45 protein-coding genes are annotated in these 54,120 nt (G+C 73.0%); 16 read left to right on the plus strand and 29 right to left on the minus strand.

Annotation, left to right across the window (positions count from 1 at the left end):
• Positions 1 to 320 precede the first annotated feature (320 nt).
• The 3 genes from ACGFMM_RS33550 to thyX form a co-directional block, all read right to left on the minus strand.
• Complete coding sequence (locus ACGFMM_RS33550) at positions 321 to 2,006, minus strand: ribonuclease J (RefSeq protein WP_393650279.1); 1,686 nt, start codon at positions 2,004 to 2,006, stop codon at positions 321 to 323.
• Between the two features lie 118 nt (positions 2,007 to 2,124).
• Positions 2,125 to 3,024, minus strand: coding sequence for a 4-hydroxy-tetrahydrodipicolinate synthase (dapA, locus tag ACGFMM_RS33555; RefSeq protein WP_393650280.1), 900 nt, complete (start codon positions 3,022 to 3,024; stop codon positions 2,125 to 2,127).
• A gap of 198 nt (positions 3,025 to 3,222) precedes the next feature.
• Positions 3,223 to 3,963 (minus strand): FAD-dependent thymidylate synthase, encoded by a 741-nt coding sequence (gene thyX, locus ACGFMM_RS33560; protein ID WP_393650281.1) that lies wholly within the window; start codon positions 3,961 to 3,963, stop codon positions 3,223 to 3,225.
• A 157-nt stretch (positions 3,964 to 4,120) separates the two neighbouring features.
• Here thyX and ACGFMM_RS33565 point away from each other — a divergent pair, with 157 nt between their 5' ends.
• Entirely contained in the window at positions 4,121 to 4,357 is a 237-nt protein-coding gene (locus ACGFMM_RS33565; protein WP_393650282.1) for a hypothetical protein, read from the plus strand.
• 52 nt (positions 4,358 to 4,409) lie between these two features.
• On the plus strand, positions 4,410 to 4,958 hold the full coding sequence (locus ACGFMM_RS33570) for a hypothetical protein (RefSeq protein WP_393650283.1): 549 nt from the start codon (positions 4,410 to 4,412) through the stop codon (positions 4,956 to 4,958).
• Positions 4,959 to 4,983: 25 nt separating this feature from the next.
• Here the strand turns inward: ACGFMM_RS33570 and ACGFMM_RS33575 are convergent, their stop codons facing one another.
• The 6 genes from ACGFMM_RS33575 to eccD form a co-directional block, all read right to left on the minus strand.
• Positions 4,984 to 5,430: a hypothetical protein gene (locus tag ACGFMM_RS33575; RefSeq protein WP_393650284.1), complete on the minus strand. Its 447-nt coding sequence runs from the start codon at positions 5,428 to 5,430 to the stop codon at positions 4,984 to 4,986.
• Between the two features lie 14 nt (positions 5,431 to 5,444).
• Positions 5,445 to 6,197, minus strand: coding sequence for a 4-hydroxy-tetrahydrodipicolinate reductase (dapB, locus tag ACGFMM_RS33580; RefSeq protein WP_393650285.1), 753 nt, complete (start codon positions 6,195 to 6,197; stop codon positions 5,445 to 5,447).
• 41 nt (positions 6,198 to 6,238) lie between these two features.
• The gene (locus ACGFMM_RS33585; protein WP_393650286.1) at positions 6,239 to 7,618 is read right to left on the minus strand and encodes a M16 family metallopeptidase; all 1,380 of its coding nucleotides are present in this window, start codon (positions 7,616 to 7,618) and stop codon (positions 6,239 to 6,241) included.
• Complete coding sequence (locus ACGFMM_RS33590) at positions 7,615 to 9,834, minus strand: polyribonucleotide nucleotidyltransferase (protein ID WP_393650287.1); 2,220 nt, start codon at positions 9,832 to 9,834, stop codon at positions 7,615 to 7,617. The genes ACGFMM_RS33585 and ACGFMM_RS33590 overlap by 4 nt, the downstream gene beginning before the upstream one ends.
• Positions 9,835 to 10,109: 275 nt before the next feature.
• Positions 10,110 to 10,400, minus strand: a complete 291-nt coding sequence (gene rpsO, locus ACGFMM_RS33595; RefSeq protein ID WP_393650288.1) for a 30S ribosomal protein S15 — start codon at positions 10,398 to 10,400, stop codon at positions 10,110 to 10,112.
• A gap of 177 nt (positions 10,401 to 10,577) precedes the next feature.
• A complete protein-coding gene (gene eccD, locus ACGFMM_RS33600) occupies positions 10,578 to 12,176 on the minus strand; it encodes a type VII secretion integral membrane protein EccD (RefSeq protein WP_393650289.1) in 1,599 nt (532 codons plus the stop codon).
• Between the two features lie 156 nt (positions 12,177 to 12,332).
• Between eccD and eccCa the strand changes: the two genes are divergently transcribed.
• Together eccCa and ACGFMM_RS33610 are read left to right on the plus strand one after the other, a co-directional pair.
• Complete coding sequence (gene eccCa / locus ACGFMM_RS33605) at positions 12,333 to 16,331, plus strand: type VII secretion protein EccCa (RefSeq protein WP_393650290.1); 3,999 nt, start codon at positions 12,333 to 12,335, stop codon at positions 16,329 to 16,331.
• 165 nt (positions 16,332 to 16,496) lie between these two features.
• Positions 16,497 to 16,730: a DUF397 domain-containing protein gene (locus tag ACGFMM_RS33610; protein ID WP_393650291.1), complete on the plus strand. Its 234-nt coding sequence runs from the start codon at positions 16,497 to 16,499 to the stop codon at positions 16,728 to 16,730.
• A gap of 68 nt (positions 16,731 to 16,798) precedes the next feature.
• On the opposite strand, the gene ACGFMM_RS33615 is transcribed toward ACGFMM_RS33610, so the two are convergent.
• Genes ACGFMM_RS33615 through eccB form a run of 7 tightly spaced genes read right to left on the minus strand, consistent with a single transcriptional unit; the run spans position 16,799 to position 22,935 of the window.
• Positions 16,799 to 17,107 (minus strand): WXG100 family type VII secretion target, encoded by a 309-nt coding sequence (locus ACGFMM_RS33615; protein ID WP_393650292.1) that lies wholly within the window; start codon positions 17,105 to 17,107, stop codon positions 16,799 to 16,801.
• A gap of 19 nt (positions 17,108 to 17,126) precedes the next feature.
• Positions 17,127 to 17,483, minus strand: a complete 357-nt coding sequence (locus ACGFMM_RS33620) for a hypothetical protein (RefSeq protein WP_393650293.1) — start codon at positions 17,481 to 17,483, stop codon at positions 17,127 to 17,129.
• Complete coding sequence (locus ACGFMM_RS33625; protein ID WP_393650351.1) at positions 17,480 to 18,646, minus strand: S8 family serine peptidase; 1,167 nt, start codon at positions 18,644 to 18,646, stop codon at positions 17,480 to 17,482. Before ACGFMM_RS33625 ends, ACGFMM_RS33620 begins: the two co-directional genes overlap by 4 nt.
• A 12-nt stretch (positions 18,647 to 18,658) precedes the next feature.
• Entirely contained in the window at positions 18,659 to 19,864 is a 1,206-nt protein-coding gene (locus tag ACGFMM_RS33630; RefSeq protein WP_393650294.1) for a WXG100 family type VII secretion target, read from the minus strand.
• 8 nt (positions 19,865 to 19,872) lie between these two features.
• Positions 19,873 to 20,277, minus strand: coding sequence for a hypothetical protein (locus ACGFMM_RS33635; RefSeq protein WP_393650295.1), 405 nt, complete (start codon positions 20,275 to 20,277; stop codon positions 19,873 to 19,875).
• A 46-nt stretch (positions 20,278 to 20,323) separates the two neighbouring features.
• Positions 20,324 to 21,481: a type VII secretion-associated serine protease mycosin gene (gene mycP / locus ACGFMM_RS33640; RefSeq protein ID WP_393650296.1), complete on the minus strand. Its 1,158-nt coding sequence runs from the start codon at positions 21,479 to 21,481 to the stop codon at positions 20,324 to 20,326.
• A complete protein-coding gene (eccB, locus tag ACGFMM_RS33645) occupies positions 21,481 to 22,935 on the minus strand; it encodes a type VII secretion protein EccB (protein WP_393650297.1) in 1,455 nt (484 codons plus the stop codon). Before eccB ends, mycP begins: the two co-directional genes overlap by 1 nt.
• Before the next feature lie 226 nt (positions 22,936 to 23,161).
• On the opposite strand from eccB, the gene eccE reads away from it, so the two are divergent.
• The 8 genes from eccE to ACGFMM_RS33685 all read left to right on the plus strand — a co-directional run bounded on the left by eccE (position 23,162) and on the right by ACGFMM_RS33685 (position 34,651).
• Positions 23,162 to 24,544, plus strand: coding sequence for a type VII secretion protein EccE (gene eccE, locus ACGFMM_RS33650; RefSeq protein ID WP_393650298.1), 1,383 nt, complete (start codon positions 23,162 to 23,164; stop codon positions 24,542 to 24,544).
• On the plus strand, positions 24,541 to 25,257 hold the full coding sequence (locus tag ACGFMM_RS33655; RefSeq protein ID WP_393650299.1) for a hypothetical protein: 717 nt from the start codon (positions 24,541 to 24,543) through the stop codon (positions 25,255 to 25,257). Before eccE ends, ACGFMM_RS33655 begins: the two co-directional genes overlap by 4 nt.
• Positions 25,258 to 25,479: 222 nt before the next feature.
• Positions 25,480 to 28,740 (plus strand): SCO5717 family growth-regulating ATPase, encoded by a 3,261-nt coding sequence (locus ACGFMM_RS33660; RefSeq protein ID WP_393650300.1) that lies wholly within the window; start codon positions 25,480 to 25,482, stop codon positions 28,738 to 28,740.
• Between the two features lie 178 nt (positions 28,741 to 28,918).
• The gene (locus ACGFMM_RS33665; protein ID WP_393650301.1) at positions 28,919 to 30,781 is read left to right on the plus strand and encodes an ABC transporter substrate-binding protein; all 1,863 of its coding nucleotides are present in this window, start codon (positions 28,919 to 28,921) and stop codon (positions 30,779 to 30,781) included.
• Between the two features lie 3 nt (positions 30,782 to 30,784).
• The gene (locus ACGFMM_RS33670; protein WP_393650302.1) at positions 30,785 to 31,852 is read left to right on the plus strand and encodes an ABC transporter permease; all 1,068 of its coding nucleotides are present in this window, start codon (positions 30,785 to 30,787) and stop codon (positions 31,850 to 31,852) included.
• Entirely contained in the window at positions 31,849 to 32,733 is an 885-nt protein-coding gene (locus ACGFMM_RS33675) for an ABC transporter permease (protein WP_393650303.1), read from the plus strand. Before ACGFMM_RS33670 ends, ACGFMM_RS33675 begins: the two co-directional genes overlap by 4 nt.
• Positions 32,730 to 33,686: an ABC transporter ATP-binding protein gene (locus ACGFMM_RS33680; RefSeq protein WP_393650304.1), complete on the plus strand. Its 957-nt coding sequence runs from the start codon at positions 32,730 to 32,732 to the stop codon at positions 33,684 to 33,686. The genes ACGFMM_RS33675 and ACGFMM_RS33680 overlap by 4 nt, the downstream gene beginning before the upstream one ends.
• Positions 33,683 to 34,651, plus strand: a complete 969-nt coding sequence (locus tag ACGFMM_RS33685; RefSeq protein ID WP_393650305.1) for an ABC transporter ATP-binding protein — start codon at positions 33,683 to 33,685, stop codon at positions 34,649 to 34,651. The genes ACGFMM_RS33680 and ACGFMM_RS33685 overlap by 4 nt, the downstream gene beginning before the upstream one ends.
• An 8-nt stretch (positions 34,652 to 34,659) precedes the next feature.
• Here the strand turns inward: ACGFMM_RS33685 and ACGFMM_RS33690 are convergent, their stop codons facing one another.
• The 9 genes from ACGFMM_RS33690 to rimP form a co-directional block, all read right to left on the minus strand.
• Positions 34,660 to 35,628, minus strand: a complete 969-nt coding sequence (locus ACGFMM_RS33690) for a bifunctional riboflavin kinase/FAD synthetase (protein WP_393650306.1) — start codon at positions 35,626 to 35,628, stop codon at positions 34,660 to 34,662.
• 31 nt (positions 35,629 to 35,659) lie between these two features.
• Positions 35,660 to 39,139: a serine protease gene (locus ACGFMM_RS33695; protein ID WP_393650307.1), complete on the minus strand. Its 3,480-nt coding sequence runs from the start codon at positions 39,137 to 39,139 to the stop codon at positions 35,660 to 35,662.
• A gap of 199 nt (positions 39,140 to 39,338) precedes the next feature.
• Positions 39,339 to 40,268, minus strand: a complete 930-nt coding sequence (truB, locus tag ACGFMM_RS33700) for a tRNA pseudouridine(55) synthase TruB (RefSeq protein ID WP_393650308.1) — start codon at positions 40,266 to 40,268, stop codon at positions 39,339 to 39,341.
• Complete coding sequence (rbfA, locus tag ACGFMM_RS33705; protein ID WP_393650309.1) at positions 40,265 to 40,717, minus strand: 30S ribosome-binding factor RbfA; 453 nt, start codon at positions 40,715 to 40,717, stop codon at positions 40,265 to 40,267. Before rbfA ends, truB begins: the two co-directional genes overlap by 4 nt.
• Before the next feature lie 29 nt (positions 40,718 to 40,746).
• Positions 40,747 to 41,040 (minus strand): DUF503 domain-containing protein, encoded by a 294-nt coding sequence (locus ACGFMM_RS33710; protein ID WP_393650310.1) that lies wholly within the window; start codon positions 41,038 to 41,040, stop codon positions 40,747 to 40,749.
• A 138-nt stretch (positions 41,041 to 41,178) separates the two neighbouring features.
• On the minus strand, positions 41,179 to 44,220 hold the full coding sequence (gene infB, locus ACGFMM_RS33715; RefSeq protein WP_393650311.1) for a translation initiation factor IF-2: 3,042 nt from the start codon (positions 44,218 to 44,220) through the stop codon (positions 41,179 to 41,181).
• 154 nt (positions 44,221 to 44,374) lie between these two features.
• Complete coding sequence (locus ACGFMM_RS33720; RefSeq protein WP_393650352.1) at positions 44,375 to 44,644, minus strand: YlxR family protein; 270 nt, start codon at positions 44,642 to 44,644, stop codon at positions 44,375 to 44,377.
• Between the two features lie 120 nt (positions 44,645 to 44,764).
• Complete coding sequence (gene nusA, locus ACGFMM_RS33725) at positions 44,765 to 45,754, minus strand: transcription termination factor NusA (RefSeq protein WP_393650312.1); 990 nt, start codon at positions 45,752 to 45,754, stop codon at positions 44,765 to 44,767.
• Positions 45,755 to 45,756: 2 nt separating this feature from the next.
• Positions 45,757 to 46,254 carry a ribosome maturation factor RimP gene (rimP, locus tag ACGFMM_RS33730; protein ID WP_393650313.1) on the minus strand — a complete coding sequence of 166 codons (498 nt, stop codon included), beginning with the start codon at positions 46,252 to 46,254 and terminating at the stop codon, positions 45,757 to 45,759.
• Between the two features lie 148 nt (positions 46,255 to 46,402).
• Here rimP and ACGFMM_RS33735 point away from each other — a divergent pair, with 148 nt between their 5' ends.
• The 4 genes from ACGFMM_RS33735 to ACGFMM_RS33750 are packed head-to-tail and all read left to right on the plus strand — an operon-like array spanning position 46,403 to position 49,318.
• Positions 46,403 to 46,978 (plus strand): hypothetical protein, encoded by a 576-nt coding sequence (locus ACGFMM_RS33735; protein WP_393650314.1) that lies wholly within the window; start codon positions 46,403 to 46,405, stop codon positions 46,976 to 46,978.
• Positions 46,975 to 47,391 (plus strand): ferritin-like domain-containing protein, encoded by a 417-nt coding sequence (locus ACGFMM_RS33740; RefSeq protein ID WP_393650315.1) that lies wholly within the window; start codon positions 46,975 to 46,977, stop codon positions 47,389 to 47,391. The genes ACGFMM_RS33735 and ACGFMM_RS33740 overlap by 4 nt, the downstream gene beginning before the upstream one ends.
• 44 nt (positions 47,392 to 47,435) lie before the next feature.
• On the plus strand, positions 47,436 to 48,335 hold the full coding sequence (locus ACGFMM_RS33745) for an aminoglycoside phosphotransferase family protein (protein ID WP_393650316.1): 900 nt from the start codon (positions 47,436 to 47,438) through the stop codon (positions 48,333 to 48,335).
• A gap of 50 nt (positions 48,336 to 48,385) precedes the next feature.
• Positions 48,386 to 49,318 carry a slipin family protein gene (locus ACGFMM_RS33750; RefSeq protein WP_393650317.1) on the plus strand — a complete coding sequence of 311 codons (933 nt, stop codon included), beginning with the start codon at positions 48,386 to 48,388 and terminating at the stop codon, positions 49,316 to 49,318.
• Between the two features lie 61 nt (positions 49,319 to 49,379).
• Here ACGFMM_RS33750 and ACGFMM_RS33755 read toward each other — a convergent pair whose 3' ends face one another.
• From ACGFMM_RS33755 to ispG, 4 genes are all read right to left on the minus strand, one after another.
• Positions 49,380 to 51,080 (minus strand): proline--tRNA ligase, encoded by a 1,701-nt coding sequence (locus tag ACGFMM_RS33755; RefSeq protein ID WP_393650318.1) that lies wholly within the window; start codon positions 51,078 to 51,080, stop codon positions 49,380 to 49,382.
• A 43-nt stretch (positions 51,081 to 51,123) separates the two neighbouring features.
• A complete protein-coding gene (locus ACGFMM_RS33760; protein ID WP_393650319.1) occupies positions 51,124 to 51,696 on the minus strand; it encodes a GNAT family N-acetyltransferase in 573 nt (190 codons plus the stop codon).
• Between the two features lie 20 nt (positions 51,697 to 51,716).
• Entirely contained in the window at positions 51,717 to 52,562 is an 846-nt protein-coding gene (locus ACGFMM_RS33765; RefSeq protein WP_393650320.1) for a GNAT family N-acetyltransferase, read from the minus strand.
• Between the two features lie 186 nt (positions 52,563 to 52,748).
• A complete protein-coding gene (gene ispG, locus ACGFMM_RS33770) occupies positions 52,749 to 53,906 on the minus strand; it encodes a flavodoxin-dependent (E)-4-hydroxy-3-methylbut-2-enyl-diphosphate synthase (protein ID WP_393650321.1) in 1,158 nt (385 codons plus the stop codon).
• Between the last annotated feature and the right edge of the window lie 214 nt (positions 53,907 to 54,120).

The following is a 54,120-nucleotide window of genomic DNA, read 5'->3' on the forward strand; positions in this document are numbered from 1 at the left end:
ACCCTCTCGGGCTTTCCTCCGGGCTTTTCCCTTCGGTCTTTCGTGTTTCCAGCTTAGCAGATCCGTTTTCCGTTTCTGCCACCCGCTGGAGCGGGTTTGCCTTCCGGGAATTCGCTTTTCGGCGCTTTCCCTTTCGGCGGCTCCGACTTTATCAGATGATCTGAGTCGGATTTCCCGCCCCTCCCGGTGTCCCCGTTCTTGCGCACGACGGCGCCGGGTTCCCGGTCAGGCGGAGCCGTAAACGTACTGGAGCGGAGCGCTCGGATGCAAATCGAGGCGCTCCGCTCCGGGTTCGGGCCCTGGCGGTCCCTGAGGGTGGGTCAGACCTCGACCACGACCGGCAGGATCATCGGGCGCCGGCGGTAGGTGTCGGAGACCCACTTGCCGATGCTGCGACGGATCAGCTGCTGGAGCTGGTGGGGCTCGACCACGCCGTCCTGGGCCGACTTGTTCAGCGCCTCCTCGACCTTCGGGATCACGGCGGAGAACGCCGAGTCCTCGATGCCGGAGCCGCGGGCGTGGAGGTGCGGGCCACCGACGATCTTGCCGGTCGTCGAGTCGACGACGACGAAGACCGAGATGATGCCCTCCTCGCCGAGGATCCGGCGGTCCTTCAGGGAGGACTCCGTGACGTCGCCGACCGAGAGGCCGTCGACGTACACGTAACCGGCCTGGACCTTGCCGACGATGCGGGCCTTGCCGTCGACGAGGTCGACGACGACGCCGTCCTCGGCGATGACGATGTGGTCCTTCGGGATCCCCGTCATGGCGCCGAGCTCGGCGTTGGCGCGCAGGTGACGCCATTCGCCGTGGACCGGCATCAGGTTCTTCGGGCGGCAGATGTTGTAGAAGTACAGCAGCTCGCCGGCCGAGGCGTGGCCCGAGACGTGCACCTTGGCGTTGCCCTTGTGGACCACGTTGGCGCCCCAGCGGCTGAGGCCGTTGATCACGCGGTAGACCGCGTTCTCGTTGCCGGGGATCAGCGAGGACGCCAGGATCACGGTGTCGCCGGGGACGATCCGGATCTGGTGGTCGCGGTTGGCCATGCGCGACAGGGCCGCCATGGGCTCGCCCTGGGAGCCGGTGCAGACCAGCACGACCTCGTCGTCCGGCAGGTCGTCCAGGGTCTTCACGTCCACGACGAGACCGGCGGGGACCCGCAGGTAGCCCAGGTCGCGGGCGATGCCCATGTTGCGGACCATCGAGCGGCCGACGAAGGCGACCCGGCGGCCGTACTCGTGGGCGGCGTCGAGGATCTGCTGGATGCGGTGCACGTGGCTGGCGAAGCTGGCCACGATGATCCGCTTCTGGGCGTTCGCGAAGACCGTGCGCAGGACGTTGGAGATGTCGCGCTCGGGCGGGACGAAGCCCGGGACCTCGGCGTTCGTGGAGTCCGAGAGGAGGAGGTCGATGCCCTCCTCGCTCAGACGCGCGAACGCGTGCAGGTCCGTGAGCCGGCCGTCCAGCGGGAGCTGGTCCATCTTGAAGTCGCCGGTGGCGACGACCATGCCCGCGGGAGTGCGGATGGCCACGGCCAGGGCGTCCGGGATGGAGTGGTTGACCGCGATGAACTCGCAGTCGAAGGATCCGAGCTGCTCGCGCTGTCCCTCCTCCACCTCGAGGGTGTAGGGGCGGATGCGGTGCTCCTGGAGCTTGGCCTCGATCAGGGCGAGGGTCAGCTTGGAGCCGATCAGCGGGATGTCGGGCTTGAGGCGCAGGAGGTACGGCACGCCGCCGATGTGGTCCTCGTGGCCGTGGGTCAGGACGATGCCCTCGATGTCGTCGAGGCGGTCCCGCAGCGTGCTGAAGTCCGGCAGGATCAGATCGACGCCGGGCTGCTCCTCCTCGGGGAAGAGCACGCCGCAGTCGACGATCAGCAGACGGCCGCCGAATTCGAAGACCGTCATGTTCCGGCCGATCTCGCCCAGCCCGCCGAGCGGGGTGACGCGCAGACCGTTCTCGGGGAGCTTCGGCGGGGCGCCGAGTTCAGGGTGCGGATGACTCAAAAGACTCTCCTCACCACACGCGCCACGTACCGCTCGGGCACGTGGCGCGCGTGACATTCGTGCACTTGCTAGGTCAGTCGTGATCCGAAGATCATCTATTCAGTTGTGAAGTCTGTACTCAGAGCTGTACCCCGCCGGCGGCCAGATCGAGCCTCAGCCGGGCGGTCTCCTCGGCGGAGAGCTCGACGAGCGGCGCGCGCAGCGGGCCGGCCGGGAGGCCCTGGAGGGCGAGGGCGGCCTTGGTGGTCATGACGCCCTGGGTCCGGAACATGCCCGTGTAGACCGGGAGCAGCTTCTGGTGGATCTCGGTGGCCTTCTGGACGTCGCCGCTGAGGTGGGCGTCGAGCAGGGCCCGGAGGTCCGGGGAGACCAGGTGGCCGACGACGGAGACGAAACCGACCGCGCCGACGGAGAGGAGCGGCAGGTTGAGCATGTCGTCGCCGGAGTACCAGGCGAGGCCGCTGCGAGCGATGGCCCAGCTGGCCTGGCCGAGGTCGCCCTTGGCGTCCTTGTTGGCGACGATCCGCGGGTGCTCGGCGAGCCGGACCAGGGTGTCGGTCTCGATCGGGACGCCGCTGCGGCCGGGGATGTCGTACAGCATCACCGGCAGCCCGGTGGCGTCGGCGATGGCCGAGAAGTGCCGGTACAGGCCCTCCTGCGGGGGCTTGTTGTAGTACGGCGTGACCGCGAGCAGGCCGTGTGCGCCGTCGCGCTCGGCGGTGCGGGCCAGCTCGATGCTGTGGTGGGTGTCGTTGGTGCCGATGCCGGCGACGACGTGGGCACGGTCGCCCACGGCCTCCAGGACGGCGCGTACGAGCTGCGATTTCTCCGCGTCGGAGGTGGTGGGCGACTCGCCGGTGGTGCCGTTGACGACGAGGCCGTCGTTGCCGGCCTCGACCAGGTGGGCGGCGAGTCGCTGGGCACCGTCGAGGTCAAGTGCGCCGTCAGCCGTGAAGGGCGTGACCATGGCGGTGAGGACCCGCCCGAAGGGGGTCTGCGGAGTGGAGATCGGAGCCATGGGTCACACGCTACTCGCTGCTCAGCGCACGGTGTCCCCTCGGGGGACGGGATAGAGGGAGCCCGGCACTGCCTGCTCGGGGGTTCAAGCAGTGCCGGGTCCGTTTGATCAGCCTAGATGAACTTCGTGAAACGTCGCAATCCGGACACTTCAGGTGGCTGATCGGACATACGTGCCCCAAGGGACGGACGTGCGGTCCTACGGGGCGACGCGGCCGTTCTTGTTGAAGGCGGCATACGTGAGCGGCATCAGCCGGGCCCAGTGCTCCTCCATCTTCTCGCCGACCATCTCGATCTCCCGCTGCGGGAACGACGGCACCGCGGCCAGCTCGTGCTGGGTGCGCAGGCCCAGGAAGTGCATCAGGGAGCGCGCGTTGCAGGTGGCGTACATGGACGAGTACAGGCCCACCGGCAGCACCGCGCGGGCGACCTCGCGGGCCACGCCGGCGGCCAGCATCTCCTGGTACTGCGCGTAGGCCTGCCGGTACGAGTCGTCCATGGTGCGCTCGACCAGCCGGTGCTGCTCCTCGGTGCCGTCGACGAAGACGTACTTGCCCGGGCGGCCCTCCTGGACCAGCTTGCGGTCGGTGCCGGGCACGTAGAAGACCGGCTGAAGCTCCCTATAGCGGCCCGACTCCTCGTTGTACGACCAGCCGACCCGGTGCCGCATGAACTCGCGGAACACGAAGATCGGGGCGCTGATGAAGAACGTCATCGAGTTGTGCTCGAAGGGGCTGCCGTGGCGGTCCCGCATCAGGAAGTTGATCAGACCCTTGGAACGCTCGGGGTCCTTCTGGAGCTCCTCCAGGGACTGCTCGCCCGCGGTGGACACCCGGGCCGCCCACAGGACGTCGGAGTCCGAGGCCGCGCTCTTGACCAGCTCGACGGTGACGTCGCTCCTCAGTTCGATCTTGACGTTCTCTGCGGGGGTGTCGGTCACCTGTGGTCCTTCCAGCCTGGCTGTTTCCGTCGCCCACTCTAACGACGTCGTACCTGAGGATGAGATTCGGCCGCTTTGATGAAAAAACGGCACCTACGCCTCGCTTCGCTCGTCTGTACCGATGACACCCGCACCAAGACGAGGAGAGTGGCCCCTCATGCCGCGCCGGGAAGCCGTACCGTTCGCGTTCGTCGCCGAGGCCGACAGCTTCCGCAGTAACGTCACTCCGCCGCCCCGTGAGCGCCTGCGGCCCTCCCAACTGCTGGGCCGTACGCTGATCGGGCTGACCGTCGTCGCCGGTCTCGTCGGCTCGCTGCTCTTCGGGATGCCGGCCCTGGAGACCGGCAGCTCCCCCGCCCGCCAGGCACAGTCCGAAGCGTCCGACGGCCGCTGAGGTAGCCTCACCGGGCACAGCCACCGAACGTGCTTGTGAGTGAGGACCTGTCGTGCCCCTGCCCTTTCTGACGGCCGACCGCGCTTTCGACGCCGATGACGACATCGCGCTGCCCTTCGACGACCACGACACCTGGCGGCGGCCGTACCGGCCCGGCCCCTGGCGGGTCGGGGCAGCGGCGCTGGCGCTGCTCCTCGCCTCGTTCGTGCTCCTCGCGGCCGTGATCATCACCGCCACCGGAACGCTGGCCGGCGCGGCCGTCACCTTCGGTCTCGCCGCGCTGATCATCGCCGCCGCGCTGCGGCTGCTCCGCGTGGGCACCTGGGTGAGCCGGAACGGCCTGCGGCACGTGCGGATGCTCTCCACCACGACCGTGCCGTGGCACACCGTCAGCGGCCTGCGCACCGTGCAGATGCCGGTGCGCTGGCTGGGGCTGCCCCGCACGGTGCAGGGCCAGGCGCTGGTGTACGTGCGCCGGGACGGTGAGCAGCAGCCGCTGCTCACCGACCACAGCGCCGACTTCCTCTCCCGCGTCGAGGCCTTCGACCGCGCCACGGACACCGTCGAGGCCTGGAACGCGGAGTACGCGGGAGCGCGTTAGGGGTTCGAAGGCCGGGACACCGGCCCTACGCCGTACGGCCCTCGTGCAGGGCGATCGCCCGCTGCATCGCCTTGCGGGCGCGCGGGGTGTCCCGGGCGTCGTGGTAGGCGACCGCCAGCCGGAACCAGCAGCGCCAGTCCTCCGGGGAGTCCTCGGTCTCGGCCTTGCGGCGCGCGAAGACCTCGTCCGCGGAGTCCCGGTCGATCCGGCCGCCCGGGGTACGGGCCAGGTCGTCGACCGGCAGGCCGCCCTCGGCCTCCAGCTCCGCCGCCAGCCGGTGCGCTCGTCGCGCGAACCGGGTGTTCTGCCAGAGGAACCACGCGCCGACACAGGGCAGCAGAAACGCCACCGCGCCCATGCCCATCGCCGCCGGCTCCCCCGTCAGCAGGAGCAGCACGCCCTCCATCGCCACCACGCCGAAGACGAGCACCAGCACGGTGGCGAGGAAGAAGTACGTGATCTTTCCGCCCATGACCGCCGGCCGCCTCAGCCCAGGTCCAGGAAGTGTTCCAGGCCGAAGGTGAGGCCGGGAGTCGTGACCACGCGGCGCGCGCCGAGCAGGATGCCGGGCATGAAGCTGCTGTGGTGCAGCGAGTCATGACGGACCGTCAGCGTCTCGCCCTCGCCGCCGAGCAGCACCTCCTGGTGGGCCAGCAGGCCCCTCAGGCGCACCGCGTGCACCGGGACTCCGTCGACGTCCGCGCCGCGCGCGCCGGGCAGGGCGGTCGCGGTGGCGTCCGGCTGGGCGCCCAGACCGGCCGCGGCACGGGCCTCGGCGATCAGCTGGGCGGTGCGGGTGGCGGTGCCGGAGGGGGCGTCCACCTTGTTCGGGTGGTGCAGTTCGACGACCTCGACGGACTCGAAGTACGGGGCCGCGATCTGCGCGAACTTCATGGTGAGGACCGCGCCGATGGAGAAGTTCGGCGCGATGAGCACACCGGTCTCCGGGGAGGCGGCGAGCCAGGTGTTCAGCTGCGCGAGGCGGTCCTCGTTCCAGCCGGTGGTGCCGACGACGGCGTGGATGCCGTGGCGCAGGCAGTAGTCGAGGTTCGCCATCACCGAGTCCGGGGTGGTCAGCTCGACCACGACCTGGGCGCCGGTCTCCGTGAGGGTCTCCAGTTCGTCGCCCCGGCCCAGGGCCGCGACCAGTTCCATGTCCTCGGCGGACTCCACGGCCCGTACGGCCTCCGAGCCGATCCGGCCCTTGGCGCCGAGTACCGCCACGCGCAGCTTGCTCATCGCTCCGACTCTCTTCGTTCCCACGAGGGACCCGGGGGTCCCTACGCGACCGATTCCTGCAGGCGTGCCGCCTGCTTGTCCTTCAGCGGGCCTATGACCGCCAGCGAGGGACGCTGTCCCAGGATGTCGGCCGCCACCGCCTTCACGTCGTCCGGGGTCACCGCGGCCATCCGGGCGAGCATGTCGTCCACGGACATCTGGGTGCCCCAGCACAGCTCGCTCTTGCCGATGCGGTTCATCAGCGCGCCGGTGTCCTCCAGGCCGAGGACCGTGGAGCCGGAGAGCTGGCCGACGGCACGGGTGAGTTCCTCGTCCGTGATGCCGTCCTGGGCGACCTTGTACAGCTCCTCCCGGCAGATCCCGAGCACGTCGTGGATCTGGTTGGGGCGGCAGCCCGCGTACACGCCGAACAGGCCGCAGTCGGCGAAGCCGGAGGTGTACGAGTACACGCTGTAGGCCAGGCCGCGCTTCTCGCGGACCTCCTGGAACAGCCGCGACGACATGCCGCCGCCCAGCGCGGTGTTCAGCACGCCGAGGGCCCAGCGGCGGTCGTCGGTGCGGGGCAGGCCCGGCATGCCGAGGACGACGTGCGCCTGCTCGGTGCGGCGGTTCAGGTGCTCGACGCGGCCCGCCGTACGGATGGTGCGGTGCCCGTCGCGCGGGGCGATCGGAGCCGCGTCCGTACGGCCGAGGGCGCCGGCCTTCTCGAAGGCGCGGCGGACCTGGCGGACGACCGTGGCGTGGTCGACGTTGCCGGCGGCGGCCACGACCAGGTGCGTCGGGTCGTAGTGCTTCTTGTAGAAGCGGGCGATCCGGTCGCGGTCGAGGGCCTCGACGGTGTCGACGGTGCCGAGGACCGGGCGGCCCAGCGGGGTGTCGCCGAACATCGTCTTGGCGAACAGGTCGTGCACCACGTCGCCCGGGTCGTCCTCGGTCATCGCGATCTCCTCGAGGATGACGCCGCGCTCGGCGTCCACGTCCTCGGGCAGGATCAGCGAGCCGGTGAGCATGTCGCAGACGATGTCGATCGCCAGCGGCAGGTCGGTGTCGAGGACCCGCGCGTAGTAGCAGGTGTACTCCTTCGCCGTGAAGGCGTTCATCTCGCCGCCGACCGCGTCGATCGCGGAGGAGATGTCGAGGGCGGACCGCCTGCGGGTGCCCTTGAAGAGGAGGTGCTCCAGGTAGTGCGTGGCGCCGTTGAGGGCCGGGGTCTCGTCGCGCGAGCCGACGTGCGCCCAGATGCCGAAGGTGGCGGAGCGGACGGACGGCAGGGTCTCGGTGACGATCCGCAGTCCCCCGGGCAGGGTGGTGCGGCGGACGGTGCCGATGCCGTCCTTGCCCTTGAGCAGTGTTTGGGTACGGGCGACGGCCCGCCCCTCCGAAGAGGGGCGGGCCGTCGTCACGGAACTACGGGACGTCACTGCTCGGTGTCGTCCTTGTCGGCCTCGGCGCCGTCCTCGTCCGCGATCACCGGGATCAGGGAGAGCTTGCCGCGCTGGTCGATCTCGGCGATCTCGACCTGGACCTTGGAGCCGACCGGCAGCACGTCCTCGACGTTCTCCACGCGCTTGCCGCCGGCGAGCTTGCGGATCTGCGAGATGTGCAGCAGGCCGTCCTTGCCCGGGAGCAGGGAGACGAACGCACCGAAGGTGGTGGTCTTGACGACCGTGCCCAGGTAGCGCTCGCCGACCTCCGGCATGGTCGGGTTGGCGATGCCGTTGATCGTGGCGCGGGCGGCCTCGGCGGCCGGGCCGTCGGCGGCGCCGATGTAGATGGTGCCGTCGTCCTCGATCGTGATCTCGGCGCCGGTGTCCTCCTGGATCTGGTTGATCATCTTGCCCTTGGGGCCGATGACCTCGCCGATCTTGTCCACGGGGATCTTCACGGTGATGATCCGCGGGGCGTTGGGGGACATCTCGTCCGGGGTGTCGATCGCTTCCATCATCACGTCGAGGATGTGGAGGCGGGCGTCGCGGGCCTGCTTGAGGGCCGCGGCCAGGACGGAGGCCGGGATGCCGTCCAGCTTGGTGTCGAGCTGGAGGGCGGTGACGAACTCCTTCGTACCGGCGACCTTGAAGTCCATGTCGCCGAAGGCGTCCTCCGCACCGAGGATGTCGGTGAGGGCGACGTAGTGCGTCTGGCCGTCGATCTCCTGAGAGATCAGACCCATGGCGATGCCGGCGACGGGGGCCTTCAGCGGCACACCGGCGTTCAGCAGCGACATGGTGGAGGCGCAGACCGAGCCCATGGACGTCGAACCGTTGGAGCCGAGCGCCTCGGACACCTGGCGGATCGCGTAGGGGAACTCCTCGCGGGTCGGCAGCACCGGCACGATGGCGCGCTCGGCGAGCGCGCCGTGGCCGATCTCGCGGCGCTTGGGCGAGCCCACGCGGCCGGTCTCACCGACGGAGTACGGCGGGAAGTTGTAGTTGTGCATGTAGCGCTTGCGGGTCACCGGGGAGAGGGTGTCCAGCTGCTGCTCCATGCGGAGCATGTTGAGGGTGGTGATGCCCAGGATCTGGGTCTCGCCACGCTCGAACAGCGCGGAGCCGTGCACCCGCGGGATCGCCTCGACCTCGGCGGCCAGGGTACGGATGTCCGTGATCCCGCGGCCGTCGATGCGGACCTTGTCCTTGATGACGCGCTCGCGCACCAGGGCCTTGGTCAGGGAGCGGTAGGCGGCGGAGATCTCCTTCTCGCGGCCCTCGAAGGCCGGCAGCAGCTTCTCGGCGGCCACCTCCTTGACGCGGTCCAGCTCGGCCTCGCGGTCCTGCTTGCCGGCGATGGTCAGCGCCTGGGCCAGCTCGCCGCGGACGGCGTCGGAGAGCGCGGCGTACACGTCGTCCTGGTAGTCCAGGAAGACCGGGAACTCGCCCTCGGGCTTGGCGGCCTTGGCGGCGAGGTCGGCCTGGGCCTTGCACAGGACCCGGATGAACGGCTTCGCGGCCTCCAGGCCGGCGGCGACGACCTCCTCGGTCGGCGCCTCGGCGCCGCCCTTGACCAGCTGGATCGTCTGCTCGGTGGCCTCGGCCTCGACCATCATGATCGCGATGTCGCCGTCCTCCAGGACACGGCCGGCGACGACCATGTCGAAGACGGCGTCCTCGAGCTCGGTGTGGGTCGGGAACGCGACCCACTGGCCCTGGATCAGCGCGACGCGGACGCCGCCGATCGGGCCGGAGAAGGGCAGACCGGCCAGCTGGGTGGACGCGGACGCGGCGTTGATCGCGATCACGTCGTACAGGTGGTCGGGGTTGAGCGCCATGATCGTCGCGACGACCTGGATCTCGTTGCGCAGGCCCTTCTTGAAGGACGGGCGCAGCGGGCGGTCGATCAGGCGGCAGGTGAGGATCGCGTCCTCGGAGGGCCGGCCCTCGCGGCGGAAGAAGGAGCCGGGGATCTTGCCGGCCGCGTACATCCGCTCCTCGACGTCGACCGTCAGGGGGAAGAAGTCGAGCTGGTCCTTGGGCTTCTTCGAGGCGGTGGTGGCCGACAGCACCATGGTGTCGTCGTCCAGGTAGGCCACGGCGGAGCCGGCGGCCTGACGGGCCAGGCGGCCCGTCTCGAAACGGATGGTGCGGGTGCCGAAGGTGCCGTTGTCGATCACGGCCTCGGCGTAGTGGGTCTCGTTCTCCACTAGCGGTTTCTCCTACGTCGTCTTTTCGTCTTTCCCGTCCGCGCGCCCGTGTGGCGGGGGACGGTGCGGGAGAAGCGCTCTGAGGCGGGCCGGTCTTCGATCGAAGCACCCGGGGATGAGGGTCCGGGGGCCACTACCGAGGACCGGCGGCGTGCCGGCTGCTTCTCGCGCGGGTGTGGCGTTGTGTGACCAGACTAATTGCCGGTCGGCACTTTGCGCACGTACAGCAAAGGGAGCGGCCCCCTGAAAGTGGGAACCGCTCCCTTCACGGCAGCTTACTTGGCGCCGCCGGCCGCACCGCGGCGGATGCCCAGGCGGTCGACCAGGGCACGGAAGCGCTGGATGTCCTTCTTGGCCAGGTACTGCAGCAGGCGGCGGCGCTGACCGACCAGGATCAGCAGACCACGACGGGAGTGGTGGTCGTGCTTGTGGGCCTTGAGGTGCTCGGTCAGGTCAGAGATGCGGCGGGACAGCATCGCGACCTGGACCTCGGGGGAGCCGGTGTCGCCCTCCTTGGTGCCGAACTCGCCCATGATCTGCTTCTTCGTAGCGGCGTCGAGAGCCACGCGTACTCCTCTTGAGTGATTCGATGCGCCCACGAGTGCCCCTGGTCTGCTTCTCAGGGGGGCTTCCGTGACTCGGAGGCGAAGGCGCGATGGGCGCTGCTCCCAGAGTCCTCGAAGGATCTTCGAAGGACATCCCGGAAGCGCGTACACAAACGGCCGTCACACAGCGTACCAGCCTCAGGTCGCGAGGGAGCGGGCGGCCTCGTACAGGTCGAGGACGGCGAGACCGAGCGGTACGAGGCTCAGCAGTACCGCGCCCTCGGCGAGGTCGGTGACCCGCCCCCAGAAGGGCGAGAGGCCCTTGGCCGGGACGATCAGCCCGACGGCCGTGAACAGGGCCGCGCCGGCGGCGACGGCCGCGGTCAGCCAGATGATACGGATCTCCGGCTGATCGGCGGGCAGGTCCAGGGCGAGGCCGGTGATCAGCAGGGCGAGGACGGCGAGCCCCGCCGCGAGGGCGCAGGCGACCTGGGCGGTGCGGCGGAAGAGGCGCGCCCGCAGCAGAAGCGCGAGGCCTGCGGCCAGTGCGAGCAGCCGGGACGGGGTGCCCGCCTCGGGGGCGAGGCTCAGGGCGGCGGCTGCGCCCACGACGACGCCGGCGCAGCCGCCGAGCAGCCCGAGCAGCAGTTCGTGGCCGCGGCGGGCCTGCCGGGCGATGCGTTCGGCGTCGACGGGGACGCCCAGGGGGGTGACGGGGGCGGTGGCCGGGACCGGGCCGTACGCGGTGCGGTCGGCGTACGGGTCGACGCCGGGGGCGTAGGGACCTGCGCCTGAGGCGTACGGAAGCGCGCCGGGGGCGTACGGGTCGATCCCCGCACGCGGGGAGACGTGGCCGACGGGGAGGCGGGCGAAGCGGACGGACAGGCCGGGCAGGAAGGCGACGAGACCGATCGCGGCCGGGGCGCACACGGCGGCGGCCGCGGCGGGGGACGCGCCGGTGAGGATCGCGGCGAAGGCGGCCAGGGTGCCGGTCGCGGCGAGGACGACGGCCGCGACGAACGGCGCGTCGCCGTCCGGCAGCAGCGCCACCAGGACGACGGAGGCGACGAGGACGGTCACACAGCCCAGCAGGAACTGCAGCCGGCCCGGCCCCTCCCCGGGGTGCGGCGCGACGAGCCCCGAGCCCGCGAGCATCAGCAGCGGCAGCGCGGCCGAACCTGTGGCGACGGCGGAACCCCGGTCCTCGTACACCCGGGCGCGCACACCGGCGAAGGCGGTCAGCAGCACGCCGAGGACGCCGGCGACGAGGCCGGGCAGGCCGTGCATGTCGTGCCGGACCGGCTCGGCGTACCAGAGGACCGGGGCGAGGAGGACGAGCAGCAGGACGCCCGCGCCGAGGCCGGCGGCGCGCAGCGCCTGCGGGCCCCACAGCCGGCGGTCGCGGGTGACGGCGGAGGCGACCGCGTCGGCGACGTCGTCGAAGACCGCGGGCGGCAGGGACTGGGCGAACGGGCGGAGCGCGAGCAGTTCGCCGTCGAGGACCCGCTGCTCCGCGAGGGTGCGCGCGCCGTCGAGGACGGTTCCGTCCGGGCGGACCAGGTGGTGGCCGGTGGGCGTGCCCGGGGGCTGGGGGCGGCCGACGAGCCGCAGGACCTCCGGGTACACGTCGGCGACGGCGAGGTCGGCGGGGAGCGAGACGTCGACGCGGCCGTCGGGGGCGACGACGGTGACGCGGCAGTAGCCGGGGTGGACGGTGTGGACGGCGTGGTTTGTGTGGCTGGTGTGGGCGGCGTGGTTTGTGTGGCCGGAGCCGCCGGTCGGCGCGGTCGTACTCACTGCGGCCCCCCTGGTTCGCCGTCGTTCACGGTCGTTCGCGGTCGCGCACGTTGCGCGCGTCACCCTACCGGGGGGCGGCACGCGGCCCGGTCAGTAGGATCGCCGTCTCGTCTCCGCACGCCAAGCACGAGGGATTCACGAGGGATTGATGCTCCGGTGAGCCAGATCGTGGTCAAGCGTCCGCCGAGGGCGTACCCGCCCGAGGTCCCCGGCGGGGAGCTGCTCCTCCAGCCGCCGCCGGAACTCCCCCGCCAGGAGCGCGAGTCGTTGCTGATGCAGCTGCTGCCGCTGCTCGGCATGGGCTCGTCGGCGGTCTTCTTCTTCCTGCCGGGCGCGCACCCCTTCATGCGGATCATGGGCGTGCTCATGGTCGTGTCGACGGTCGGCATGGCGGTCGCCCAGTGGGTGCGCCACCGGGGCGGCGCGCACGGGCAGACGGCGGAGGCGCGGCGCGACTACCTCGCGTATCTGGCGCGGCTGCGCCGTACGGTGCGGCAGACCGCGCAGCGGCAGCGCGACGCCCAGCTGTATCTGCACCCGGCCCCCGACCAGTTGTGGGCGGTGGTGGCCGAGGGCACGCGGCTGTGGGAGCGGCGGCCCGGCGACCCGGACTTCGGACAGGTACGGATGGGGCTCGGCGCGCAGCGGCTCGCCACGCCCCTGGTCGCGCCGGACACCGCGCCCGTGGACGAGCTGGAGCCGCTGTGCGCGGGCGCGATGCGGCAGTTCCTCGCGGTGCACGGCGCGCTGGACGGGCTGCCGGTGGCGGTGGCGCTGCGGGCGTTCCCGCGGCTGACGGTGTCCGGCGAGCCGGAGGCGGCGCGGGCGGCGGTACGGGCGCTGGTGTGCCAGCTGGCGACGCTGCACTCCCCCGACGACCTGGTGGTGGCGGTGGTCGCGGGGCGGGGCGCGGCGCCGCTGTGGGACTGGGTGAAGTGGCTGCCGCACGCGCAGGCCCCGGGGCTGGTCGACGGGGCCGGCACCCGGCGGCTGTTCGGGGACGACCTCGCGGAGGTGGAGGAGGTCCTGCGCTCGGCGGGGCGGCTCGACGGCCGGCCCCGGTTCGGCCGGGACGCGCCGCCGCTCCTGGACCGGCCGCACGTCGTGGTGGTGCTCGACGGCGCCGTGGCGCCGCACGACTCGCTGTGCGCGGGCGCGGAGGGTCTGCAGGGCGTCACGGTGGTGTCGCTGGGCGAGGGCGGCGAGCCGTGGCGCTCGGGCGGGCTCACGGCGGAGGTCCGGCCGGGGCTGCTGCGGCTCGACTCCGGGCAGGGCGTCGCGTACGAGGGCCTGCCGGACGGCATCTCGCAGCCGGCCGCGGAGGCGCTGGCCCGGCGGCTCGCACCGCTGCGGACGGGCGGTGCGAACGGGGACGAACCGCTCCTCGCCGACCTGGACTTCGCCGAGCTCCTGGGCCTCGACGACGCGCGTGCCGGCGACGTGGCAGCCCGGTCGCGGCGGCCGCGGGCGGCGGCGGAGCGGCTGCGGGTGCCGATCGGGGTCGGCGAGGACGGGCAGCCGGTGATGCTGGACCTGAAGGAGGCGGCGCGGGACGGCATGGGCCCGCACGGCCTGTGCGTCGGCGCGACCGGCTCGGGCAAGTCCGAGCTGCTGCGCACGCTGGTGCTGGGGCTCGCGGTGACGCATCCGTCCGAGACGCTGAACTTCGTTCTCGCGGACTTCAAGGGCGGCGCGACCTTCGCGGGCCTGGCCCGGCTGCCGCACGTCGCCGCGGTGATCACCAATCTCGCCGACGACCTGACCCTGGTCGACCGCATGGGCGACGCGATCCGCGGCGAACTGCAGCGCCGCCAGGAGCTCTTGCGCGCGGCCGGGAACTACGCCGGCATCCACGACTACGAGCGGGCGCGGGCGGCGGGCGCGGCCCTCGAACCGCTGGCCTCGCTGGTGCTCGTCATCGACGAGTTCTCCGAACTGCTCAGCGCCAGACCTGAGTTCATCGACATGTTCATCCAGATCGGACGGATCGGCCGCTCGCTGGGCGTGCATCTGCTGCTGGCCTCGCAGCGCCTGGAGGAAGGCCGGCTGCGCGGCCTCGACACGTATCTGTCGTACCGGATCGGGCTGCGCACGTTCTCGGCGGCGGAGTCGCGCACGGCGCTGGGCGTCCCGGACGCGTACCACCTGCCTTCGGTGCCGGGTTCGGGCTATCTGAAGCACGGCACGGACGAGATGGTGCGGTTCAAGGCGGCGTACGTGTCGGGCCCGTACGGACCGGGACGGCACCAGGAGCCGGCGGCCGCGGGGGGCGTGGCGCGGGCGGCGCTGTTCACGGCGGGGACGGTGCCGATGGCAGTGGCGGGGCCGGGGGCTGTGAGGGGGCCTGTGCCTGTTGTGGCGGGCGGGAACGATGTCGGGAACGGCGGGGTGAACGATGCCGACGACGCGTTCGCGGCCACCGTGCTGGACGTGGTCGTGCGGGGCCTTGAGGGGCAGGGGGTGCCGGCCCACCAGGTGTGGCTGCCGCCGCTGGACCGCGCCCCGGCACTGGACCAGGTGCTGCCGGGCATCGCGCGGACCGAGGACCGGGGCCTGACGGCGACGCGGTACACCCGGCCCGGCGGGCTGACGGTGCCACTGGGCCTGGTCGACAAGCCCTTCGAGCAGCGGCGCGAAGTGCTGTACCGGGACTTCTCGGGCGCGGCCGGCCACATGCTGGTGGTCGGCGGCCCGCGGTCCGGCAAGTCGACGCTGGTACGGACGCTGATCGCGTCGTTCGCGCTGACGCACACGCCGCGCGAGGCGCAGTTCTACGCACTGGACTTCGGCGGCGGCGCGCTGGCGGGCCTCACGGACCTGCCGCACGTCGGCGGGGTGGCGTCGCGGCTGGACCCCGAGCGGGTACGGCGGACGGTCGCGGAGGTCATGGGCGTACTGGACCGGCGCGAGGAGCTGTTCCGGGCGCGCGGCATCGAATCGATGGCCGCGTACCGGCGGGCACGGGCGGCGGGCGCGCTGCCGGACGAGGCGTACGGGGACGTGTTCCTGGTCGTGGACGGCTGGGGGGCGTTCCGCAGCGAGTACGAGGCGCTGGAGCCCGTGGTCGCGGACCTGGCGGCGCGGGGGCTCGGGTTCGGCGTCCACGTCGTACTGACGGCCGCGCGGTACATGGAGGTCCGGGCGGGGATCAAGGACCAGCTGCTGAGCCGGCTGGAGCTGCGGCTCGGGGACGTCATGGACTCGGAGTTCGACCGGCGGGTGGCCGAGAACGTGCCGACGGGAGTGCCGGGGCGGGGGCAGGTGCCGGAGAAGCTGCACTTCATGGCGGCGGCGCCGGTGATGGGCGCGGTTCCGGACGAGTTGTCGGAGACGGCGGCGGAACTCGTGGCCGCCGTACGGGACGCGTGGACGGGTCCGGCCGCCCCAGCGGTACGGCTGCTGCCGCAGCGGCTGACTGCGGAACGACTGCCGAAGGGGTTCGAGTTCCCGGAACGGGGCCTCGCCTTCGGCCTCGACGAGACGGATCTGGCCCCCGTGTTCGTCGACTTCGAGTCGGACCCGTTCTTCCTGGTCCTGGGCGACGGCGAGTCGGGAAAGACCAACCTGCTGCGGCTGATCGCGCGGCGCATCGCGGAGCGGTACGCACCCGACGAGGCGGCGATCGTGGTCGGGGACTACCGGCGCACACTGCTCGGCGAGGTACCGGAAAGCCACCTGCTGGAGTACGCGCCGACGGCCGACGCGCTGCGCACGCACATGGAAGCACTGGCCGGCGTCTTCGAACGGCGCAGACCGCCGGCGGACGTCACGCCGGCACAACTACGGGACCGGAGCTGGTGGTCGGGCCCGCAGGTGTTCGTCCTCGTCGACGACTACGACCTGGTGGCGACGAGCGGAGGCAACCCGCTCGGCCCGCTGGCGGACTGCCTGCCGTTCGCCCGCGACGCCGGCATCCGCTTCGTCGTCGCACGGAACACGGCGGGCGCGTCGCGCGCGCTGTACGAGCCGTTCCTGCAGCGGATGAAGGAACTCGGCGCGCAAGGCGTGCTGCTTTCGGGCGATCCCTCGGAAGGCGAACTCCTCGGCCCGGCCCGGCCGCGCCCCATGCCGCCCGGGCGGGGGTTGTACGTGGCGCGCCGAGGCGGGACACGGCTGGTGCAGACCGGCTGGCAGCCGGTGGGGAGCGGATCTTAGGGGGTACGGGGCGCGGGCGGGCGAGTTCCGCGTGAGCGGGGATGGGGCAGGATCGGAGCGCGGATAATCGAGCCGCACGACGACAGGCACGTCGACACGCACGGCAACAGGCACGGCGCGCACCAGGCGGGCGACGCGGTACGGACGAAGGGGACGACTGCCGGGATGGGCACTCAGCAGGAGAAGGACGAGCTGTACGCGCTCGACATCAGCAACGCGGAATGGCACGGCGCGCCCGGGACCACACCCGAGGAGGAGCGCGTGGAGATCGCGTACCTGCCGGGCGGGGCGGTGGCGATGCGGTCGTCGCTGGAGCCGGAGACGGTGCTGCGGTACACGGAGGCGGAGTGGACGGCGTTCGTGCTGGGAGCGAAGGACGGCGAGTTCGACCTGAGATGAGGGTGAGGGTGAGGGTGAGGGAACGCGAAGGGGCCCCGGACGGGGCCCCTTTTGTTGTGCGGCTTGCTTCAGTGGGCCTCGGTGAACAGCCGGGAAGCCTTGAGATCGGTGGAGCGGTAACAGTCCTTGCCCTGCTCGACGATCCGCGCGACGGAGTCGAGGCGGGCCCTCATGTCCTCGGCCCGCCTCTTGTACTTGCGCTGCAGGATCTCGTACTCGCGATACGCCTCGCCGTCCCAGGTGCCGGTGACGATCCGGAGAGCGGTGTCCATCTCCTCCAGGTCCTGGACGATGTTGCGCGAGACGGCGCGGATGCGGTTGGCGATCTCCTGGACGCTGCCGTAACGGACCAGGGTGTTCTGATCGATGCCGGACATGAGACTGCTCCCGGGGTTGCTAGAGGCCGTTGAGTGCGGAGTGGTGGGCGGCGGAGGACGTACGGGCGGACGCGAACGCCCGGCGGACGTCCTCGTCGTTGGCGTTGCTGAGGTTCTTGGTCTCGCCGACGGCGTGGAGCAGGACACCGAGGAGACGGCGGATCGTGTCGTGGTCGTCGTTCAACCGCGACTGCGCCTGCTTGAACCCCACGGCCCCGACACCGGTCCAGCCGGCGCCGCAGGTCTCGAGGATGTCCGCGAGCTCGCGAGCCTGACGGGTGACCGCGTTGCCGGTCTCCATGATCTTGTTCTTGGCCTGCGTGACGGGATCGTCGGCCAGCCCGAAGCCGGCGGAGGGGGCGGACGGGGTGGTCATGGGCGCTCCTTGGGGTGACGGGTGCGGTGTCGTCCGAGCAGGACGAGAAGACCGGCGGCGGCCGCGGTGGCGGTGGCGGCGAGGACGAGCGGGAGGGGGGAGGCGGGGGGCGGGGCGGCGGTGGGTGCGGGAACGGGTGTCCGAGCAGGCACCGGTGCGTGGGACGTGGCCGCGAGGAGGGGATGCACGTCGGGATCCCCGGGATCCCCCTTCCCCTCCAGCAGGACCTGGGCAGGGCGCACGGACCCGTACCCGATGTACTTGCTCGGCACCGGCCCGACGTGCCCCGCCGTCTGCAACATGACGCGCAGCACCTGGTTGCCGGTCCACTCCGGGTGAGCGGACCAGATGAGCGCGGCGGAGGCGGAAGCGATGGCGGTGGCGTGACTCGTCCCGTCGAACGCGCAGTACTTGGCCTTGTCGGCGGTACACCGCCCGGGCATGTCGACGCCCGGCGCGGCGAGGGCGAGATGATCCCCATGATTGGAAAACCGGGCCCGCTCCCCATCCCGCCCAAGCGCCCCGACGGCGACGACGCCCGGGATGGCAGCCGGGTACTGCGGCACACCACTCCCGTCGTTACCGGCCCCGGCGAAAACGAGCGCGCCTTTACGGAGCGCGTAGTTGACGGCGGCTTGCCACTCAGGACGGTCTCCGGTCGTAGCCGGGGCGGCGAACGACATGTTGATCACGCGAGCACCACTGTCAACGGCGTAGCGAACCCCGCTAGTTGCCGATCGGATGAACCCGAACGAGTTCTTGTCTCCGACACGAACGGGCAAGATTCGCGCGCCGGGTGCCAACCCACTCAGCCCACCGTCAGCCCCATCGCCAGCGATGGCCACGGCCATGTTCGTTCCATGACGCTCGGTGTCTCCAGCATCTACGCGCCCATCGGTTCCCTCTGCGTCGTAGAGGTTCCGACCAAACAGCACACGCCCATGTAGCTCTGACACCGTCGTGTCGACTCCGGTGTCCAGCACGGCAACGGTCACGCCTCGCCCAGTAGAAACCCGCCACAGGACATCCGATTGCATCGCTTCCAGGTACCACTGACGAGCACCGCCGTCGTCCGCGCGGACGACGGCTACCGAGGCTAAGAGGGCAAGCATGGCGAGAAGCCAGGTCCCACGGTTGAGTAGCGCTTGAGTCATCCAGCGCATCACGAAGCCTCTCTAGTCGATGACGGGCGGGACGACCCTGCGCTGGCCCGCGGTCCAAACCTCCGTGTCCTCGACCAGATAGGCCGGTCGGGCGCCGGACGAACGGCGATCTCCTGCTCCCGCTACGGGTGCCATAGGGGGCACAAAGCCCGCTCCGCCAGGAAGAGTCGACCTGCCCACGGCACTCGTCCTATCGCTCGCCGCAGGACGAGGACTCGGCATCACACTCGAACCCGAGCCCGGTTGGCGGCCTGCACCACTGCCAAGGGCCGTATCGCCGATGACTGTGCCCGGAAACCTCCCTGATCCGGCACCCGATCGTCCCTCCGGGGTCAAGACCTTCCGGAGATCAGTGCTGCCGTCTCTGTGGCCGGTCGCCCTAGCGCTGACACCGCCAGGCTCCACGCCTCCGCGGGCTCCACCGGTCTGCGGACCTACGGTTCCCCCGGGAGCGAAGAGCGGGGGCATAGCCTCCGAGACCGGCGGCTGGAGCCGGTCCGAGGGCACACGAACGGGTGACGGCGTCAGCACGTCTTCCCTGGCCACCCTCCCGGCAGAGTCGAGGTGCAGTTCACCTCCCAGATCCAAGCGGCGCAGGTACTCGTTCGTCTGCGACGGCACCGTCGTGTCACGGAGGCTTCCTCCCGATTCGTGCCACGGGGACGACGAGGCAGACGACGTCGCGCTGCCGTCAACCCGTGCCGGATAAGGGCGTTCCGCTGCGTCCAGGTGATCCCCGATCGGGAGAAACCGTGGCTCGCGCGCCGCGTCCAAGTTCTGTTTTGCGACGCGGTAGTACGAGGAGAGGCGTTCCATTTGGTGGAGGGCTTCTTGGAGTTTGGGGCCTGTTTCGGCGGCTGTTCTCGCCGCTTCCATGGCTGGGTCGGTGAAGCAGGTGCCGGTGGGTTTGGGGAGGGCGGTTTGGGCTTCTTTCAGGGCCTGGCCGGCTCTGGTCAGTTCGGTGGCGGCGGTTTTCGTGTAGTCGCACAGGAGCAGGGTCTGGGCGACCAGGTCCGCGCCCCAGGTGCGGAACGCGTCGCCCGCCGCGCCTTCCCAGGCGACGCGGGCGATGTGGTGGCGGAGGTCCTTCGCGATCTCCGCGAGCTTCGGCGCCGCCTTCGACAGCGCCTCGCCCGTCGTGGTGAGTTCACCCGGACGGGCGAGGGCGATCATCGCGTGCAGGGCGTCCAGGGACGCTCCGTCGAATTCCTCGGGCATGGTGCGGGCTACCTGAAGCCGCCGGTCGCGGATGTTTCCGTGTGCTTCGCGACCGGCTGCTCGCCGCCTTGCGCGTACTGCTCGCGGGCGCGTCGCTGGAGTTCGGCGAAGCGGCGGCGGAGGTCGTCGTCGACGTCCGCGTAGCCGCGGTCGGCGATGTGGATGGCGATGCCCATGGACTCGATCGTGTCGCCGAAGGTGCGGGACAGGGCCTCAAGGCGCGCCCGGACCGTGGCGTACGAGGTGTGGAGTTCCGTCGCTGCCGCGAAGTCCCGGCCGTACGCCTCGGCCGCGACGCGGCTGTCGGCGAGTCGGCCGGGGTTCGCCGCCGAGCGGTCCAGCTCGCCGAGCAGGCGTTCGATGCGTGCTCGAAAGCCTGCGAGTGTCACCGCGCCGACTTCCAACTGGTTCACCACAGCGGCCCCCTCGTCACTTCTGCGAATCAGGCGGCCACCATAGTCAGTTCGGGTCGGTGCCTCCGCGCCGTCTGCTGTCTCTCAGCGCCGTGCACGCGGCGGTCACCAGGGCCACCAGCAGTCCGCCCGCGGCCACGGCGTACGTGGCGAGCCGGGCGTCGCGGTCGCGGCGTGCCGCCTCGCGCGTGCCCAGCGGGGCGGGGTCGGCCGGTCGGGGCGTCTCGTGGCGCGCGGGCGGTTGCGCGTCGTTCAGGGCGCGTACGGGGTCCACCACGCCCCAGCCCAGTTCGTCGTCGCGGGCGTCGCCGTCCCGTACCGCGGTCTCCTCGATGCGTGCGACGATGTCCGCGGCCTTCCACTGGGGGTACTTGGCGCGCAGCAGGGCGGCGACCCCTGCCACGTACGGCGCCGAGAAGCTGGTGCCGCTGTCCACGCACTGGCCTCCGCCGGGCACGGTCGAGACGATGTCGACGCCGGGGGCGGCGATGTCGACGAAGCCGCCCGGCTGTGAGAAGGCGGCGCGTTCGTCGTCGCGGTCGGACGCCGCGACGGCGAGCACGCCGGGGAACGCGGCGGGGTAGGTGTTCCGGACCCGGCCGTCCTTGCCGTCGTTGCCGGCGGACGCGACGACGACGATGTCCGCCGCCACGGCGCGCGCCACGGCCTGCGCCAGCGGGGAGTCCGCCGCGAGCGGCCGGGACGTGTCCTGCGAGATGTTGACGATGTCCGCGCCCTGCGCGATCGCGTGGTCGATGGCCTCCGCCATCGCGTCGGCCGCGCCGCTGCTGCGGCCGTCCGTCTGCCGGACGGGGATGATCGTCGCCTCCGGCGCGAGTCCCACGAAGCCCGTACCCGGATCGGGACGCGCGGCGATGATGCCGGCGACCTTCGTGCCGTGGCCCGCCTCGTCGACGGTGCCGTCCGTGGCTCCCACCAGGTCCCTGCCGGCGGACGCGTCCACGGCCTCCCGCAGTTGCGGGTTGGCGTCGTCCACGCCGCTGTCGACGACCGCGACCCGCACTCCCTTGCCCTTCGTGTCCTGCCACAACTCGTCGAGCAGGATCCGCTGGAGGGGCCAGGGCGCGCCTTCCGTCAGGCGGCCCGGGAACCTGCACGCGCCGTTGCCGGACGGGTGCGTCGACACCGGCGGCGGTCCGACGGCCAGCGCCGCCGCCAGCGCGCACGCCGCCGCGGTCCTCATCACGAGCCCTGCGGGCGCCGCGCGCCGTCCGTGTCCAGGCGGGGGCCCTTCGACAGGAAGTCGGACCAGGCCGCCGGGACGCGTACGGGGGTGACGTCCTCGTAGCCGAGCCGGATCTGCGCCTCCCTGCGCACCGCGTACCGCAGTCCCGTGTCCGTCACCAGGTGGAGGGTTCCGTCCGAGGACGTCAGTACGCCGCTGCCCGGGGTCACGTACGTGGCGGGGCCCGCCGGGGTGATCTCCGCGGGGTACTCGGGGCCGGCCCACACCGACAGCGTCGTACGGCCCTGTGCGTCGACCGCGCGCAGGACGCTGCACACGGTGTCGCGCGCGCCTTCGCCGTCGGCCCCGTTGACCTGCCGTACGCGGCTCTTCGGCCAGCGCAGTTCCGCGCCGAACGCCGTGGCGCCGGGCGGGAAGTCGGCGGCGCCGACCTCCGTGGGGCGGCCGTCCATGTCGAGGGGCTGGGCCTGCGGGGAGTTGATCAGGAGCCATGCCGTGAAGTCGCTGACCGGCCGGACCTCGCCGGGCAGCACGACGTAGTGCTGCGGCCCGGCCCCCGTGCCGGAGCGCAGGACCATGCCGACGCGGTCCTCCGTGGGGCTCAGCCCGCCGCCGACGCCGGCGGGCGCGCCGGTCCGGCCGGGCAGTGCCGGGAAGTCGACGGGGCTGCCGGTGTGCAGGGTGGCCAGCCAGTCGTCGGTGACGGACTGGGGTTCGCGGTCGACGCCGACGAGGACGGTGGCGAGGTGGTCGGCGTCACCGGAAGGGCCGGGCAGCGGGTACTTCGTTCCGGTGTCGTCGACCAGGTAACGCAGCGCGCCCTTCTGGCCCTTGACGTACAGCACCTCCCCCGGAGCCAGTCTGCGGTCCTGCCCTTCGGTGCGGCCGAAGTCCCGCTCCGCGAGGACGAACGCGGCCTTCTGCACGGTGCCCCGCGCGCCCCCGCCGCCGGGCTGGGCGCACACCGCCCAGCGTTTCGCGCGGCCCGCCTCGTCCGGGGCGGGCAGCCGGTCGGGGGCGTACGGGATGCCGAGGATGGGGCCGCGCGGGGGCCGGCCCGCGTCGAGGACCTCGTCGTCGACGTACACGACGTCGAAGGCGTGCGGGTCGAGCAGCAGCCGGGCGGAGGCGAGGTTGAGGACGGGGTGGAGCAGGGTGCGGCGGTTCTCGCCGTGGCCGGTCGTCAGGACGACGTACCGCGTCGTGGACTGCTTGCCGACGACCACGTGCGTGCCCGGAGCGTCCCAGCCCTTGGGGGCCTTGGGGGCGAGCATGCCCCAGGCGCCGAAGCCGGCGAGCAGCAGCGCAGCCGTGACGAGTCCGGGGACCACGGCGCGCAGCGGGGCGGGCGCTCCCTCGTCCGTGCCTGCGGGGGAAGGGCGGAGGAAAGCCGCCAGGGTGCGCTTCTTCGCAAAGGTGTACGCGCTGAGCTCGTCCCGCCGTGCTGCCATGGGTCCCCGTTCCCCGTCTCCGCCCCGTCTCCGCCCGGTCTGCGCCCCGTCCCGGCCCGTACCCGCCGGGCGTCGTGCTCCCGCTGCCGTGCGCGCGGGCCGCGCGCCTCACGGCCGGGCCCCTACTATGCCCTCCGACCGGCCTGCCGCGCGGGGCGGGTACGGTGACCGGGCCGTCAAAGCCCTGGCGGGTCTGGGTGATCGGGACGAAATCGGGGGATTCGGCATGGCTTCCGTGGCACAGGCGGGCGGGCGTGCGGGCGTGACGGCGCACGGCCCCGGCGCCGCCGGTCTCCGGCGCGGAGCGACGGGTCGTCCGCCCGCCCCGCCGGTTGCGCCCGAGGGGCTCGTACCGCGCTCCGCCGCCGCGCCCGGGCGGCCCGGCTCGTTCCGATTGCAACAGCTCGTCCTGGTCGAACTGGCCGCCGCCGTACTGCTCGTGGCGTGGTCCGTCGGGCCGCTGCTGCTGGTGCCCGCGGGCGTCGTCGCCGGGGTGCTGGTGCTGCTCGCCGTGGCCCGCCGCCGACGGCGGGCGCTGCCGGAGTGGCTGGCGACGGTGCTCGCGTTCCGGGCGCGGACGCGGCGGGCGGCGACGGCCGCGGCGCCGGCGGGGACGGATCCGGGGCTCGTGCCGGTCGTGGAGTGCGATCCGGCCCTGCGTACGTCCTCGTTCGGCGAGGCCGCAGGCGACTCGGCACGCGAGCGGAGGCCCGTCGGGCTGGTCGGCGACGGGACGTTCCTGACCGCCGTCGTCCGCGTGGAGGCGGACGGTACGGCCCTGCGCCGGGAGCGGACCGTCCGCCCGCTGCCGGTCGGGCTCGTCCACGAGGCCCTGGACGCGGACGGGATCAGCCTGGAGTCGGCGCAGATCGTGCAGCACACGCAGCCCGCGCCCCTCGGCTCCGCCGGTTCTGCCGACGCGGGCGGCTCCGGCGGCTCCGGAGGTTCCGTGGCGGCGGCCAACTACGCGCCCCTGCACGCCCTCACGGGCGCGCCGTCCCTCCGCGTCACCTGGATCGCGCTGAAACTCGACCCGGAGCTCTGCCCCGAGGCCGTCGCGGCGCGCGGCGGCGGACTGACCGGGGCGCAGCGGTGCGTCGTACGGGCCGCGGACCGGCTGGCCGGCAGGCTCGCCGGGGCGGGGTTCCGGGCGACGGTGCTGACCGAACAGGAGCTGACGGCGGCCCTCGCGACCTCGGCCGGCGCGGACGCGCGGACGCTGTCGGAGCCGGTACGGGGACGGGCGCGGGCGCCGCGGACCCGGGAGACCGCGCGGACCTGGCAGTGCGACGACAACCGGCACACCACGTACCGGGTGGGCCGCTGGCCGCGGTTGGACGGTGTCGCGACGCCCGGGCTCGTCGCCCGCCTGACCTCGTCGCCCGCCGCCGCGACGACGTTCAGCCTCACGCTGGACGGCGGCGGCGACCGGCGGGAGGCGACGCTGACCGGGCACGTGCGGGTCACGGGGCGGGGGGATGCGCAGTTGCTCGCGGCACGGCACGAACTGGAGCGGGCGGCGCGCGGGATGCGGGTCGGGCTCGTACGGCTTGACCGCGAGCAGACGCCGGGCGTGCTGGCGACGCTGCCGCTGGGCGGTGCGCGGTGAGGTGGCCGGCCGGCGGGGGACGCGGGCTCGCCGTGCTGCGGCGCGGGCGGCATGCCGTGCCCGTGGACCGGCTCGACGTGCTGGCGCTGCCGTTGGGCGACGACGGCGTGGTGATCGGGGTGGACCCGGACGGCGGGCCCGCGGTGCTGGGTCTCAACCGGCCGTCCCCGTACGACATCACGCTCGTCGGCGGCCTGTGGACGGCGCAGGTGCTGGCGCTGCGCGCGGTCGGCGCGGGCACGCGGGTGGCCGTGGAGACGGGACGCCCGGCGGCCTGGGAGGCACTGGCCGGAGCCGCCGGGGACGACGGCGGGACGTCGTGGGTGACGGTGCACGAGGTGGGGCGGGTGCCGCCGCTGGGCGCGTCGGCGGGCCGTCCCGTGGTCGTGGTGCGGGACTGCGGCACGCGGCCGCCGCGCGGGCGGATCGCGGCCGCGCCCTGGCAGGCGGTGCTGACGCTGCTTCCGTATGTGAGTCCCGTCGCACCGGCGTTGATGCGGAAGTCCGCACTCGTCGGGGTGCAACGGGTCGCTCCGGACGAAGCGGAACAGATCGGTCGGATCATGGGTCTTCCGCGCGCCGAGGCCGAGGCGTTGCCGACGCTGGCCGACGGCGTGACGCTGTGGTGCACGCCACGCGACCGGCAGTTGGTGATGACGCGGCCGACGGACGCGGAGTCCGGACTCCTGGGCGCCGCACGCCGGATGGACTGATCCGGGGCCCCCGCACATCGCCGCGAGGTCACTCGGGAGCGACGTTGAGGTCACGGTCATGTCCGGGACAGGACCTGGCGGACCGGCTGCCCTGCCGTACCGACACCCTTGACGATTAGGGTGGAGGGGTGCGGGAGCCCGGCGGATCCGGACCGGACCGGAACTTGAAACGGTCGCCCCGCTCAGGAAGCACAACGGTGCTCGACCACACCAGGAGGCAAAGTGAACGGCGATCGTGACGAGATCCGGGCGGGCTGGAACCCACCGCCCGACGGTCAGTCCGACGCGGAGCCCGCCGAGATGTCGGGTGAGTTCACCATCGACTACACCCCGCCGGCCTGGTACACGCAGAACGCGTCGGCGGACGCCGGGGCAGCGGACGCGGGGGCCGCTGCCACGGCCGGTGGCGTGACTCCGCCGCCTCCGCCGCCCGCGGGCGCGCCGGTGGCGGTGCCCGGACTGCCGGCCGGCAGCGGCTTCGAGCCCAACTGGGCTCCCCCGCCACCGCCCGTGCCCGGCCAGGACGCGCAGCAGGGCGTGGGGGCGCCCGCGGCGGGACCGGTGTACGACGCGGCCGCCTCCGGCCCGTCCGTGCCCGGCGGCGAGCCGGCGCAGCCGGCCGTTCCCGAGCTGCCGTCGGTGCCGGTGCTCTCGGACCCGTTCGGCGCGGGCGACGTGGAGAGCAACGCGACGATGCGTTTCTCCCCGGGCGCGCTGAAGAAGGAGATGGCCGAACTCGAGGCGCGGCGCACGGCCGAGGCCGCTGCCGAGGAGTCCGGCCAGGACGGCGCGGGCGGCGTGGACGGCGCGGCTGACATGGAAGGTGCGGCCGCGGCGGACGACGCCGGCGACGCGCTCGTGAAGGCCCACGGCGAGGACGGCGACGCGGCCCAGGCCGCGAACGAGGGCTCCGCCATCGCGAGGGACCAGGTCGAGGACGGGCCCGTCGCCCCGGCGGGCGAGGCGGGCGGCGACGCGGACGCGTCCCCCGTCGCCGACGCCGTGTCCGGCGAGCCGGCCGACGCCCCGGTGTACGACGCGGTCCCCGCGGACGCCGAGCCGAACGACGCCGTCCCGAACGACGCCGTCCCGAGCGACGCGGTCCCGGCCGATGCCGTGCCGGGTCCCGTGATGCCGAACGACGCGCTGCCCGCGCTGCCTCCGGGCCCGACGCCGGGCGACGACGGGGCGGGCATGACCGTGCCGCCGCTTCCGCCGCAGGGCGGACTGCCCGCGCTCCCGGGCGGCTTCGCGCCCGCCCCGCAGGGCGGCGGTCTGCCGCCGCTGCCGCCGGCCTTCCAGAACGCGGCCCCCTCGGGCGCGCCGCAGTGGCCCGCGTCCTCCCCGAACAGCGAGCAGTCGGCGCCGCCCGCGCCGCAGGGCGGTTACGGCTTCCCGCAGCCCCCGGCGGAGGTGCCGCCGCAGGCCCCCGCGCCCGTACCGGCGTGGCCGGCGCAGCAGCCGGACGGAGCGCACGCTCCCGTACCGCCGCAGGGCGGCTACGGCTTCCCGCCGCCGAACCAGCCGGGTCAGCCCGTGGCGCCCGGTCAGCCCGTGATGCCCGGTCAGCCCGTACCGCCCGTTCCGCCGCAGGCGCTGGGCGGCGGCGCGCCGCTGCCCGCCCCGGCGCAGCACCCGGCGCTGCCGCCGGTCCCGGACGCCAACGCGCCCGCGCCGCAGGGCGGTTACGGGTTCCCGCACCCGGGACAGCCCGGTCAGCCGCTGCCCCCGCAGGCCCCCCAGCCCGGCCAGGCCCCGCAGCCGCTGCCGGGTCCCGAGGGCAACGCCCCGGCCCCCCAGGCCGGTTACGGGTTCCCGCAGCCCGGCGTGCCCGGGCAGCCGCACGACCCGAACGCCCCGGCCCAGCCGATCGACCCGCGCACCGGGGCGGCCTGGCCGCAGACGGTCACGCACGACCAGCGCGAGCGCTCCGTGCCGGGCGCGCCGCTGGGCTACACGGCCGCGGTGGAGCTCTCCTCCGACCGGCTGCTGCGCAACGCCAAGCAGAAGCCCAAGTCCAGCCGGATTCCCGGCGCCGCCGCACGCTTCAAGCTGGGCGGCAAGAAGGAGGAGGCGGAGCGCCAGCGCAAGCTGGACCTGATCCGCACGCCGGTGCTCTCCTGCTACCGGATCGCGGTCATCTCGCTGAAGGGCGGCGTCGGCAAGACCACGACGACGACCGCGCTCGGCGCGACGCTGGCCACCGAGCGGCAGGACAAGATCCTGGCGATCGACGCCAACCCGGACGCGGGCACGCTGGGCCGCCGGGTGCGCCGCGAGACCGGTGCGACGATCCGCGACCTGGTGCAGGCGATCCCGTACCTGAACTCGTACATGGACATCCGCCGGTTCACCTCGCAGGCGCCGTCGGGTCTGGAGATCCTCGCCAACGACGTGGACCCGGCCGTCTCGACGACGTTCAACGACGAGGACTACCGGCGGGCGATCGAGGTCCTCGGCAAGCAGTACCCGATCATCCTCACCGACTCGGGCACGGGCCTGCTGTACAGCGCCATGCGCGGGGTGCTGGATCTCGCCGATCAGCTGATCATCATTTCGACGCCGTCGGTCGACGGCGCGTCGAGCGCGTCCACGACGCTGGACTGGCTCTCCGCGCACGGCTACGCGGAGCTGGTGCAGCGCTCGATCACGGTCATCTCCGGGGTCCGCGAGACCGGCAAGATGATCAAGGTCGAGGACATCGTGTCGCACTTCGAGACCCGCTGCCGCGGCGTCGTCGTGGTGCCGTTCGACGAGCACCTGTCGGCGGGCGCCGAGGTCGACCTCGACATGATGCGGCCGAAGACCCGCGAGGCGTACTTCCACCTGTCGGCGATGGTGGCCGAGGACTTCGCGCGCGCCCAGCAGGCGCAGGGCCTGTGGACCGGCGCGGTGCAGGGCCAGATGCCGCCGCACATGGCCCCGCCGATGCCGGGCCAGCAGATGCCGGGCCAGCAGATGCCCGGACAGCCGATGCCCGGACAGCCTGGCCAGCCCGGCCAGCCCGGCCAGCCCATGCCCGGACAGCCCGGTCAGCCGCCGATGGGCCAGGGGTACGCGCCGCAGCAGCCGGCGCCGGGTCAGCCGTACGGCGCCCCGCAGCCGCAGGCGTACCCGCAGCAGCCCGGCGTCCCCGGCCAGCCGCCGCAGGCCGCCCCGGGCCAGCCGTACCCCGGCCAGCCGGGGCAGCCCGGTCACCCGGGGCAGCCCCCGCAGGCGTGGCAGCAGCCGATGCCGGGTCAGCCGTTCCCGGGACAGCCGGGGCAGCCGCCCGCCGTCCCGCCGGGTCAGCCGTTCCCGGGGCAGCCCGGCATGCCGGGCCAGCCGCCCATGGGTCAGCCCGGGCAGCCGCTTCCCGGTCAGCCCGGCGCGCCCGCGCTCCCGCCCGCCCCCGGCGCGCAGCCGGATCCGCAGGGCCCGGTGCCGCCCGCCGGGTGGCCGCAGCAGCAGCCTCCGCAGGCGCCGCCAGCCCCTCAGCAGTAAGGCTTCAAGGGTCTGGACCAATGAGGGCCCGCACCGTCTCCACGGTGCGGGCCCTCTTCGCATTCCCGCAGACCACAAGGGGTTTGAGTCATCGTTGACGATGCCCCTCGTCGCTGATAGACCTTCGCTTCACCGATTGGCGCCCCAAGATCCACGACGCGAGGTCAGTCCTATGGTCATGGTCAAGGTTCCATCCCGCCCGGTTCCATCCCGCCCGGTTCCACACCGTCCGCTGACGCGCCTGCTCCTCGCCGTCGGCGTCACCGCCACCGCCCTGGTGGCCGTCCCGTCCGCCGCTCAGGCAGCGCCGCCCGCCGAGGACGACGCCAAGAGCGGGGGCAGGGTGCTCACCGTCGCCGTCTCGCAGAGCGTCGACTCGCTCAGCCCGTTCCTCGCCCAGAAGCTGCTCACCACCAGCGTCCACCGGCTGGCGTACGAGTACCTGATCAACTACGACGCGAAGGACTCCAAGCCGATCCCGGGCCTGGCCACCGAGTGGAAGTCCTCGCCCGACAAGCTGACCTGGACCTACACGATCCGCAAGGACTCGAAGTGGTCCGACGGCAAGCCGGCCACCGCCGAGGACGCGGCGTGGACGTTCAACAAGATGCTGACCGATCCGAACGCGGCCACCGCGAACGGCAGCTTCACGGCCAACTTCGCGAAGGTCACCGCGTCCGACCCGCAGACCCTCGTCATCACGCTGAAGAAGCCGCAGGCCACGATGACGGCGCTGGACGTGCCGATCGTGCCGAAGCACATCTGGGAGAAGGTCGGCGACTTCTCGAAGTTCAACAACGACCAGAGCTTCCCCGTGGTCGGCAACGGACCCTTCGTCATCACGGACTTCAAGGTCGACCAGTACCTGAAGCTCAAGCCGAACAAGACGTTCTGGCGCGGTGTGCCCAAGTTCGACGAGCTGGTGTTCAAGTACTACAAGGACGGTGACGCGGCCGTCGCGGCGCTGCAGAAGGGCGAGGTGTCCTTCGTCCCGAACCTCACCCCCGCGCAGGCGGCGGCGCTGAAGACCCAGAAGAACGTCAAGGTCAACGACGCCCCCGGCCGCCGCTTCTTCGCGCTGGCGACCAACCCCGGCGCGCGGGCCCAGGACGGCAAGAAGTTCGGCAACGGTCATCCGGCGCTGCTCGACCCGGCGGTCCGCAAGGCGCTGTTCCTGGCCGTCGACCGCGCGACCATCGTCGACAAGGTGTTCCAGGGTCACGCCGTCGAGGGCGAGGGCTACATCCCGCCGCGCTTCGGCTCGTACTTCTGGAAGCCGGAGGGCGCGCAGAAGCGTACGTACGACCCCGTCGGGGCGGAGAAGCTGCTGTTCTCGGCCGGGTACCGGAAGAACGCGGCCGGCAAGCGGGTCGGCAAGGACGGCAAGCCGCTGGACTTCCGGATCCTGTGCCACGCCACCGACCCGAACGACAAGGCGATCGGCAAGTACCTCCAGGAGTGGTGGGGCGCGCTCGGCATCGGGCTGAAGGTCGAGTGCCTGGACAGCGTCTCCGACCCGTGGGTCAAGGGCGACTACGACCTGGCGTTCGACGGCTGGTCGGTCAACCCGGACCCGGACTACGTGCTGTCCATCCACACCTGCGGCGCGCTGCCCGCGACGCCCAAGGACACCGGCGCGACGGACAACTTCATCTGCGACCCGCGGTTCGACTCCCTGTACGCGCAGCAGGCGGCGGAGTACGACACGGCCAAGCGGGCGGATCTGGTCAAGCAGATGCAGTCGCGGCTGTACGACACGGGGTACATGAACATCATGGCGTACCCGAACGCCCTCGAGGCGTACCGCACGGACCAGATCGCGTCGATCACGACGATGCCGGAGGCCGCGGGCAACATCTACGGCCAGGACGGCTACTGGAGCTGGTGGTCGGCCGTGCCGGCCGGCTCGTCGGACGGGGAGTCCGGCGGCGGCTCCTCGGCCGGCGTGGTGATCGGCGTCGTCGCGGGCGTGGTGGTCGTCCTCGGCCTCGGGCTGTTCCTCGCGAAGCGCCGACGCGCCACCGCCGACGACCGCGAGTAGCGCATGACGACGGCGAGCACGTCCGCCGGCGTGGCGCGTCCCCCGGAAGGCACGGCGGGGCGCGCCGCGGACGGCGCGGCGCAGGGCACGGTCGGCGCGTATCTGCGGCATGCGGCGGGCAAACTGGGCGGCGCGGCCGTCTCGCTGCTCGCCGTCCTGGTCACCAGCTTCTTCCTGTTCCGGATCATCCCCGGCGACCCGGTGAAGGCGATGACCCACGGGGTGCCGACATCGGCGGAGCAACTGGCGACGCTTCGCCGGCAGTTCGGGCTCGATCTGCCGCTGTGGCAGCAGTTCACGGACTACTGCGCGAAGGCGCTGACCGGCGATCTGGGGATGTCGTACCAGTTCCGCGCCCCGGTCGGGGAGCTGATCGCGCAGAAGCTGCCGGCGACGCTGCTGCTGACGGGGGTGGCGGTGCTGCTGTACTCGGCGCTGGGGCTGTGGCTGGGCACGCGTTCGGCGTGGCGCCACGGCAGTCTCGGCGACCGGCTCAACACCGGGGTGGCGCTGACGCTGTGGTCGGTGCCGTCGTTCTGGCTGGGGCTGCTGCTGATCATCGTGTTCTCGGTCGGCGTGGGTCCGGTGCCGGGGCTGTTCCCGACCGGCGGCATGGAGTCGGGCAGCGGGGCGACGGGGTTCGCGTACGCGGCCGACGTGGCGCACCACATGGTGCTGCCGGTGGTCACCCTGGTGGCCGTCGGGTACGCGCAGACGCTGCTGGTGATGCGGGCCTCGCTGCTCGACGAGATGGGCGGCGACTATCTGACGACGGCGCGGGCGAAGGGGCTGCGCGACGACGCGGTGCGCCGCCGGCACGCGGTGCCGAACGCGCTGCTGCCGACGGTGACGATGGTGTTCATCAATCTGGGCCATGTGGCGGCCGGTTCGATCCTGGTGGAGACGGTGTTCTCCTGGCCGGGCCTGGGCGGGCTGTTCTACCAGGCGCTGAGCGTGCCGGACCTGCCGCTGGTGCAGGGCCTGTTCGTGGTGTTCGCGGGGGCGATGATCGTGATGAATCTGCTGGCCGATCTGCTGTATCCGCTGCTCGATCCCCGGGTGGGCCGATGACCTCTCTGGTGTGGCAGCGCCGCGGGGCCTCCGCGGCGCGCTTCTGGCAGCGGTACCGTGCGCACCGCGCCGGACTGTACGGGCTGGCCGGCCTGGCGCTGATCGCGCTGCTTGCGCTGGCCGCGCCGCTGCTGGTGGGCGCGGACGTGCAGTCGGTGACCAACGCCCCCGGCACGGCCCTGGAGTCGCCCAGCGCCGAGTTCCCCCTGGGGACGGACCAGTTCGGGCGGTCGCTGCTCGGGCTGCTGATCTGGGGCGCGCGGATCTCGCTCCTCGTGGGGCTGCTTGCGGCGGCCCTCTCGGTGGCGATCGGCACGCTGGTCGGGATCCTGGCGGGGCACTACGGGGGCTGGTTCTCGACGGTCGTCATGCGGATCACGGACTGGTTCCTGGTGATGCCGGCGCTGGTCCTCGCGATCGTGCTGGCGACGGTGATGTCCCGGTCGGTGTGGACGGTGATCCTGGCGATCGGGGTGACCAGCTGGCCGACCACGGCCCGGCTGGTGCGGGCGCAGACGATCGCGGTGGAGTCACGGCCGTACATCGAGCGGGCGCGGGCGCTGGGCGGCGGGCACTCCCATGTGATGACACGTCATGTGCTGCCGAACGTCATGCCGCTGGTCCTCGCGCAGACCACCCTGATGATCTCGGCGGCCATCCTCACCGAGGCGACGCTGGCCTTCCTGGGCCTCGGCGATCCGACGGTGGTGTCGTGGGGCGGCATGCTCCAGGACGCGCGGGAGGCGGGCGCGGTGTCGTCCGGGCACTGGTGGTACCTGGCGCCGCCGGGGATCGCGATCGCGCTGGTCGCGCTGGCGTTCACGCTGTGCGGGCGGGCCGTCGAGTCGGTGCTCAACCCGAAGCTGGGGGTGGGACGTTGAGCATGCTTGAGATCCGGGACCTGACGGTGACGTACGGGTCGGGGGCGGCCGTTGTGCGGGGCGTGGACCTGAGCCTGGAGGCCGGGCGGAAGCTGGGGGTGGCCGGCGAGTCGGGCTGCGGGAAGTCGACGATGGCGCTGGCGCTGCTGCGGCTGCTTCCGGCGTCGGCGCGCATGACCGGGCGGATCCTGCTCGACGGGGAGGACGTCCTCGCGATGAAGTGGGGGCGGCTGCGGGCGGTGCGCTGGGCAGGGGCGTCGATCGTCTTCCAGGGCGCGATGCACTCGCTGAACGCGGTGCGGCGGGTCGGCGACCAGATCGCGGAGCCGCTGCTGGTGCACGGCCGTGCGACTCCCGTGGAGGCGCGGCGGAAGGTCGTGGGCCTGCTCGACCAGGTCGGGCTGCCGGCGGCGCGGGCCGACGCGTACCCGCACGAGCTGTCCGGCGGGCAGCGGCAGCGGGTGATGATCGCGATGGCGCTGGCCTGCGAGCCGCGGCTGATCGTGGCGGACGAGCCGACGACGGCGCTCGACGTGATGATCCAGGCGCAGATCCTGCGGCTGATCGAGGGGCTGGTCGCGGACCAGGACATCGCGCTGCTGATGATCAGCCACGATCTGGCGGTGCTCGCCGACACCTGCGACCGGCTCGCGGTGATGTACGCGGGGCGGATCGTGGAGGAGGGCCCGGCGCGGGACGTGTACGAGGCGGCGGCGCATCCGTACGGGCGGGCGCTGTCCTCGGCGTTCCCGAGGATCGGCGACGCGGCGTCGCGGCGGGCTCCGCGCGGGCTGCCGGGCGATCCGCCGGACCCGGCGGCGCTGCCGGCGGGCTGCGCGTTCCACCCGCGCTGTCCGGCGGCGGTGGAGGTGTGCGGCTCGGAGGACCAGATGCTGAGGGACGCGGGCGAGGGCCGCCGGGCGGCGTGCGTACACGTGGGGAGCGGAGCATGAGCGGCTTGCTGTCGGCGCAGGGCCTGCGGGTGGTGTTCCCGGGGCGGCGGGGCGCGCCGCCGGCGCGGGCCGTGGACGGGGTGGACCTGGAGATCGGAGCCGGCGAGATCGTGGCCCTGGTCGGCGAGTCGGGGTGCGGCAAGTCGACGCTGGCGCGGACGCTGCTGGGCCTGGTGCGGCCGACGGAGGGGGCGGTGTCGTTCGGCGGGTCGCGGCTCGGGTACTCGTCGCGGGCGCTGAAGCAGTACCGGCGGCGGGTGCAGCTGGTACTTCAGGACCCGAGCGGCTCGCTGAACCCGCGGCACACGGTGTACGACGCGGTCGCGGAGGGCCTGCGGATCCACGGGTACGAGGGGGACGAGCGCGCGGCGGTCGCCGAGGCGCTGGCGCGGGCGGGGCTGCGGCCGCCGGAGCGCTTCTTCCTGCGCTATCCGCACGAGCTGTCGGGCGGTCAGCGGCAGCGGGTGGTGATCGCGGGGGCGCTGGTGCTCGGCCCGGAGCTGATCGTGGCGGACGAGCCCGTGGCCTCGCTGGACGCGTCGGTGCGCGGCGAGATCCTGGCGCTGCTGCTGCGGCTGCGGGACGAGCTGGGGCTTTCGGCGCTGGTCGTGACGCACGACCTGGGACTGGCGTGGAACATCGCGGACCGGGTGGCGGTGATGTACCTGGGCCGGATCGTGGAGACCGGCTCGGTGGAGTCGGTCCTGACGGCCCCGAAACACCCGTACACGCAGGCGCTGCTGTCGGTGCTGCCGGAGTCCGAGGAGCCGCCGGTGGTCCTGTCGGGCGAACCGCCGGACCCGTCCCGCATCCCCGGCGGCTGCCGCTTCCACGCCCGCTGTCACGTCCTCGCCACCGGCAAGGCGGCGCCGGTGGCGGACCGCTGCCGGGGCGAGACGCTCCCGGTGCTCAGCGGCGCCGCGCGGGACCAGGCCGCCTGCCACTGGGCGTCACCGGGCGACTGACCCCGCGCTCACGCCCGGTCGGTGTGCTCCTGGTCGTACGCCTCCGTCAGCTCGCGCGCCCGCTTCACGTCCGCGGCCATGGCTTCGAGGAGGTCGTCGAGAGTGTCGAACTTCAGCATGCCGCGGATGTACGCGAGGAAGTCCACGGTCACGTGCAGCCCGTACAGGTCCAGGCCGACCCGGTCGATCGCGTACGCCTCGACCGTGCGGTCGGTGCCGTCGAACTGCGGGTTGGTGCCGACCGAGATCGCGGCGGGCATCCGCTCGCCGGCCGCGGTGAGCCAGCCCGCGTAGACGCCGTCGGCGGGGATCGCGGTGTGCGGCAGGGTCTCGACGTTCGCCGTCGGGAAGCCGAGCTCGCGGCCGCGCTGCGCGCCGCGGACGACGACGCCCTCGACGCGGTGCGGGCGGCCGAGGATCTCGGCGGCGCCGTGCATGTCGCCCTCGGCGACCAGCCGGCGGGTCAGGGTGGACGAGAACGGCGCGCCGCCGCCCGCGTCGCCGCTGACGAACAGGTCGACGACCTCGACCTCGTAGTCGTACGTGCGGCCCAGCTCCGTCAGGTACTCGACGGTGCCGGCGGCCTTGTGGCCGAAGCGGAAGTTCGGGCCCTCGATGACGGCCTTCGCGTGCAGCTTGTCGACGAGGACCTTCACGATGAAGTCCGCCGGGGACAGCTTCGAGAAGTCCGCGGTGAAGGGGAGGATCAGGCAGGCGTCGACGCCGAGTTCCGCCATCAGCTCCGCGCGGCGGTGGTGCGGCGCGAGCAGCGGCGGGTGGCTGCCGGGGCGGACGACCTCGCTGGGGTGCGGGTCGAAGGTGACGACGACGGACGGCACGCCCAGTGCGCGGGCCCTGTCGACGGCCCGGCCGATGATCAACTGGTGTCCGCGGTGCACCCCGTCGTAGGAGCCGATGGTGACGACGCTGCGTCCCCAGTCCTGGGGGATGTCCTCCAAGCCACGCCAGCGCTGCACTGTGACCGCTCCTCGTCCGCCTGTTCGCCCATCACGCCGATGACGCAGGTCTAAGGGTGCCATGTCCCCGGCCGTCGGTCGGCATCGGCATGGAACTGCCGAGCGTCTCGACGGTCCGGCGGGCGCTCGGGCCCACCACGGCGGCCCATTCGCCGGGCGCGGCGGCGAGCCAGCCGGCGACCAGCGGGGCGAAGCCGGGCGCCTCGCGCGCCAGTCCGACGAGCCGCTGGTCGAAGTGCGTGGCCCCCTCGGGGGTGCGGACGAGCAGTAGCCCCACGCGGTGGACCAGGGCCCGGGTCCGGGGCTCGCTGCGGTGCCACGCGGCGTGCGCGGCGGCGTCGAGGAGGGCGTCAAGGACGTCGGGTTCGGGCGCGCGGTCGAGCCGGCCGAGCAGGACGTCGAGCAGCTCGCCGCGGACGTGCCGACAGCCGCCGGTGCCGGGGGCGGCGAGGACGGGGGCGAGGGCGCGCCGCAGCGGCTCGGCGCCGTCGAGCAGCAGCCGCTCGACCAGCGGGTGGAGCACGGCGCGGCCGGCGGGCCCGTCCTCGAACCGCCGGTCGGCGAACGCGGCGACGTGCGGGGCGCCGTCGGGGCGGTGCTCGGCGTAGGCCAGGACGAGCTCGGCGACGCGCCGGGCGAGGCCGGGCGCGGACACCTCGGCGAGCGCGGCGAGCACGGCTCCGTCGCCGGGCGCGGCGCCGAGCAGCCGCTCGCGCAGGGCGTCGAGCACGGGCTCGGTCTCGACGGCCAGTGCGTCGAGCAGCGCGGCCTGCCCGACCACCCCCTCGGCGAGCGCCTGCGGCAGGTACCGGGCCCGGGTGTGCGGATCCCGTACGAGGATGCCCAGCGCGGCCCCGTGCACGCCTTGGTCCCCGGGCCGGGCGAGCAGCGCGAGCGCGGCGTACCGCAGCAGTGCCCGGTCGGCGGGGCTGAGCGTCCGCCGTGCGACGAGCCCGCCGTACAACGCCGCGGCCGTCCGCCGGGCGGCCCGCCCGTCGTCGTGCGCCCAGCGGTCGACGGCCCGGCAGACCGCCGCGGGCTCGTCCCGGACGAGCCGGGCGAGCAGTTCGTCGGCCCGGGGATGCGCGGTGGCGACCAGCGCCTCGCAGAGATCGTCGACGGCCTGCCCCCGATGCGCGTACAGCAGTGACTGCGCCGCCGCGGCCACCGTGTGGTGCGGCGCCTCCGCCGGCCGCCGCTCGTCCCCGAACCACCGGCACAGCAGGGGCTGCACGCCCCGCGGATCGGCGATCAGCCGCTCGACGACGGCGTCGAGATACCGCTCGGGGCCCATGGATGTGTCCCCGTCGGCGGGGACGAGCCGGCGGAGGAGGTCGAGGCGGTCGTCCTCGGGGAGGGGAAGACCCGTCCAGAAGGCGGGCTCGAACGCCCCGGGGCCGAGAGCGCCCGCGCCGACGCGGTCGGCGAGGTCCCGGAGGACGCCCAGGTACGGACGGAGGCTCGGCACAGCCGGCAGCACCTCCCGAAGCAGCCGCCGAGCCCACCACCGCGCGTCGTCGAGCCGGGCCACGGGGTCCCACGGGTCGACGTCGTCTTCGGCACCGCTCGGGTCGGTGCCGGGCTCGCTCGCGGCGCCCGTCTCGCCCAGGCGCTCGGCCGTCTCGACCAGCGCCGCGAGGCGTTCGGCCAGGGCCTCCGGGCCCTGGGTGCGGTCGAGCAGGAGGAGGGCCTCCAGGACCGGGCCGATGCGGTGGCGGGGGACGGGGTGGGAGCTTCGGGGGGCCGGTTCCGGGGCCGGGGGGCGTTCGGTCCGCCCGTCGTAGCGGTGCACCAGGGCGTGCAGGGCCGCGTCCACTTCCAGGTGGGCGCCCTGGAGCCAGTCGGCGAGTTCCTCGTGGGCGAAGCGGTAGCCGGGGCCGGCGGGGAGGAGGAGGCCCTCGGTGAGGACGGCGGAGGCCCAGCCGGTGCGCCAGGGGAACAGGGACTCGAAGGAGGCGCGGTCCAGTTCGCCCTGGCCGGGGCCCAGGCAGCGGCGGGCCGCCTCGTGGACCTGTCCGGCCACCCGGGCCGCCAGACGCCGGACCGCCGGCCCGCCGGGTACGGGGCGCTGGGCGGCCGCGATACGGACCGCCACGCGCAGGCACATCAGGTCCAGGTGGGCCGTGAAGATCTCCTCCCGGCCGGGCCGGCCCGGCACGTCGTCCGGGAGCGCGGCCCGCACCTCGGCCAGGAGGCGCAGGGCCAGAGGGTGTCCGGTCGCCTCGGGGGCCAGCTGCGGCTCCTCCAGGCCGTGGCGTTCCCGCGCCAGCTTCGCGTCGGGGCCGGTCAGGGGCCCGAGGAGCACCGCCGGCGCGGCCGCGCCGTACCCGGGGGCCGCCTGTTCCCAGTGCTCCGGGCGGCAGCCCAGGGCGAGGCGGGTCCCGTGGGCGCGCAGCCACTCCCCCGTGGCCCGCGTCCAGGCCGGCAGCCGGTGCGCCAGCGCCGGGGGCATCTCCTCGGGGGCGTCGAGGACGACGAGCAGCGGCCGGCCGGCCTCGTCCGCGAGCCGGGCGGTCTCTTCGGGGGTGGTGGCCGCCGGGTCGCCGGCCGCCCCGGTCGCGGCGACGATGCGCCCGGCCCGCGCCAGCGCCCGCCCGACCGCGTCGGCCACGGACGCGTCGTCGGCCCGCAGGTCCGCCCCGCGCAGCCACACCGTCGGCGCGGGCTCGGGGCCGCGCGCCCGGCGGGCGCACAGCGCGGCGAGCTCGGTGGTGCGGCCGGTGCCCGGAGCGCCGACGAGCGCCAGGACCCGGGAGTCGCCGCCGGCGAGGAACGCGGCGAACTCCCGTGTACAGTCCGCCCGTTCGACCGGTTCCGGCCGGTCTCCGGCCGTTCCGCAGCCGGGCGGCGCGCCGGTCGCGGTGAGTTCCAGGACGCCCGCGAGATTGAGGTCGGCGCCGTAGCAGGGCACGGTCGCCGCGTTGCGCCGCAGCAGTTCGGCGAGCGGCCCCGTCGCGGGCAGCGGCAGCGCGTGGCCGCCGGCCCGTCGCCGGCCGTGCAGCGCGGTGCCGAGGACACCGAGCACCGCCCCGGTGGCGGCGTCGAGCACCGGCCCGCCCGCGGCCTCGCCGCTGCGCCGCAGCGCCTCGCGGCCGTCGGTGCCGATGGCGAGTTCGAGCACGCCGTCGATCGGATGGCCATGCTCCGCCACCGTGGACGTGACCGGCCCCGTCCCCAGCACCCGGGCCTCGCGCCAGCCGCCGGCCGGGAGCCGTACGTACGTGCCGGGCTCCACGGACGCCGTGCCGCGTGCCGCGACCGGCAGGGGACGCACGTCGAGGCCCTCGCTGCGGACGAGCGCGAGCCCGGCCTCGGGCAGGGCGGTGATGTCGGCCGCGCGGGCGATCCAGCTGCGGCCCCCGGGGGCGTTCAGGACGACGTGGTCGAGGCCGTCGACGGTCTCGTGGCCGGTGACGACGGTGCCGCGGTCGTCCGCGACGAAGCCGCTCCCCCGCGCCCGCCCCGCGGGATCGCAGATCCGCACCAGCGTCGCCCGGTCCCCGCGTCCCATGGCTCGACGGTAGTTCGGCGGTGATCACCGGCAAAAGCTCAGCGGCCGAAAGCGCCCCCGCACGCTCCCCGTCTCACTCCGAGCGCCCGCCCGAAGGGGTGACGGTGTGGCGTCCGGTGGACAGACACTTGCCGGAGGGGGGTCGTGGGGCGGGCACGCGTGCGCGCCCGCCCCACGATGATCAGCCCGGAAGGCGGCCTCAGCCGAAGACGGCGAGGCTCTTCGCCTTCCCCTTCTGGTTCTCCACCAGAGCGAGCAGCCGGTTCTCCGGCCCGAAGACCGCGACCGGCCCCGGCCCGGTCTCCGGCATGTCGAGCCGGACGCCGTTGAGGAGCAGTTTGCCCCGCTTCTCGTCCACGTCCCAGCGCTCGAACGCCGCCGCGGCCGCCTCGGCGACCGGCATGACCGTCAGCTCCTCCTGGAGCTGTTCGAGCGTGCGGGCCGCGTCCAGCTTGTACGGGCCGACCCGCGTGCGCCGCAGCGCGGTCAGGTGGCCGCCGACGCCGAGCCCGGCGCCCAGGTCGCGGGCGAGGGCGCGGATGTACGTACCGGAGGAGCAGACGACGGAGACGACCAGGTCGACGACGGGGGTGCCGTCCTCGGCGACGGCCTCGCGGACGTCGTACACCGTGAACTGCGACACGGTGACCGGCCGGGCCGGGATCTCGAACTCCTCGCCGCCGCGGACCCGCGCGTACGACCGCTTGCCGTCGATCTTGATCGCGGAGACCTTCGACGGCACCTGCATGATGGCGCCGGTCAGCTCGGCCACGCCGGCGTCGATCTGCTCGCGGGTGACCTTCGACGCGTCGACCGACGCCGTGATCTCGCCCTCGGCGTCGTCCGTGATGGTCGTCTGACCCAGGCGGATGGTGCCCAGGTACTCCTTCTCGGTCAGCGTGAGGTGACCGAGGAGCTTGGTGGCGCGCTCGACGCCGAGGACCAGCACGCCGGTCGCCATCGGGTCGAGGGTTCCGGCGTGGCCGACGCGGCGGGTCCTGGCGATCCCGCGCATCTTGGCCACGACGTCGTGCGAAGTGAAGCCCGACGGCTTGTCGACGATGACAAGGCCGTCGAGGGGGCCCCTCCCGGCGGTAGCTGGGGGAGTCTTCGTGTGCTGCGTGCTCATTCGGCGGTGGTGCCCTCTTCGTCCTCGTCCTCGGGCTTGCGGTACGGGTCCGCCTCGCCGGCGTACGTGGCGCCGGAGGACGCCTCGCGCACCTTGGCGTCCGAGGCCCGGGCCTTGTCGAGCAGGTCCTCGATGGTCCGGGCGTTCTCCGGGAGGGCGTCCGCGACGAAGCTCAGCGTCGGCGTGAACTTGGTGCCCGCGGCCCGGCCGACGGCCGAGCGCAGGATGCCCTTGGCGCTCTCCAGGCCGGCCGCGGCGCTCGCCCGGTCCTCGTCGTCGCCGTAGACCGTGTAGAAGACCGTGGCCTCCCGCAGGTCGCCGGTGACGCGGGTGTCCGTGATGGTCACGTGCGTACCCAGCCGCGGGTCCTTGATGCCCCGCTGCAGCTTCTCGGCGACCACCTCCCGGATGAGGTCCGCCAGCTTCTTCGCCCGCGCGTTGTCGGCCACTGGTCCGTCTCCTTCTTTGCCTTGCACATTCAGTCTTCATCAGTGTGGAGCCGCCGTCGCACCGACAGCAGCTCCACCTCGGGCCGGGCGGCGACCAGCCGCTCGCACCGGTCCAGCACGTCCGACACGAACCCCGCGTCCCCGGCCACCAGCGTCACGCCGAGCCGGGCCCTGCGGTGGAGGTCCTGGTCGCCCACCTCGGCCGCGCTCACGGAGAACTTCCGCTGGAGCTCGGCGACGATGGGACGGACGACGGAGCGCTTCTCCTTGAGCGAGCGAACGTCGCCGAGAAGCAGATCGAAGGACAGAGTCCCCACATACATGGATGTCCGGATGTCCCGCCGGTTCGGGGTCAGTGGCCCCGCCAACCACTTGGCAGGGACACCAGAACCGTACACGGAACGGCCGGGGCCGATCGACGGAATTCCTTCCGTCGACCGGCCCCTTCCGGTACCTGACGATCAGGCGCGAGGCTTCTCGCGCATCTCGTAGGTGGCGATGACATCGTCGATCTTGATGTCGTTGTAGTTGCCGAGGTTGATACCGCCCTCGAAGCCCTCGCGGATCTCGGTGACGTCGTCCTTGAAGCGACGCAGACCCGAGATGGTGAGGTTCTCCGAGACGACCTTGCCGTCGCGGATGAGGCGCGCCTTGCTGTTGCGCTTGACCTCGCCCGAGCGGACCAGGACACCGGCGATGTTGCCCAGCTTGGACGAGCGGAAGACCTCGCGGATCTCCGCCGTACCCAGCTCGACCTCTTCGAACTCCGGCTTGAGCAGACCCTTCAGGGCCGCCTCGATCTCCTCGATCGCCTGGTAGATGACCGAGTAGTAGCGGACCTCGACGCCCTCGCGCTCGGCCATCTGCGTGGCACGGCCGGCCGCGCGGACGTTGTAGCCGATGACGATCGCGTCGGAGCCCATCGCCAGGTTGATGTCGGACTCCGTGACCTCACCGACGCCGCGGTGGAGGACCCGGATGTCGACCTCTTCGCCGACGTCGAGCTGGAGCAGCGAGGACTCGAGAGCCTCGACCGCACCGGACGCGTCGCCCTTGATGATGAGGTTGAGCTGCTGGATCTCGCCGGCCGCGAGCACCTTGTCGAGGTCCTCGATGGACACCCGGCGGGTGCGCTTGGCGAAGGCCGCGTTGCGCTCGCGCGCCGCACGCTTCTCGGCGATCTGGCGGGCCGTACGGTCCTCGTCGACGACCAGGAGGTTGTCGCCGGCGCCCGGGACGTTGGTGAGACCCAGGACGAGGACGGGAGTCGACGGGGTCGCCTCCTCGACGTTGTTGCCCTTGTCGTCGAGCATCGCCCGGACACGGCCGTACGCGTCGCCGACCACCACGGTGTCGCCGATGCGCAGCGTTCCGCGCTGGACCAGGACGGTCGAGACCGCACCGCGACCACGGTCGAGGTGGGACTCGATCGCGATGCCCTGCGCGTCCTGGTCGGGGTTGGCCCGCAGGTCGAGCGAGGCGTCCGCGGTCAGGACCACGGCCTCGAGCAGCTGGTCGATGTGCAGACCCTGCTTGGCGGAGATGTCGACGAACATGGTGTCGCCGCCGTACTCCTCGGCCACCAGACCGAACTCGGTCAGCTGACCGCGCACCTTCGTCGGGTCCGCGCCCTCGACGTCGATCTTGTTGACCGCGACCACGATCGGCACGTCGGCCGCCTTGGCGTGGTTCAGCGCCTCGATCGTCTGCGGCATGACGCCGTCGTTGGCCGCGACCACGAGGATCGCGATGTCGGTCGACTTCGCACCACGGGCACGCATGGCGGTGAACGCCTCGTGACCCGGGGTGTCGATGAAGGTGATCCGACGCTCTTCACCGTTGACCTCGGTGCCCACCTGGTAGGCGCCGATGTGCTGGGTGATGCCGCCGGCCTCGCCCGCGACCACGTTGGTCTTGCGGATCGCGTCGAGAAGGCGGGTCTTACCGTGGTCGACGTGACCCATGACGGTCACGACCGGCGGACGGGAGACCAGGGCCTCTTCGCCGCCCTCGTCCTCGCCGAACTCGATGTCGAAGGACTCGAGCAGCTCGCGGTCCTCCTCCTCCGGCGACACGATCTGAACGTCGTAGTTCATCTCGCCGCCGAGGAGCAGCAGCGTCTCGTCGGAGACGGACTGCGTGGCCGTGACCATCTCGCCGAGGTTCATCATGACCGCGACGAGCGACGCCGGGTTGGCGCCGATCTTCTCGGCGAAGTCGGTGAGGGACGCACCGCGCGACAGGCGAATGGACTCGCCGTTGCCGCGAGGCAGCATCACGCCGCCCACGGACGGGGCCTGCATGGCCTCGTACTCCTGGCGCCTCTGCCGCTTCGACTTGCGACCGCGACGCGCGGGACCGCCGGGACGACCGAAGGCGCCCTGCGTGCCACCACGGCCACCGGGGCCGCCGGGACGACCGCCGAAGCCGCCGGGACGACCGCCGAAGCCGCCGCCACCGCCGCCGGGACCACCCGGACGACCGCCGCCGCCACCGCCGCCACCGGGACGGCCGGCGAAGCCGCCGCCGCCACCGGGACCTGCGGGACGACCGGCGAAGCCGGGACGACCGCCGCCGCCGCCCGCACCGGGACGACCGCCGGCGCCGGGGCCGCGACCGCCGGGGCCCGGACGCGGGCCGGCAGCGGGACGCTGCGGCATCATGCCCGGGTTCGGACGGTTGCCGCCGGGCGCGCCACCGGGACGCGGGGCCTGCGGACGGGGCATGCCGCCCGGGGTGGGCCGCCCGCCGGGCGCGCCGCCCTGCGGACGGGGAGCACCGGGACCGCCCTGCGGACGCGGAGCGCCCGGAACGGCGCCGGGGCCGCCGGGACGCGGGGCGCCGCCGCCGGGACGGGGCGCCTGCGGGCGCGCCATGCCGGTGGAGCCGCCGGACGTGAAGGGGTTGTTGCCCGGACGCGGGCCGGCCGGACGACCGCCCGGACGCGGGGCCTGCTGGCCGGGACGGGGGCCCTGACCACCGGGGCGCGGGGCCTGCTGGCCGGGACGGCCGGAGGCAGGACGCGGACCGGGGGCCGCACCGCCCGGACGCGCACCGGCGGCCGGGGCCGACGGAGGCGCGGTGAACTCCGGGGCGGCCGGAGCCGGGGCGGCAGGCGCCGGCTTGGGCGCAGCCGCGGGCTTCGGGCCCGGGGTGGGCCGCGGGCCGGGAGCCGGCGCCGCGGAGGGCTTCTCTGCGGCCGCGGGCTTGGGCGCCGGGGTGGGCGCGCCAGGCTTCGGGGCAGCGGGACGAGCCGCCTGCGCCGGGGACGGCGCGGCGGGCTTGGGGGACGGCGCAGCCTTGCGGGGCGCGCCGGGCTTCGCTGCGGCCTTGCCGGCGGAGCCGGGACCCTGCAGCGCGTCAGTCAACTTGCGCACAACCGGCGCCTCGATCGTCGAGGACGCCGAACGGACGAATTCACCGAGTTCTTGGAGCTTGGCCATGACGACCTTGCTCTCCACGCCGAACTCCTTGGCGAGTTCGTATACCCGGACCTTAGCCACTTCGCTCCTTTTAGGTCCGGTTACCGCCGGACCGTCGCTACTTCATGGGCGTACTCATCGCGTACTCATCGAGTGCTCATCGCAATCTCGACCTACTTCCAACTCGCGAGGTACCTGACCGCACGGGGCTCCGTGCCGTACTTCTTTACTGGTTTTACTGGTCGAACAGTTCTGCCAGCTCCGCCGTCTCCAGCGGGCCCGGGACCTTGAAGGCCCGCGGGAACGCCCGGCGGCGGACCGCCAGGCCGAGACATACCGAGGCGGGATGCAGATACGCACCCCGGCCGGGCAGCGTACCGCGATGATCGGGGACGCAGACGCCCTCGACCGCCACGATGCGCAGCAGATCGCTCTTGGCCGCTCGCTCCCGGCAGCCCACACAGGTTCGTTCAGGGCACGCCCGGGCATGCGTCCGGCCAGACACAATCAAGTCTACCTCCCCGTACCGACCTCACCCGTTTGGGGCAAAAATCGAACGGTCGTTTGTCGTGATCTCGCCGTAGCAGAACGTCACCACGGCGGGACCTGTTCCCTGCCGCCCCGCCTACTCGGCGGACTGCTCCGTGTCGGGGCGGATGTCGATGCGCCAGCCGGTCAGACGGGCGGCCAGACGGGCGTTCTGCCCCTCCTTGCCGATCGCCAGCGACAGCTGGTAGTCGGGCACGGTCACCCGGGCGGACCGGGCCGCCAGGTCGACGACCTCGACCTTGGAAACCCGGGCCGGGGAGAGCGCGTTGGCGACCATCTCCGCCGGGTCGTCCGACCAGTCGACGATGTCGATCTTCTCGCCGAGCAGCTCGGCCATCACGTTGCGGACCCGGCTGCCCATCGGGCCGATGCAGGCGCCCTTGGCGTTCAGGCCCGGACGGGTGGCCCGGACGGCGATCTTGGTGCGGTGGCCGGCCTCGCGGGCGATCGCCGAGATCTCGACGGAGCCGTCCGCGATCTCCGGCACCTCCAGGGCGAAGAGCTTCTTCACCAGATTGGGATGCGTACGCGAAAGGGTGACGGACGGACCGCGCACACCCTTCGCCACGCGGACGACGTACGTGCGCAGCCGCAGACCGTGCTTGTAGTCCTCGCCGGGCACCTGCTCCTGCACCGGAAGGATGGCTTCCAGCTTGTCGTCCAGCTTGACGAGGACGTTCTTCGGGTCCTTGCCCTGCTGCACCTGGCCGGCCACGATGTCGCCCTCGCGGCGGGCGTACTCGCCGAAGGTGACGTCGTTCTCGGCGTCCCGCAGCCGCTGCTGGATGACCTGGCGGGCGGTGCTGGCGGCGATCCGGCCGAAGTCCGACGGCGTGTCGTCGAACTCCTTGGGCTCCTGCCCCTCCTCCAGCTCGGCGGGGTCTTCCTTCGCCCACACCGTCACGTGACCGGACTGCCGGTTCAGCTCGACCCGGGCGTGGCGGCGGGCGGAGGGGGTGCGGTGGTAGGCGATGAGGAGGGCCGACTCGATCGCCTCGACCAGCATCTCGAAGGAGATCTCCTTCTCCTGTGCCAAGCCCTTCAGGAGCTTCACGTCGATGTCCACGGCTACGCCTCCTCTTCCTTCTTGTCCTTGCGGCTGAACTCGATCTCCACGCGCGCCTTGGCGATCTCGGCGAACTCGACCCGGCGGGCGGTGGGCTTGCGCCCCTTCACGCCCGGCACCTCCATGTCCATGCCGTCGTCGTCCACGGTGAGGATCCGGGCGACCAGCTCCCCGCCCTCGTGCAGCTGCAGCTTGACCAGTCGGCCGGTGGCGCGCACGTAGTGGCGGTGCTGGGACAGCGGGCGGTCCGCGCCCGGCGAGGTGACTTCGAGGTTGTACTCGCCCTCGCCCATCACGTCCGTCTCGTCGAGCTTCGTCGAGATGGCACGGCTCAGGTCGGCGCAGGCGTCGAGATCCACGCCCTCGTCGGAATCGACGATGATCCTCAGCATTCCGCGGCGGCCCGCCCGGGACAGCTCGATGTCCTCGAGCTCGAGGTCCTGCGCGAGGACCAGCGGCTCCACGAGCTCGCGCAGCCTGTCGCTCTGGGTGGTGCTCATCCGGGTGACTCCTCGGCCGCGTGTGCTGTTGTGGGTTCGTCGCGTGTCAGACCAAAGGGTATCCGGTCCGAAGGGGTGTTGCCGTCCACCGGCGCGGGGGCCGCGGGTACGCTCGCCTGCGGTGATCTTCGATCCGAGGGAGTGACGCGTGGGGCGCACGGGGACGATCGGCAGACGCGCGCTCCTGACGGCGGGCGCGGCCGCGCTCGCGGCCTGCTCCGCCCCCGCCGAGGAGTCCGCGCCGAAGCCGCTGTCGGCCGCGGAGCGGGCGGCGCGGGCCGAGCTGGCGCTGCGCCGTCGCGCGGTCGCGGCAAGCACGGCGCTGCGGGAGCGGTACGACGCGACGCTGGCCGCCCATCCCGCGCTGACGGCCCGGCTGACACCGCTGCGGACGTCGGCCGAGGCGCATGCGCGGGCGCTGGCCGAGGGACTGCCGGAGGCCGAGGGCGGTACGCGGAAAAAGGCGGACGGTTCGGCCGGGCGGGTGACCGCCACGCCCGGCGGTACGCCGTCCGCCACCCCTCCGGCGCCCGTCCCCGCCGATCAGGCGGCGGCGGTGCGGGAGCTCGTGGCCGCGGCGCGGCGGACCGCCGACGCGCACGGCGCGGCCCTGCTCGACGCGCCGCCCGAGTACGCCCGGCTGCTCGCCTCCGTCGCGGCGGCGGCCGCCGCCCACGCGTACCTGCTGACCGCCGCCGACGCACCGGCAAGGAGCACCCGATGAACGCCCTCGACGCCGCCCGGGCCGCGCTCGCCGCGGAGCACGCCGCCGTGTACGGGTACGGGGTGGTCGGCGGCCGCATCGGCGCAGCCCGGCGGGCCGAGGCGAGGGCCGCGTACGACGCGCACCGCGCCCGCCGCGACGTGCTGGGCCGGACCGTGCGCGACCTCGGCGGCGAGCCGGTGGCGGCGGCCGCCGCGTACGCGCTGCCCTTCGCGGCGCCGGACGCGGCCGCGGCGGTGCGGCTCGCGGCCGAGTTGGAGGACCGGGTGGCCGGGGTGTACTCCGACCTGGTGCGCGCCGCGGCCGGTCCGCTGCGCGCCGACGCGGCGACGGCGCTGCGCGAGGCCGCGGTGCGGGCCGCCCGCTGGCGCGGCGGCGACGTAACCTTTCCTGGGCTCGCCGAGCGCGGCTGAGCCCCGCACCACCTGGCCGTACTTCAGAGGGAACGACTGCACGCATGGGTTTCGAACCGCCGCAGCGGCTGACGCGGGCGCTCGGCGCGACGTACGGGGAAGCGGCGTCGGCCGAGTGGCTGGGCAAGCTCCCGGTGCTGGCCGAGGGCGCGCTGGACCGGGCGTCGCTGACGGCCGAACGGGTGGTCGCGCCCGGCGGCCGCAGCAGCCTGGTGGTCCTCGCGCACCGGCCCGACGGCACTCCCGCGGCGCTGAAGCTGGCGCCCGGTTTCACCCGTCCGGACCTGGAGGGGGCCGCGCTCGCGCACTGGAACGGCTGGGGCGCGGTGCAGCTGCTCGCAGCCGAGGACGACGACGCGCTGGTCCTGGAGCGGCTGCACCCGGAGGTGTCGCTGCGCTCGCTGCCGGACGCGAAGGCGCTCCTGGAGGCGGCCGGGGTGGTGCGCAAGCTGTGGGTGGATCCGCCGGCCGGGCACGGTTTCGCGTCGGTGGCGGAGCGTACGGCCGTGCAGGCGGCGGCGATGGAGTCGTACCGGGCGGACGCGGCGGCCGGGGCCCTGGCCTCGGCGGCGCTGGAGGCCCGGGCGGAGCTGGTCGCCGGTGACGCCGAGACCGTCCTGCTGCACGGCTGCTTCCGGCAGGGCAAGGTGCTGGCCGGTGACCGCGCGCCGTGGCTGGCGGTGGGGCCCGAGCCGCTGGTCGGGGAGCGCGCGTACGACCTGGCGCGGCTGGTGCGGGACCGGGTGGAGGACCTGGTCGCGGCGAGCGCGGGCGCGGCGGCGGCCCGGCGGCGGCTGAACCGGCTCGCGGACTCGGTGGACCTGGACCGGGAGCGGCTGCGCGGCTGGACGCTCTTCCGCGCGGTGGAGTCGGCGACGCGGTCGCTGACCGCCGGGCGGCGGCAGGAAGCGGAGCTGCTGCTGGAGTTCGCGGGCTGGCTGTAGGGGAATACCCTTTTTGTACGCATACTCGGCTCGGACCTCTGGGGGTCGAGATGGTCGAGGAGATCTTGGCGATAGCGGCGGGGGTTGTCGCGGCCGGCGCGGTGTACGGAGCGGCTGCCGCGCGGGTGGTGAAGCAGTACGAGCGGGGCGTGGTGTTCCGCTTCGGGCGGCTGGCCAGTCAGGTACGGCAGCCCGGCTTCACGATGATCGTTCCGATGATCGACCGGCTGCACAAAGTGAACATGCAGATCGTGACGATGCCGGTGCCCGCGCAGGAGGGCATCACCCGGGACAACGTGACCGTGCGGGTGGACGCGGTCGTGTACTTCAAGGTGGTCGACGCCGCCGAGGCACTGGTCCGGGTGGAGGACTACAAGTTCGCGGTCTCGCAGATGGCGCAGACCTCTCTGCGGTCGATCATCGGCAAGAGCGAGCTGGACGATCTGCTGTCCAACCGGGAGAAGCTGAACGAGGGCCTGGAGCTGATGCTGGACTCGCCGGCGATCGGGTGGGGCGTGCAGATCGACCGGGTCGAGATCAAGGACGTGTCGCTGCCGGAGACGATGAAGCGGTCGATGGCCCGGCAGGCGGAGGCGGACCGCGAGCGGCGGGCGCGCGTGATCAACGCGGACGCGGAGCTGCAGGCGTCGAAGAAGCTGGCGGAGGCGGCGCACCAGATGGAGGGCGCGCCGTCGGCGCTGCAGCTGCGGCTGCTGCAGACGGTGATGGCGGTGGCGGCGGAGAAGAACTCGACGCTGGTCCTGCCGATCCCGGTGGAGCTGCTGCGCTTCCTGGAACGCGGCACCGCGCCGCCCGCTACCGAGGCGCCCGAGGCGCGTGAGGCGCCCGCCATACCCCAGGAACCTCTGCCGGGTCTGGAGCCCAGCCCCGCGTACCTGCGGGGCGCGGCGGACGCGGCGGACGCGATCGAGGACCTGGCAGGCGCCCCGGTGGAACCGTCGCCGAAGGAGGAGGACGCGTAGCCGGTGCGCAAAGGGAGGGGGCGGGGCCGTGGCCCCGCCCCCTCTTTATGCGTCGGACGGGTCAGGCGGTCAGGCGGGCGAGCGCCTCGTCGACCGTCAGCTCCTCGCGCTCGCCGGTGCGGCGGTCCTTCAGCTCGACGACGCCCTCGCCCGAGCGGCGGCCGGCCACCAGGATCTTCGGGACGCCGATCAGCTCCGCGTCGGTGAACTTGACGCCCGGGGAGACGCCCGCGCGGTCGTCGCACAGGACGCGCAGCCCGGCGGCGGACAGCTTGTCGGAGACCTCCAGGGCCAGCTCGATCTGGAGCGCCTTGCCCGCCGCGACGACGTGGACGTCGGCGGGGGCGACCTCGGCCGGCCAGCACAGGCCCTTGTCGTCGGCGGACTGCTCGGCGAGCGCCGCGACCGCGCGGGAGACGCCGATGCCGTACGAGCCCATGGTCACGCGGACCGGCTTGCCGTTCTGGCCGAGGACGTCGAGCTTGAGGGCGTCGGCGTACTTGCGGCCCAGCTGGAAGATGTGGCCGATCTCGATGGCGCGGTCCAGCTTCAGGCCGGTGCCGCACTTGGGGCACGGGTCGCCTTCCTGGACGACGACGACGTCGACGTACTCGTCGACCTCGAAGTCGCGGCCCGCGACGACGTTCTTCGTGTGCATCCCGTCCTTGTTGGCGCCCGTGATCCAGGAGGTGCCGGGGGCCACGCGCGGGTCGGCGAGGTACTTCACCTTGTCCAGGCCCTGGGGTCCGACGTAGCCGCGGACGAGGTCCGGGCGCACGGCGAAGTCGGCCTCGGTGACCAGCTCGACGGCGGCCGGGGCGAAGTGCGCCTCGACCTTGCCGAGGTCGACCTCGCGGTCGCCGGGCACGCCCACGGCGACGATCTCGCCGTCGACCTTCACCAGGAGGTTCTTCAGCGTGGCGGAGGCCGGGACGCCGAGGGAGGCGGCGAGGGTCTCGATGGTGGGGGTGTCCGGGGTGGGGATGTCCTCGGCCGCCGCGACGGCGGAGCCGTCGACCGGCTGCAGCTCGTAGGCGACCGCCTCGGTGTTGGCGGCGAAGTCGCAGTTCGGGCAGTCGGCGAAGGTGTCCTCGCCGGCCTCGGCCGGGGCGAGGAACTCCTCGGACTTCGAGCCGCCCATGGCGCCGGCGGTGGCGGCGACGATGCGGTAGTCGAGGCCGAGGCGCTCGAAGACGCGCTTGTAGGCCTCGCGGTGCAGCGCGTAGGACCGGGCGAGGCCCTCGTCCTCCGTGTCGAAGGAGTACGAGTCCTTCATCAGGAACTCGCGGCCGCGCAGGATGCCGGCGCGGGGGCGGGCCTCGTCGCGGAACTTCGTCTGGATCTGGTACAGGATGACCGGCAGGTCCTTGTAGGACGAGCACTGGTCCTTGACCAGCAGGGTGAAGATCTCCTCGTGCGTCGGGCCGAGGAGGTAGTCGCCGCCCCTGCGGTCCTGGAGGCGGAACAGCTCGGCGCCGTACTCGTCCCAGCGGCCGGTCGCCTCGTAGGGCTCGCGCGGCAGCAGCGCGGGGAGGGAGACCTCCTGCGCTCCGATCGCGTCCATCTCCTCGCGGACGATGCGCTCGACGTTGGCGAGGACCTTCTTGCCCAGCGGCAGCCAGCTCCAGATGCCGGCGGCGGTACGGCGGACGTAGCCGGCGCGGACGAGGAGCTTGTGGCTGAGGACCTCGGCGTCCGCCGGGTCGTCGCGCAGCGTCTTCGCCATCAACTGGGACATGCGCTGGACCGGTGCGTTGGCCATGGTTCTCGTACTCCTGCCGGACTGTTAGGTGATGGCCCTGAGGTTAGCCGGGCTTGCCCGGCTCGGAGAAATCAGTTCGGCGCAGCAGCGGCAGCGGCGCGCCCATCACCGCGTACGGCCGGGCGGCGGACGGGAAGTGGACCCGGCGGGCGAGGTCGGAGTAGCCGAGGCTGCGGTACAGGCCGCGGGCGGGGCTCTCGGTGTCGATGGCGGAGAGGATCGAGCGGGGCTCCGCGGCCAGGTCGGTGATCGTGGTGATCAGCCGGCGGCCGAGGCCGCGGCCCTGGTGGGCAGGGTGGACATGCAGCTCGGTGATGACGAAGGACTCGTCGAGCCAGCCGTCGTTGCCGTTGGCCCGCAGATACGGTTCGACGACGGTGGACCACCAGTGGGTGCGGTCGTTGGGCATCCCGTACACGAAGCCGACGAGCCGGCCCTCCGGGGTGGTCGCGCCGTACGCGCGGGCTCCGGGGTTGTTCAGGTGACGCAGCACGATGTGATGGCGGACGGCGACCTCGTCGTCGCTCAGTCCGAAGGCGAGGGCCTGTACGGCGAGCGCCTCGTCGACACGCGCGGCGAGGTCGACCGGCCCGATCGTGATCTCGGCGTCATCCATGCGCGCACCCTACAAGCGGCCTAGAACAGCACGCTCATGAACGCCCCGACCTCCCGGAAGCCGACCCGGCGGTAGGCGGCGCGGGCGGGGGCGTTGTAGTCGTTCACGTACAGGCTGGCGACGGGCGCGACGTCGGCGAGGGCGTACCGCAGGACGGCGGCCATGCCGGTCTCGGACAGCCCGCGGCCGCGGTGGTCGGGGTGGACCCAGACGCCCTGGATCTGGCAGGCCTGCCGGGTCGCGGCGCCGATCTCGGCCTTGAAGACCACCGTGCCGTCCTCGACGCGGGCGAAGGCCCGGCCGGAGCCGACGAGTTCGGCGACCCGGGCCTGGTAGAGCAGTCCGCCGTCGCCGGCCATCGGCGAGATGCCGACCTCCTCGGTGAACATGGCCACGCAGGCGGGCATGATCACGTCCATCTCGTCCTTGCGGACCCGGCGGACGAGCGGGTCGGGCGCGATGTGCGCCGAGGGTTCCTCGGTGACCATCAGGGGCTGGTGGGAGCGGACGTCCCTGGCGGGGCCCCAGCCGGGTTCGAGCAGTCGCCAGAGCCGGGCGGTGGACTCGGCGGGGCCCACGATGGAGGAGCAGCGGCGGCCGATCCGGCGGGCCCGGTCGGCGAAGGCGCGCACGGCCTCGGGGGTGGCGCAGATGGGGACGAGGTTGGCGCCGGAGTAGCACAGGGAGCGCAGCCGGCCGTCGGTGTACCAGCCCCACATCTCGCCGCCGAGCCGCCAGGGGTCGAGTCCGGCGGCCTGCACGCGGGCGGTGACGAAGGCGTTCTCGACGGGCGCGCTCTCCAGGACGGCGAGGGCCGCGCCGAGGTCGCCGGGATCGAGCACCCGGAGGGGGGCTTGCGTCAACACGAGGGCCGCTCCATCACTCCTTCGCGGCAACGACACGATGTCGGGCCTGCTGATCTGTGGAACTCTACCCGCAGTCCCGACGCGGCACCGCTCCTGCGAGCGGGCCCCGGCCCGGTACGGGAACGGGCCCGTACGGCGGGGACTCCCCCGCCGGCACGGACCCGCCGGACCACGTCGTACGCCGGGTCAGCCGACGGTGAGGACCTCGGGCTCGCCGGACGCCACGCCGTCCTTCTCCATCTGCTCGGCGATCTTCAGCGCCTCCTCGATGAGGGTCTCGACGATCTTCGACTCGGGGACGGTCTTGATGACCTCGCCCTTGACGAAGATCTGGCCCTTGCCGTTGCCGGAGGCGACGCCGAGGTCGGCCTCGCGGGCCTCGCCGGGGCCGTTGACGACACAGCCCATGACGGCGACCCGCAGCGGGACCTCCATGCCCTCGAGGCCGGCGGTGACCTCCTCGGCGAGCTTGTACACGTCGACCTGGGCGCGGCCGCAGGACGGGCAGGAGACGATCTCCAGGCGGCGCGGCTTGAGGTTCAGCGACTCCAGGATCTGGTTGCCGACCTTGACCTCCTCGACCGGCGGCGCGGAGAGCGAGACGCGGATGGTGTCGCCGATGCCCTCGGAGAGCAGCGCGCCGAAGGCGACGGCGGACTTGATGGTGCCCTGGAAGGCGGGGCCGGCCTCGGTGACGCCGAGGTGCAGCGGGTAGTCGCAGGCGGCGGCGAGCTGCCGGTAGGCGTTGACCATGACGACCGGGTCGTTGTGCTTGACCGAGATCTTGATGTCGCCGAAGCCGTGCTCCTCGAAGAGGGAGGCCTCCCACAGCGCGGACTCGACCAGCGCCTCGGGGGTGGCCTTGCCGTACTTCGCCAGCAGCCGGGCGTCGAGCGAGCCGGCGTTCACGCCGATCCGGATCGGGGTGCCGGCCGCGGAGGCCGCCCTGGCGATCTCCTTGACCTTGTCGTCGAACTGCTTGATGTTGCCCGGGTTGACGCGGACCGCGGCGCAGCCGGCGTCGATCGCGGCGAAGACGTACTTCGGCTGGAAGTGGATGTCGGCGATCACGGGGATCTGCGACTTCTTCGCGATGGTGGCGAGCGCGTCGGCGTCGTCCTGCGTGGGGCAGGCGACCCGGACGATCTGGCAGCCGGAGGCGGTGAGCTCGGCGATCTGCTGGAGCGTGGCGCCGATGTCGGAGGTGCGGGTCGTGGTCATCGACTGCACGGAGACGGGCGCGTCACCGCCGACGGCCACGGAGCCGACCTGGATCTTCCGGCTCACACGGCGCTCGGCGAGCTTGGTCGGAACGGACGGCATACCGAGAGAAATCGCGGTCATCAGCTGTGCAACCCCAAGTGTGGCCTGGTGTGGATCGAGTCCCGTACGGCTGCGGGCTCCGGCCCTACGAGATTACAGCCCCGGGGGCGGGGGGGGGGGGGCCCGCGGGGGGGGGGGGGGCCCCCCCCCCCCCCGGGGGGGGGGGGGGGGTTTTTGGGGGGTTGTTAGTGTGGGGGCCCGGTGCAGCACGGGGGGGCGGACAGAGAGACCCCCC

It is taken from the genome of Streptomyces sp. NPDC048604, from assembly GCF_043199435.1.
Taxonomy (GTDB): domain Bacteria; phylum Actinomycetota; class Actinomycetes; order Streptomycetales; family Streptomycetaceae; genus Streptomyces.

Bases quoted from the DNA above. Each gene is read 5' to 3' on its own strand.
- ACGFMM_RS33625 (WP_393650351.1), bottom strand. From the start codon at position 18,646: ATGCGCTGGATGACTCAAGCGCTACTCAACCGTGGGACCTGGCTTCTC.
- ACGFMM_RS33745 (WP_393650316.1), top strand. From the start codon at position 47,436: ATGGGTTTCGAACCGCCGCAGCGGCTGACGCGGGCGCTCGGCGCGACG.
- ACGFMM_RS33615 (WP_393650292.1), bottom strand. From the start codon at position 17,107: ATGTCCGGCATCGATCAGAACACCCTGGTCCGTTACGGCAGCGTCCAG.
- ACGFMM_RS33695 (WP_393650307.1), bottom strand. From the start codon at position 39,139: ATGGGACGCGGGGACCGGGCGACGCTGGTGCGGATCTGCGATCCCGCG.
- ACGFMM_RS33670 (WP_393650302.1), top strand. From the start codon at position 30,785: ATGACGACGGCGAGCACGTCCGCCGGCGTGGCGCGTCCCCCGGAAGGC.
- eccB (WP_393650297.1), bottom strand. From the start codon at position 22,935: ATGGCAGCACGGCGGGACGAGCTCAGCGCGTACACCTTTGCGAAGAAG.
- ACGFMM_RS33610 (WP_393650291.1), top strand. From the start codon at position 16,497: ATGGGCACTCAGCAGGAGAAGGACGAGCTGTACGCGCTCGACATCAGC.
- ispG (WP_393650321.1), bottom strand. From the start codon at position 53,906: ATGACCGCGATTTCTCTCGGTATGCCGTCCGTTCCGACCAAGCTCGCC.
- dapB (WP_393650285.1), bottom strand. From the start codon at position 6,197: ATGAGCAAGCTGCGCGTGGCGGTACTCGGCGCCAAGGGCCGGATCGGC.
- ACGFMM_RS33750 (WP_393650317.1), top strand. From the start codon at position 48,386: ATGGTCGAGGAGATCTTGGCGATAGCGGCGGGGGTTGTCGCGGCCGGC.
- ACGFMM_RS33620 (WP_393650293.1), bottom strand. From the start codon at position 17,483: ATGACCACCCCGTCCGCCCCCTCCGCCGGCTTCGGGCTGGCCGACGAT.
- ACGFMM_RS33630 (WP_393650294.1), bottom strand. From the start codon at position 19,864: ATGCCCGAGGAATTCGACGGAGCGTCCCTGGACGCCCTGCACGCGATG.
- rimP (WP_393650313.1), bottom strand. From the start codon at position 46,254: ATGAGCACCACCCAGAGCGACAGGCTGCGCGAGCTCGTGGAGCCGCTG.
- ACGFMM_RS33760 (WP_393650319.1), bottom strand. From the start codon at position 51,696: ATGGATGACGCCGAGATCACGATCGGGCCGGTCGACCTCGCCGCGCGT.
- ACGFMM_RS33740 (WP_393650315.1), top strand. From the start codon at position 46,975: ATGAACGCCCTCGACGCCGCCCGGGCCGCGCTCGCCGCGGAGCACGCC.
- ACGFMM_RS33565 (WP_393650282.1), top strand. From the start codon at position 4,121: ATGCCGCGCCGGGAAGCCGTACCGTTCGCGTTCGTCGCCGAGGCCGAC.
- mycP (WP_393650296.1), bottom strand. From the start codon at position 21,481: ATGAGGACCGCGGCGGCGTGCGCGCTGGCGGCGGCGCTGGCCGTCGGA.
- ACGFMM_RS33675 (WP_393650303.1), top strand. From the start codon at position 31,849: ATGACCTCTCTGGTGTGGCAGCGCCGCGGGGCCTCCGCGGCGCGCTTC.
- ACGFMM_RS33685 (WP_393650305.1), top strand. From the start codon at position 33,683: ATGAGCGGCTTGCTGTCGGCGCAGGGCCTGCGGGTGGTGTTCCCGGGG.
- eccE (WP_393650298.1), top strand. From the start codon at position 23,162: ATGGCTTCCGTGGCACAGGCGGGCGGGCGTGCGGGCGTGACGGCGCAC.
- truB (WP_393650308.1), bottom strand. From the start codon at position 40,268: ATGAGCACGCAGCACACGAAGACTCCCCCAGCTACCGCCGGGAGGGGC.
- ACGFMM_RS33755 (WP_393650318.1), bottom strand. From the start codon at position 51,080: ATGGCCAACGCACCGGTCCAGCGCATGTCCCAGTTGATGGCGAAGACG.
- ACGFMM_RS33665 (WP_393650301.1), top strand. From the start codon at position 28,919: ATGGTCAAGGTTCCATCCCGCCCGGTTCCATCCCGCCCGGTTCCACAC.
- ACGFMM_RS33575 (WP_393650284.1), bottom strand. From the start codon at position 5,430: ATGGGCGGAAAGATCACGTACTTCTTCCTCGCCACCGTGCTGGTGCTC.
- ACGFMM_RS33710 (WP_393650310.1), bottom strand. From the start codon at position 41,040: ATGTATGTGGGGACTCTGTCCTTCGATCTGCTTCTCGGCGACGTTCGC.
- dapA (WP_393650280.1), bottom strand. From the start codon at position 3,024: ATGGCTCCGATCTCCACTCCGCAGACCCCCTTCGGGCGGGTCCTCACC.